The sequence below is a fragment of the Mycobacterium asiaticum genome (genome assembly GCF_001668675.1).
Taxonomy (GTDB): Bacteria; Actinomycetota; Actinomycetes; order Mycobacteriales; family Mycobacteriaceae; genus Mycobacterium; species Mycobacterium asiaticum_D.
Window position 1 is genome coordinate 1 of sequence record NZ_LZKQ01000120.1, and the last position, 44,658, is coordinate 44,658.

A 44,658-nucleotide genomic window follows, 5' to 3' on the forward strand; every position below is an offset into this window, starting at 1 on the left:
CAGCGCCGACGGCAGCCAACTGGTGGCCGAGGTGTTCTTCAGCGCCCCGGCCAGCCGCGAACTCTACGACGCAATTTTTGCCCGGTGGTATGAACACGGTCTCGACGTCGAGATGGACCGGCTGGGCTTTCCCGGTGACCGCAACGACGTCGCGACCTACCTGGAACGGCACGGCTGGCAGGTGGCACGCACCCCGCTCAACGAGTTGTTGCTGACCAACGGATTTCGGCCGCATGCCCGGGACAACTCCGCCGACGAAACCTTGTTCACCGAGAATTACTACTGCACCGCGGTGCTGCGTCAGGAAAGGCCGCTTTGATGCCGAACAACGCCCCCAAGCCGCTGGACGGTTTCCGGGTCCTCGATTTCACCCAGAATGTCGCCGGGCCACTGGCCGGACAGGTGCTGGCCGACCTCGGCGCCGAAGTCATCAAGATTGAAGCGCCGGGCGGAGAGCAGTCCCGCCGCCTCACCTCGGTGCTGCCCGGACGGCCGCCGCTGGCCACCTACTTCCTGCCCAACAACAGAGGTAAGAAGTCGGTGGCGGTGGACCTCACCACCGACGAAGCCAAACAGCAGATACTGCAGCTCGCCGACACCGCCGACGTCGTGCTGGAAGGTTTCCGCCCCGGCGTGATGGAGCGCCTGGGCCTGGGGCCGGACGAGTTGCGGGCCCGCAACCCCCGACTGATCTACGCACGCCTGAGCGCCTTCGGCGGCAACGGTCCCAACGGCACCCGGCCCGGCGTCGACCTGATGGTGGCCGCCGAGGCCGGCATGAGCACCGGCATGCCCACCCCCACCGGCAAACCGCAGATCATCCCGTTCCAGTTGGTCGACAACGCCAGCGGCCATGTCCTGGCTCAGGCAGTGCTGGCCGCGCTGCTCAATCGGGAACGGCACGGGGTGGGCGACCTGGTGCGAGTGGCGATGTATGACGTTGCCGTAGGACTGCAGGCCAACCAGCTGACCATCCACCTGAACAAGCCCAGCTCCGAGGCCGCCAAACCTGCGGCGCCGGCCAAGAAGCGCAGAGGCGTGGGCTTTGCCACCCAGCCGTCGGACGCCTTCAAGGCCGCCGACGGATACCTGGTGATCAGCGCGTACGTCCCCAAGCATTGGACGAAGCTGTGCGAGGTCATCGGCCGGCCCGAGCTGATCGACGACGAGCGGTTCGCCGACCAGCGGTCCCGGGCGATCAACTATCCCGAACTGACCGACGAGCTGGAGTCGGCACTGGCCGCCAAGACCGCCGCCGAATGGGTCGAGCTACTGCAGGAAGCCGGCCTGATGGCCTGCCTGGCCTACACCTGGAAACAGGTGGTCGACACCCCGCTGTTCGCCGAAAATGACCTCGCGCTGCAGGTGGGCAGCGGCGACGACACCGTCACCGTGATCCGCACCCCGGCCCGGTACGCGACCTTCGATGCGGGGGTCACTGAACTACCCCCGGACGTGGGCGAACACAACGGTTTGTTTCTCACCTGATTATTTCAATGTGAACGCTAAACCAACTTTTTATTTGAATTACTCATGAATCACCGCGGAATTTGGCGCGGGGCACTGACCTGCATGGAGTATTTGAGCATACGGCTACAACGGGATTCACATATTTGCTGACGGCGATATGTGCGTTGCGTTCTGACGCCCGGCGGATACCGAAACCACCCGATCCGTTCACGCGTGTCGGGAAGGGTCTGCAGGACCGGCCCAAGGAGTTCTATGAGCAGCAGCGCTGTCAATGGTGCCCACGCGGCGCCCCAATCACACCGGATACGCGACAACCTGCGCTACGACGTACCGGCTTCGCTGGTCGTCTTCCTGGTCGCGTTGCCCCTCTCGCTCGGCATCGCGATCGCCTCGGGCGCTCCGCTGGCCGCGGGCCTGATCGCGGCGGTCATCGGCGGAATCGTCGCCGGTACATTCGGCGGTTCGGCTGTGCAGGTCAGCGGCCCGGCCGCGGGTCTGACGGTGGTGGTCGCCGATTTGATCCAACAGCTCGGCTGGGAAATGTTGTGCGTCATGACCGCCGCGGCCGGCGCCCTGCAGATCCTGTTCGGGGTGAGCCGGATGGCGCGCGCCGCCCTGGCGATTGCACCGGTGGTGGTGCACGCGATGTTGGCCGGCATCGGCATCACGATCGTGCTGCAACAGATCCACGTGCTGGTCGGCGGAACCGCCCACAGCTCGGCCTGGGAGAACCTGGTGGCGCTGCCCAACGGCCTCCTGCACCACGAATTGCACGAGGTGATCGTCGGCGGCACCGTGATCGCCATCCTGCTGGCGTGGTCGAAACTGCCGCCGAAATTACGCATGATTCCCGGCGCCCTGGTCGCCATCGTGCTGGCGACCGTACTCGCCAAGCTCGTCGGATTGGACGTCGAGCGCATCAATCTGTCGGGCAGCTTCTTTGACGCCATCGGGCTGCCGCAGCTATCGGACAAATCCCCGGGCGGTCAGCCCTGGACCCACGAGATCAGCGCCATCGTCTTAGGCGTGCTGACGATCGCGCTGATCGCCAGCGTCGAGTCGCTGCTGTGTGCCGTCGGCGTCGACAAGCTGCACAACGGCCCCCGCACCAACTTCAACCGGGAGATGATCGGGCAGGGCAGTGCGAATATGTTGTCCGGCTTGCTGGGCGGGTTGCCGATCACCGGTGTGATCGTGCGCAGTTCGGCCAACGTGGCCGCCGGTGCGCGCACCCGGATGTCCGCGATCCTGCACGGCGTCTGGGTTCTGCTGTTTGCCTCGCTGTTCACTAACCTGGTCGAACTCATCCCGAAGGCGGCGCTGGCCGGTCTGTTGATCGTAATCGGCGCCCAGCTCGTAAAGCTGGCCCACGTCCAACTAGCTTGGCGTACCGGCAATTTCGTGATCTACGTCATCACCATCGTGTGCGTCGTGTTCCTCAACCTGCTCGAGGGCGTAGCGATCGGCCTCGGCGTCGCGATTCTGTTCCTGCTGGTGCGGGTGGTACAGGCACCAATCGAGGCCAGGCCCGTCGGCGACGAGGCGAAGAAGTGGCACGTCGACATTGACGGCACCTTGAGCTTCCTGCTGATGCCGCGACTGACCGGTGTGCTGGCGACCCTGCCACAAGGCTCGGACGTGACACTGAACCTCAACGCGGACTACATCGATCACTCCATCTCCGAAGCGATCTCGGACTGGAAGGCGGGCCATGAGGCCGGCGGTGGCAAGGTGACCATTCACGAGACGTCACCCGCCGGCCTGTCCAGCGCGCATCACGCCCCGCCTAAGCGCCACATTTCCCGCTCGCTCCGGGAACCGTGGCCGTCGCGGCGCGACCACGACCACGAACATGAAGAGCCGTCGATTCGGCACGGCATCGAGGAATATCACCGCAACGGGGCGGGTAGGCTCCACCACCACGTTCCGGAACTGGTCGACTCACAGAACCCCGACACGGTGTTCATCACCTGTGCCGACTCCCGGATTCTGCCCGACGTGATCACCGCCAGCCGGCCCGGCGACCTGTACATCGTCCGCAACGTGGGCAACCTCGTTCCCACCCATCCCGACGAGCACTCCGTGGACGCCGCACTGGACTTCGCGGTCAACCAGCTAGGGGTGAGTTCGGTTGTGGTCTGTGGACATTCGTCGTGCCGCGCCATGCAAGCACTGCTCGATCACCATTCGGACCGCTCGGTTGACCATCCCGGCGCCATGGATCAATGGCTCGAGTACGCTGACGAGAGCCTGGCCCGCTACCGGGAGAACCATCCGGCACGTGCCAGCGCCACCTCCAATGGCCACCGCTTCAGCGAAGCCGACCAGCTGGCGATCGTGAACGTGGCCGTGCAGGTGGAAAGGCTTTCCCGCCACCCGATGCTGGCCGATGCGGTCGCCGACGGGTCACTGCACGTCGTCGGGATGTTCTTCGACTTCGCCACGGTGCATGTGCACGAGGTGACACCGGACGGGCTAGTGCACGAGGTCGAAGGGATTCCTACGCCCTAGCCCATCGGCGTCCTAGCTCTGCGGCAACCGCACCACCTGCAGGAAGAACTCGTCGATCTGCCGCACCGCGGTGATGAACTGGTCCAAGTCGACCGGTTTGGTGACGTAGGCGTTGGCGTGCAACTTGTAGCTGCGCAGGATGTCCTCCTCGGCCGACGAGGTCGTCAGCACCACCACGGGAATGCGGCACAGGTCGGGGTCGGACTTGATCTTCTCGAGCAGCTGCCGCCCGTCGTATTTCGGCAGGTTCAAGTCCAGCAGGATCAGGTCCGGCCGCGGCGCATGCTCGTACGACCCGCGCCGATAAAGGTAGTTCAACCCCTCTTCACCGTCGTGGGCTACGTGCAGCCGGTTCTTGAGTTTGTTCTGCTCGAAGGCTTCTCGGGTGATCAGTTCGTCTCCCGGATCGTCCTCGACGAGCAGGATGTCGATCGGTCTACCAGTCGGTACCATTGCTTGCTCCCTCTGCTGTGGCCAAGTGTTTTTCCGCCGCTTCCCTTTCGGCGGCGACAGGCAGCGTGAACTCGAACCGGGTCCCCCCGGTATATGACGTGTCGATCCGGATCGTGCCGCCGTGATGCTCGACGATCTTCTTGCACAACGCGAGACCGAGCCCAGTTCCGGTATACATGTCACGGCCGTGTAGGCGCTGGAAGATGACGAACACCTTGTCGGAGAATTCCTCCGCGATACCGATGCCATTGTCGGTCACGGTGATCAGCCAGTAGCCCTCTCGGTCATCGTTGCCTGGCCGGCAGTCGATGACGATGCGCGGCGGCTGGCCCTCTCGGCGGAACTTCATGGCATTGCCGATCAGGTTCTGCCACAGCTGTGTCAGAAGCGTTGAATCGCCGAAGACCTCGGGCAGCCGGCTGGGGCGTACGATCTCGGCGCCCGATTCTTCCTGCGCGGCAGCGAGGTTGCCCAGCGCCATATCCAGCGTGGTGTCGAGGGCGACCGCACCGTACTTGGTGTTCAACCGGCCGACCCGGGAAAAGCTGAGCAGGTCGTTAATCAGCACCTGCATCCGCTTGGCGCCGTCGACCGCGAAATTGATGTACTCGACGCCGCGTTCATCCAGTTTGTCGCCGTAGCGCTTCTCGAGCAGTTGGCAGAACGAGGCGACCTTGCGCAGCGGTTCCTGCAGGTCGTGGGAGGCGACGTAGGCGAACTGCTCGAGTTCGCTGTTCGAACGCAGCAATTCCTTTGCCTGCTCGTCCAATTGCGCTTGCGCCGAGCGTGATGCGTCGAGTTCCGCCACGATCCGCTGCCGCATGTTCTCCACGTCGACGGCGATGCCGCGGATGTCGGCCGGTCGCGCCGGGGGCGTAATGGAGTCGCCGAAATGGCCGTCCGTGATCCGCCGGCACGCCGCGGCCAGTTGCTCGAGCGGGCGGGTGACCGAGCGCTGCACAAGCAGGCCCAACAACGCCGCGGTGCCGATGAAGATCAGCACCATGGCGCCAAGCACCCGGTCGCGCCAGTCGTTCATGCGCTCGATTTTGGCGGTGCCGTCTTCCCGGGCGGCACTCAGATGCGCGGTCTGCACATTGAAAAGAGCACGAAGGTAATCGAATTCGGCCTTGCCGAGTGCCGACATGGCGCCCGGCAGCACGATCGGCTGGTTGGGGGTCACTCGGCCGATCAGGGGCTCGGCGTAGTCCCTGCGCCAATTGGCGGCCGCGGTCTCGACGGCGTTCAGGTCGGCGAGCAGGTCCTTGTGCCCGGCCAGCCGGTTGCGGATGTCTCGGGAAGCCGCTTCTTCGGCGCGTATCCCGTCGTAGTAGGGCGTCAAGAACTGCCGATCGGCCGAGATCAGGTAACCCCGCAGTCCCGTCTCCTGATCGCGCAACGCGGACTGCAGCTGGAAGGCCGCGACCCGCGCCGGTTGAATGTCGTCGCGCAGCGACCGCGACACCTCGTCGGTGCGCTCCAGCAGGATGGCACCGACCACCGCGCCGATCAGCACCAGCAGCCCCATCGTCGAGAGCACCAGGGCGAGCCACCCGCGCACGGTCAGGCGCGGCTTGTCCAGCGAGCCCGACGCGTCGCTTCTCACGTGGGGGTCCGCTCCACCCGGACCACGGCGATGTCGTCGGTCAGCCCGCCGTGGCTCTGCGCGAGTTGCTGGGCGCCGTCGATCAACGCATCGACGAACTGCGACCCGGGCAAATGCGCCTGGCTGCGTGCCAGTGCGAGCAGTCCGTCCTCACCGAGGCGTTGGTTTCCTCGGCCGGAGTAGCCCTCGAACAGCCCGTCCGTCAGCAACAACAATCCGCAGCCCGCCGGCAGCACCAGCTCGTGCTGCGGCCAGTCGTCACCGTGCAGACCCAACGCGCGACCGTAGGGCGGCTCAAGCCAGTCCACGGTGCCGGCACCGTGCAGCAGCATCCCCGGATGACCCGCGCGGACCGTCTTGACCGGATTGCTGTCGGGCGGACCGGGCGGGATGGCCAGGCTCAGCACGGTGGCGAACACACCGTTCTCGGCACGCTCGGCGTGCAGCACACGATCCAATTGCTTCATTTGCGCCGCGCCATGAATGCCGGCGAAAGTCAGTGTCCGCCAAGCGATCCGCAGCGCCGCCCCCAGCGCGGCCTCGTCCGGGCCGTGCCCGGCGACATCGCCTATCAGCACGTGGGTGACCCGGTCAGGGGTCTGCACGACGTCGTAGAAATCGCCGCACAGCAAGGCGTTCTCCCGGCTCGGCCGGTACCGGGTGACGATGTCGACGCCGGGGTTGTCCAGCAGCAGCGGGGAAGGTAGCAGGCCGCGTTCCAACAGGGCGTTCTCGCGGGCGCGGACCTGGCTGGCCTGCAGGTCGGCGGCGATCAGTTCGGCACGCTTGCGTTCGATCGCATACAGCAGCGCCCGCCGCAGCATCTCGGGTTCGACGCGCCCCTTGACCAAATAATCCTGCGCACCCGCGGCCACAGCGGACGCGCCGAAGTATTCGTCATTCAGGCCGGTTAGCACGACGATGGGAACGGTGGAATCGCTTTTCAGGATGCGATCCAGGGCGTCGATCCCGTTGGCGTCCGGCAGGTTGAGATCCAGCAGCACGCAATCGGGACGGGCCGAGGCCAGCATGCGCTCCGCGTGCGCGATCGACTGCGCCCAGACCACCTCGATGTCGGCGACCGCATCGGCGATCAGGTCTTCGACGAGGACCGCGTCGGCTCGGTCATCTTCGACCAACAATAGGGACAACGACTGCCAGCTGGGCGCCGGGGCAACGGAATCACCTACCGACAACAAGTTCCGATCACCTCATACCCTCCTGGGCAGCCGGAAAACTCCATGTCCGGAAAACGCGTGGCCGACCATCCCGACTGGTGGCTCAATCGCGTGGACCTGGTCAGCAGGATCCTATGCGGTGGGTTGGGTTTTGCCGCACGGTTTGGGAAAGTCAGCGCAGTAATGCGCGCGACATCACAACCCGCTGGATTTGGTTGGTGCCCTCGTAGATCTGGGTGATCTTGGCGTCGCGCATCATCCGCTCGACCGGGAAGTCGACGGTGTAGCCGGCGCCGCCGAACAATTGCACGGCGTCGGTGGTGACCTCCATGGCGACGTCGGAAGCCAGACACTTTGACGCGGCCGAAATGAATCCGAGATTGCCCTCGCCGCGCTCCGCGCGCGCCGCCGCCGAGTAGACCATGAGCCGGGCCGCCTCAACCTTCATCGCCATGTCGGCGATCATGAACTGCACCGCCTGGAAATTACTGATCGACTGGCCAAACTGCTTGCGGTCCTTGGTGTATGCGATCGCCGCATCCACCGCACCCTGGGCGATGCCCACGGCCTGGGCGCCGATGGTGGGACGGGTGTGGTCCAACGTGGCGAGCGCCGTCTTGAAGCCGGTGCCGGGCTCTCCGATGATCCGGTCGCCCGGGATCCGGCAGTTCTCGAAGTACAACTCGGTCGTAGGCGAACCCTTGATGCCCAGCTTGCGCTCCTTGGGACCGACCTCGAAGCCCTCGTCATCGATGTGCACCATGAACGCCGAGATGCCGTTGGCGCCCTTGTCCGGATCGGTCACGGCCATCACCGTGTACCAGGATGACTTGCCGCCGTTGGTGATCCACGCTTTGGCGCCATTGAGGATCCAGTCGTCGCCGTCGGCCTTGGCGCGGGTACGCATGGACGCGGCGTCCGAACCTGCCTCCCGTTCACTCAGGGCGTAAGAGGCCATCGCCGTCCCGTCGGCGACCTGCGGCAGCACCTGCTTTTTCAGCTCTTCGGAGCCGCGCAGGATCAGGCCCATGGTGCCCAGCTTGTTGACGGCGGGGATCAGCGACGCCGAGGTGTCGACCCTGGCGACCTCCTCGATGACGATGCACGCCGCCACCGAGTCCGCGCCCTGCCCGCCGTACTCCTCGGGCACGTGCACCGCGTTGAATCCCGAGGCGTTCAGCGCGTCCAACGCCTCTTGCGGGAACCGGGAGTTCTCGTCGACGTCGGCGGCGTGCGGAGCAATCTCCTTCTCCGCCAGCGCCCGGATCGCGGCCCGCAACTCCTGGTGCTCTTCGGGCAGTTGGAACAGATCGAACGACGGATTTCCGGCCCATCCAGCCATCTTTGAGACCTCCTAGCCTCTTGCTACTCGCGGGTAACTTTACCCTGCAGCTGTTGTAACGCCGCATCCTTGGCTGCGACCGTCTCCGCCAGCTGATCCTGGAACGCCACCACCCTGGCCCGCAGTTCCGGATCGGACGCCCCCAGCATCCGCACCGCCAACAGGCCCGCGTTGCGGGCGCCACCGATGGACACCGTGGCCACAGGTACCCCGGCCGGCATCTGCACGATCGACAGCAGAGAGTCCAGACCGTCGAGGCGCGCCAGCGGCACCGGCACCCCGATCACCGGCAACGGCGTCGCGGCGGCGACCATGCCGGGCAGATGCGCGGCTCCCCCCGCGCCGGCGATGATCACCTCGATGCCCCGGTCGGCGGCCGCCCGGGCGTAATCGAACATCACGGCCGGGGTGCGATGCGCGGACACCACCCGCACCTCGTGCGGGATGTCGAATTCGGCGAGCGCCGCGGCGGCGTCCTGCATCACCGTCCAGTCGCTGTCGCTGCCCATGATGACCCCGACGCGGGGGCTATTGGTCATGCGGATCCCATCCATCCGTCCACTCGGCATGTGACAACCAGTGTGCCGCCAGTTCGGCGCGTTCCCGCAGCTCGGTCAGGCCCTGCGCGTCCACGACATCCGTGCCGACGAAGTTGATGTGGCCCACCTTGCGGCCGGGCCGCTCGGTCTTGCCGTACAGGTGGACCCGGGCGTCAGGCATCCGGGCGAACAGGTGATGCAGGCGTTCGTCGACGGTCATCGCCGGTTCCTGCGCGGCGCCCAGCACGTTGGCCATCACAGTCACCGGTGCCACCGCGTCGGTATGGCCGAGCGGATAGTCCAGAACCGCCCGCAAATGCTGCTCGAACTGGCTGGTCAGCGACCCGTCCATGGTCCAGTGCCCGGAATTGTGCGGCCGCATCGCCAACTCGTTGACCAGCAGCGAACCATCGACCCTCTCGAACAACTCAACGGCGAGCACCCCGACAACCCCCAGTTCCCCGGCCAGTCGCAACGCCAGCCGCTGAGCCTCGGCGGCCACTTCCTCGGGCAGGTCAGAGGCCGGGGCGATCACCTGGACGCAGATGCCGTCCCGTTGCACGGTCTCCACCACCGGCCACGCCGCGCCCTGGCCAAACGGTGAACGGGCAACCAGCGCCGAGAGCTCGCGCCGTAATTCCACCCGCTCTTCGATCAGCGCTGGGACGCCGCCGGCAAGGTAGTCGCGGGCGATGTCACGCGCCTGCGCAACGTCGTCGGCAACCCGCACACCTTTGCCGTCGTATCCGCCCCTGGCCGCCTTGACCACGATCGGCACGTCGACGGTCGCGGCGAAAGCGTCCAGCTCGTCGATGCCCTCGGTGCTCTCGATGCCCAGGTACCGCGGCACCGGCGCGCCGAGTTCCTCCAGCCGCCGCCGCATGACCAGCTTGTCCTGGGCGTGCAGCAACGCTCGTGGTGGCGGGGCCACGTTGATGCCCTCGGCGACCAGCTTGTCCAGCAGGTCGGGCGGTACGTGCTCGTGGTCGAACGTCAGCACGTTGGCCCCCGCCGCCACCCGGCGTAGATCCTCCAGATCGGTATGCGAACCGATCACCACATCGGGGGAAACCTGGGCGGCAGGCTCGTCGGCGGTGTTTGCCAGCACCCGCAGGCTCTGCCCCAGGGCAATGGCGGCCTGATGGGTCATTCGGGCCAGTTGGCCGCCGCCGACCATGGCGACAAGGGGGGTGCGGGGACTTGGCACGGCGTTCATGTTGTCACGGTTCCTGACCGGCGTGTTTGCCGGCTGGGCCGCCAAATTGTTATGTACCATTTTGCGCCGGTTTCGAGATCAACCGTAGACTGGCGCACTGTGTCCTTTGCCGATGCCACAATTGCGCGCCTCCCCGGGGTCCTTCAACCCTTCGCGATGCGCCACCATGAGCTGATCAAATTCGCCATCGTCGGCGGCACCACATTCATCATCGACTCAGCAATTTTCTACACGCTGAAGCTGACAATTCTGGAACCCAAGCCTGTCACCGCCAAGGTGATCGCCGGCATCGTCGCGGTCATCGCGTCGTACGTGCTGAATCGGGAGTGGAGTTTCCGGGACCGCGGTGGCCGCGAGCGTCACCACGAGGCGCTGCTGTTCTTCGCGTTCAGCGGTGTGGGCGTGCTGCTGAGCATGGCGCCGCTGTGGTTCTCCAGTTACGTCCTGCAGCTGCGCGTTCCCAACGTGACGCTGACGGTGGAAAACCTGGCCGACTTCCTGTCCGCGTACATCATCGGGAACCTGCTGCAGATGGCGTTCCGGTTCTGGGCGTTCCGCCGCTGGGTGTTCCCCGACCAGTTCGCGCGGAACCCGGACAAGGCGCTGGAGTCCGCGCTGACGGCGGGCGGGATTGCCGAGGTCTTCGAAGACGCGATAGAAGGCGGGTTTGAAGAGAGCAACGTCACGGTGCTGCGGGCGTGGCGCAACCGCCGTGCCAGCCGGGCGACGAGCCGGGCGGGGTCTCAGCTCGGCGACTCCTCCGAGCCCAAGGTGTCGAAGACTTCGTGATACAGCAGCGCGTGCACCTCTCGTAGCCGCGGAATGTTGTAGAACTCCAACGGGTCCTGTGACGCCGACTCGATAATCAGCGTCCCGGTCCGGAACATCCGTTCGGAGATCCGGTCGCGGAACTCCACGCTGTTGATCCGGGCCAACGGGATGTCGATGCCACTGCGGGTCAGCACACCGTGCCGGTACATCACCCGCCGGTTGGTGACCACGAAGTGCGTGGTCAGCCAGGTCAGAAACGGCCACACCGTCAGCCAGCCGATAATGATCAGCCAGATTCCCCAGATCACGCCGTACAGGATCTTCTTCGCCATCGGCTGCCACTGGGTGGATTCGACGAACCCCGTGCCCAGGGCGGCCACGCCGGTCAGCAGGATCAGCACCAGAATCGGCAGGATCAGCCGCTTCCAGTGCGGGTGGCGATGCAGCACCACTTTCTCACCGGCGGCCAGGGCGTTGTCCGGATAGCTCATTCCGTGACCTTAATCGCCGGTGGAAGCCTTCAGCTCGGATTCAGCGCAGATGCACGACGTCGCCGGCGGATACCACCACCGTCTGGCCCGATTTGCTCGCGTCGTTGGGATCCCAGGTTTCCAGGCACAACCGGCCCTGTTCGTCGATATCGCGGGCGATGCCGACCAGCGCCTGACCGCCGGGCAACTCGGCGCGCACCCGGGAGCCGATGGTGAGGCTGCGGGCCCGGTAATCATTGGCCAACCGGGAGTCGGCGCCCGACGCCGCGCGCCAGCCGGCGATGCGCTCTCCCAGTTCGCGCAGCAACCGGCAGGTCAGCACGGTCCGGTCGGGGTTCACGACGCCCTGGTCCAGCAGCGAGGTGGCACCGGGCCCCTCGACGTCCGCGGGAACCTCGCTGACATTGAGGCCTACCCCGATCACCGCGAAGGGGTGCGCGACCTCGGCCAGGATGCCGGCCAACTTGGCGCCGTTGGCCAGCACGTCGTTAGGCCACTTCAGGCCCGCCTCGACGGTGCTGACCCCGGCAACCGAGTCGACCACGGCCAGGCCGGTGGCCAGCGACAGCCATCCCCAGGCCGCGGCCGGGACGTCGTCCACCCGCACCCCGACCGACACGGTGATCTGCGCCCGGGGCGATGCGGACCAGCCACGGCCGTGACGGCCCCGTCCGGCGGTCTGGTGCTCGGCGATCAACACCGCGCCGTCGATATCGGCCCCGGACGCCGCCCGCGCCAGCAGGTCGGCGTTGGTGGAGCCCGTTTCGGCAACGACGTCGAGTTGCCGCCAGTACGACGAGTCGCCTATCACCTCGGCGCGCAGCGCGGACTCGTCGATCGGCGGAGGGAGCTGATCGCGGTCGGTCACCCGGCAAGCTTAAAGACCCGACGCGCGTCCCAGCATGTCCCGTACCGCCAAATGGCTGAACAGCATGCTGGTGCCGATCGGGTTACCCCCGCCCGGATAGGCCGTGCCGCTGGGCGCCGCCATGGTGTTGCCGGCCGCGTACAGGCCCGGGATGGGGTGGCCCGAGCGGTCCAGCACCCGGGCGGCGGCATCGGTGCGCAACCCGCCCTTGGTGCCCAGGTCCGAGATACCGAAGGCCGCGGCATGGAACGGTGGCCGGTCGATGGGCACCAGCGGCGAGGCCCCGCCGGAGAACGCGCGGTCGAACGCCTCGTCGCCGCGACCGAAATCTTCGTCGACACCCGTCGCGGCGAAGCCGTTGAACCGGGCGACCGCGGCCACCAACGCATCGGGCGGCACCCCGATCTTGGTGGCCAGTCCCTCGAGCGTGCCGGCGGTGTGCCACAGCCCGGCGTCCAGATATCTCTGCGTTTCGACGATGGACACGTTGGCGGCCTTGACCGGCGGCACCTCGCCCTCGCGATCGTCGTAGATCATCCAGTACGGCAGTGTCAGCGAGCCGTCCTGCAACTGGGCGATGATCTCGCGGCCGGCCCGGTCGTAGGCGCGTGACTCGTTGACGAACCGGTTGCCGTCCTGGTTGACGAAGATTCCGCCGGTGAACCACAGCGCGAACGCCGAGCGGCCGTCGGGATGGGTCATACCCGGTGACCACCACGCCTGGTCCAGCAGGTCGGTGTCGGCGCCTGCCGCGATGCCTGCCTGCAGCGCCTGGCCTCGGCTGCCGGGACCGCCCATCGTGTCCCGGGCCACGCCGGGCACGCCGTACCGGCGGCGCAGGTCTTCGTTGCCCTCGAAGCCGCCGGCCGCCAGCAGGACACCCCGTCGGGTGCGGATCGCGCTGCGCCGACCCGCGTTCTCGACGACGGCGCCCACCACCTTGCCGTCGTCGACCACGAGTTCGACCAGCGCCGTGTCGCGGCGCAGCGTGGCGTTCGGGTGCTGGGCGATGGCTTTGAGGAAGCGCGCGATCAGGGCGCGACCACCGATGTAGTAGTCGGGCGGGGTGGGCGCGCCGAGTCGGTCGGTGTCCAGCGGCCCGCGGATCGCGTCCCGCAGTTCCGGGGCGGCCGCGACTTTGAGCGGCTTGGCCGCGATGTGCCGCTGCCCATCCAGCCGGGCCTTGGGTGCCTTGCCGTAGTAGTCGGGCCACGGCAGCGGGACGAACTTGATGTTCGGATCCTGCTCGAGGTACTCGACCAGCGGAGCGCCGCCGCGGACGTAGGTTTCCTGTAATTCGCGGGGAGTGCGGTCGCCGACCACGGCGCGGTAGTAGGTCAATGCGTCTTCGATGGTGTCGTCAGTACCGGCGCGGATCAGCACCGGGTTGCATGGAAACCACACCCCGCCGCCGCCCGAATACGCGGTGGTGCCGCCGAACTTGTCGGTCGCTTCGACGAGCAGCACGTCGAGGCCCTCGCGGGCGGCGGTATAGGCGCCGGTTACGCCCCCGCCGCCGGAACCGGCGACCAGCACGTCGTGTTCTTCGGTCCACTCCACCGCAAGACGGGCGCCCATCAGCGGAGAGTACTTAAGGACTGATTAAGGGCCTCCGAAGGGTCCGGTGGGGTTGCCGATAACATCGACTCCCATGACAAGCGTTACCGACCCCTCTGCCCATACCGCAGAACCTGCAGGCGAGCACGTCATTGACATTCACACCACCGCGGGCAAGCTGGCCGAACTGCACAAGCGACGGGAGGAGTCGCTGCACCCGGTCGGTGAAGCCGCCGTCGACAAGGTTCACGCCAAGGGCAAGCTGACGGCTCGGGAGCGCATCACCGCGTTACTGGACGAGGATTCGTTCGTCGAACTTGACGCGCTGGCCAAGCACCGCAGCACCAATTTCGGGCTGGAGAAGAACCGTCCGGTCGGCGACGGCGTGGTCACTGGCTACGGCACCATCGACGGTCGCGACGTGTGCATCTTCAGCCAGGATGCCACCGTGTTCGGCGGCAGCCTCGGCGAGGTGTACGGCGAGAAGATCGTCAAGGTGCAGGACCTGGCGATCAAGACGGGTCGGCCGCTGATCGGCATCAACGACGGCGCCGGAGCCCGCATTCAGGAAGGCGTGGTCTCGCTCGGCCTGTACAGCCGGATCTTCCGCAACAACATCCTGGCGTCCGGCGTCATCCCGCAGATCTCGCTGATCATGGGCGCCGCGGCCGGTGGGCACGTCTACTCCCCCGCGCTTACCGACTTCGTGATCATGGTCGACCAGACCAGCCAGATGTTCATCACCGGACCCGACGTCATCAAGACCGTCACGGGCGAGGACGTCACCATGGAAGAACTGGGTGGCGCCCACACCCACATGGCCAAGTCGGGGACGCTGCACTACGTCGCCTCCGGTGAGCAGGATGCGTTCGAATACGTGCGGGAGCTACTCAGCTACCTGCCGCCCAACAACGCCACCGACCCGCCGCGCGAGCCGGCCCCGCTGCCGGTCGGCGCGATCGAGGACAACCTGACCGACGAAGACCTCGAGCTGGACACGCTGATCCCGGATTCGCCCAACCAGCCCTACGACATGCACGAGGTGATCACCCGAATCCTCGACGACGACGAGTTCCTGGAAATCCAGGCGGGCTACGCGCAGAACATCGTCGTGGGATTCGGCCGCATCGAGGGCCGCCCGGTCGGCATCGTCGCCAACCAGCCCACGCACTTCGCCGGCTGTCTGGACATCAACGCCTCGGAGAAGGCGGCCCGGTTCGTGCGGACCTGCGACTGCTTCAACATCCCGATCGTGATGCTCGTCGACGTCCCAGGCTTCCTGCCCGGCACCGGCCAGGAATACAACGGCATCATCCGGCGCGGCGCCAAGCTGCTCTACGCCTATGGCGAGGCCACCGTCCCGAAGATCACCGTCATCACCCGCAAGGCCTACGGCGGCGCGTACTGCGTCATGGGCTCCAAGGACATGGGCTGCGACGTCAACCTGGCCTGGCCCACCGCCCAGATCGCGGTGATGGGCGCCTCCGGAGCGGTCGGGTTCGTGTACCGGCAGAAGCTGAAGGAAGCAGCCCAGGCCGGCGAGGATGTCGAGGCGCTGCGCCTGCAGCTGCAGCAGGAGTACGAGGACACGCTGGTCAACCCCTACATCGCTGCCGAGCGCGGGTATGTCGACGCGGTGATCCCGCCGTCGTACACGCGTGGGTACATCGGGACGGCGCTGCGGCTGCTGGAACGCAAGATCGCGCAGTTGCCGCCGAAGAAGCATGGGAACATTCCGCTGTGACCGATCTCAGCGAACCGAGCGAAACCACCGAGGTTCCACAGCCGCATGAGCCGCACATCCAGGTCCTCAAGGGCGAACCGACCGTCGAGGAACTAGGTGCGCTGATCGCTGTCCTCGGCACGATCGGCGGCGGGACCGCGCCACCCCCGCCCGAGCCTGCCCGCTGGGGGCTGCCGGTGGACAAGTTGCGCTATCCCGTCTACAGCTGGCAACGCATCACCCTGCAGGAAATGGTGCACATGCGTCGATGACGCGGCTGGTGCTCGGGTCGGCCTCCTCCGGTCGACTCACCGTGCTCCGCCAGGCCGGCGTTGATCCGCTGGTGCTGGTGTCCGGCGTTGACGAAGACGAACTGATGGTCGCGCTGGGACCGGACGCCCCGCCCGAGGAGGTGGTGCGCGTCCTGGCCCGCGCCAAGGCCGAACACGTGACGGCCACGCTGCTCGAACGAGGTTCCGATGTCACCGCGGACTGCGTTGTGCTGGGCTGCGATTCGATGCTTTTGCTGGACGGTCGGCTGTGCGGCAAGCCCGACTCGGTCGCTGCTGCGCGGCGCCAATGGCAGTCGATGGCCGGCCGGGCGGGCCACCTGCACACCGGGCACTGCCTGATCCGGGTGCGCGACCACCGCGTCGTGCATCTGGCCGCGCAAACGTCGATCACCATGGTCCGATTCGGTGAGCCGTCGAGTGATGACCTGGAGGCCTACCTGGCCAGCGGCGAACCGTTGGGCGTCGCAGGGGCGTTCACCCTGGATGGCCTGGGCGGCTGGTTCGTCGACGGCGTGGACGGTGACCCGTCGACGGTGATCGGGGTGAGCCTGCCGCTGCTGCGCGCCCTGTTGGCAGGTTGCGGGCTGTCGGTAGCGGCCCTATGGGCCGGTAATGGTGTCTCCGCATGATGGACGTGCGCCGAGCGTGGGGGCTATGGCCCAAAATGGCTGCGATCTGGTACCGGAGGCTCACGTTCGGCGCGGCATGCGCCGCACAAGCCCCCACCCGAGGAGTGACGTGATCACCTGGGCCGAATTCGCCGCCGCCGCGCCGCACATCGCCGCGATTTTCGAGCGACGGCACCGCGCCGCAGGCAATCTGTGCATGCTGGCCACGCTGAGATCGGACGGGTTCCCGCGGATCAGCCCGATGGAGCCGCGCATCTTCGAAGACCAGCTGTGGATCACCGGAATGCCGAACACCACCAAATACCGTGACCTGCAACGAGATCCACGCCTGTGCCTGCACACCGCGACGGTCGACACCGCGGTATCCGAGGGTGACGCGAAGCTGTGGGGCCGGGCGTATGTCGTCCCCTACGGCGAGTTGCACCGACGCTTCGCCGCGGCACTGTTCGACGAGATCGGGCTCGATCTGCGCGACCAGGAGTTCGACCTCATCGGCGTCGACATCACCGGCGCGTCGGCGGTCGAAGTCCAAGACGACCACCTCGACATCACGGTCTGGAAGCCGGGCCAGCCCGAGCGGGTGGTGCGCAAGCACTGAGTAGGCTTTAGGCGTGCCGCTACCCCCAGATCCAAGTCCCACCCTCTCGGGCTACGCCCACCCCGAACGGCTCGTCACCGCCGACTGGTTGTCCGCCCACATCGGCGCGCCCGGTCTGGCCATCGTCGAATCGGACGAGGACGTGCTGCTTTACGACGTCGGTCACATCCCCGGAGCCGTCAAGATCGACTGGCATACCGACCTGAACGACCCGCGCGTGCGCGACTACATCAACGGCGAGCAGTTCGCCGCGCTGATGGACAGCAAAGGCATCTCCCGCGACGACACCGTGGTGATCTACGGCGACAAGAGCAACTGGTGGGCGGCCTATGCGCTCTGGGTGTTCACCCTGTTCGGCCATCCGGATGTGCGTCTGCTCAACGGCGGGCGGGACCTGTGGCTCTCCGAGCGCCGCGACACCACGCTGGACGTCCCGACGAAAACCTCCACCGGCTACCCCGTCGTGGAGCGCAACGACGCCCCCATCCGCGCGTTCAAAGATGACGTGCTGGCGTCGTTGGGCAGCCAGCCGCTGATCGACGTGCGCTCGCCTGACGAGTACACCGGCAAACGCACCCACATGCCCGACTACCCGGAGGAAGGGGCACTGCGCGGCGGCCACATTCCCACCGCACGGTCCATCCCCTGGGGCAAGGCCGCCGACGAGAACGGGCGGTTCCGCAGCCGCGAGGAGCTCGAACAGCTCTACGACTTCGTCACGCCGGACGACAAGACCATCGTCTACTGCCGGATCGGCGAGCGGTCCAGTCACACCTGGTTCGTGCTGACCCACCTGCTGGGCAAGCCGGGGGTGCGCAACTACGACGGCTCCTGGACGGAGTGGGGCAACACCGTGCGGGTGCCGATCGTCGCCGGTGATGAGGCAGGAGCGGTGCCCGGCTGATGAGTATGCCCGCGCCGCTGGCCGAGGTGGTGTCCGACTTCGCCGAGGTCCAGGGCCAGGACAAGCTTCAGCTGCTGCTGGAGTTCGCCAACGAGCTTCCCGAGCTCCCGTCCGATCTGGCGGAGGCCGCCATGGAACCGGTTCCAGAGTGCCAGTCGCCGCTGTTCCTGCACGTCGACGCCAGCGATCCCGCCCGGGTCCGGTTGCACTTCAGCGCGCCGGCCGAGGCACCGACCACCCGCGGCTTCGCCTCGATCCTGGCGGCCGGACTCGACCAGCAACCCGCCACGGCGATCCTGGCGGTGCCCGAGGATTTCTATACAGAACTGGGCCTGGGTGCGTTGATCAGCCCCCTGCGGCTGCGTGGCATGTCGGCCATGCTGGCGCGAATCAAGCGCCGCCTGCGCGAAGGCGCCCAAGGGGGAACCGCGTGACCGGGCCGACGGCGCGGCGCATAAACTTCCCCCGACAGACTTGTAAGAAATTCTCTTAGAGACGACGACGTCCGGCCATACAGGAGGCGCAGTGCCCAACTCGAGGATCTCGAAGGTTCTCGTCGCTAATCGCGGTGAGATTGCAGTCCGGGTGATCCGGGCGGCACGGGACGCCGGCCTGGCCAGCGTGGCCGTCTATGCCGAACCGGACGCCGAGGCACCTCATGTGCGGCTGGCCGACGAGGCGTTCGCCCTCGGCGGTCAGACGTCGGCCGAGTCCTACCTGGACTTCGCGAAGCTGCTCGACGCGGCCGCTAAGTCCGGCGCCAACGCCATTCACCCCGGCTACGGCTTCCTTTCCGAGAACGCCGATTTCGCGCAGGCCGTGCTCGATGCCGGACTGATCTGGATCGGTCCCAGCCCACAGTCGATCCGCGACCTGGGTGACAAGGTCACCGCCCGCCACATCGCCGCGCGCGCGCAGGCCCCGCTGGTACCGGGCACCCCCGATCCGGTCAAGGACGCCGACGAGGTCGTTGCGTTCGCCAAGGAGTACGGCGTGCCGATCGCGATCAAGGCCGCGTTCGGTGGTGGTGGCCGCGGAATGAAGGTGGCCCGCTCGATCGAGGAGATCCCCGAGCTGTTCGAGTCAGCCACCCGTGAGGCCGTTGCCGCCTTCGGCCGCGGCGAGTGCTTCGTTGAGCGCTACCTGGACAAGCCGCGTCACGTCGAAGCTCAGGTGATCGCCGACCAGCACGGCAATGTCATCGTCGCCGGCACCCGCGACTGCTCGCTGCAGCGCCGCTTCCAGAAGCTCGTCGAGGAAGCGCCCGCACCGTTCCTGACCGACGCCCAGCGCAAGGAAATCCACGAGTCGGCCAAGCGGATCTGCAAGGAGGCGCACTACTACGGCGCCGGCACCGTCGAATACCTGGTCGGCCAGGACGGGCTCATCTCGTTCCTCGAGGTCAACACCCGGCTGCAGGTGGAACACCCCGTCACCGAGGAGACGGCCGGCATCGACCTGGTGCTGCAGCAGTTCAAGATCGCCAACGGCGACAAGCTGGACATCACCGAGGACCCGACGCCGCGCGGGCACGCCATCGAGTTCCGCATCAACGGTGAGGACGCAGGCCGCGGCTTCCTGCCCGCCCCCGGTCCGGTGACCAAGTTCCACCCGCCCAGCGGCCCGGGCGTGCGGATGGACTCCGGTGTCGAGACCGGCTCGGTGATCGGCGGACAGTTCGACTCGATGCTGGCCAAGCTGATCGTCTACGGCGCCGACCGCAATGAGGCACTCGCCAGGGCGCGCCGCGCGCTGGACGAGTTCCAGGTCGAGGGCCTGGCCACCGTCATTCCGTTCCACCGCGCGGTGGTCTCGGACCCGGCGTTCATCGGTGACGATGACGGGTTCAGCGTCCACACCCGCTGGATCGAGACGGAGTGGGACAACACCGTCGAGCCGTTCACCGGCGGCGAGCCCATCGACGAAGAGGAATCCCGGCCACGGCAGACCGTGGTCGTCGAGGTGAACGGCCGTCGGCTCGAGGTCTCGCTGCCCGGTGACCTGGCGCTGTCCACCGGTGCACCCGACGCGGTCGGCGTGGTGCGGCGCAAGCCCAAGCCGCGCAAGCGCGGTGCGCACTCAGGCGCGACCGCGTCCGGCGACGCGGTGACCGCGCCGATGCAGGGCACCGTCGTCAAGGTCGCCGTCGAGGAAGGCCAGCAGGTTTCCACCGGCGACCTGGTGGTGGTTCTCGAGGCGATGAAGATGGAGAACCCGGTCACTGCGCACAAGGACGGCACCATCACCGGCCTGGCCGTCGAGCCCGGCGCCGCCATCACACAGGGCACGGTCCTCGCCGAAATCAAGTGACGCTGAGCTCAAACCTGGCGCCCCCAGCCCGCCAAGGGTAGGGTTCGTGACAGGTTGAGTTCACAGCCACCTGGAAATTACGTCCTGTACGTGCGTCAGGGTCGCGGGTGAATTCCCTCCGCAGATCTTTTCGGATCGCCATTCAAACACGGCTTTTCGCACACTCGATGTGATCCACAGTTCGAACGTTCGTCGACTGATGGGATTCACAATGTCTGTGACACAGCCATGGGCTAAAGCTCCGCCCCCGGAATTCAAAGCCCGCTGGGCAGCTTCAAACGGTGTTGTCGCCGCCGAAGGTGAACTGGACGCCGCCAACGCCGACCAATTCGCTGAGTACGTCGCTCGCAGCGTCCAGGATCAACGCTGGCTGACCCTGGACCTGACCGGTGTGACCTTCATTGGCACAGCAGGGTTTTCGGCACTGCATCGGATCAACGTCGCATGCTCGGCAGCCGATGTGCGCTGGGCGATGCGGCCCAGCCGCGCCGTCGCCCGGCTGCTGCGCCTCTGCGACCCGGACGGCGTGCTGCCGGTCGCGGAATCGGCCGCAGCGCCCGATCCCGCCGAAGCAACATCACTCCAACTGGTCCCGGAGTCGGGCTAGTGATTTCGCCAGCAGCCGGGACACGTGCATCTGTGAGATGCCCACCCGCTCGGCGATCTGCGTCTGTGTCATCGACTCGAAGAACCTGAGCACCAGAACCATTCGCTCGCGTTCCGGCAACGCCTCGAGCAATGGACGCAGTGCCTCGCGGTTTTCGATCCGGTCCAGTCCCGCGTCGACGTCACCCAGGGTGTCAGCAATGGCGCGGGCGTCGTCGTCTTCGTTGCCACCGCCGCTGTCGATGGACAGGGTGTTGTAGGAGCTGCCGGCGACCAGACCCTCGACCACCTCGGCCCGGTCCATACCCAGCTCGGCGGCGAGTTCGGTCGCGGTGGGCGCCCGGCCCAACCGCTGCGACAACTCGGCCGTAGCGGTACCCAGCCGCAGGTGCAGCTCCTTGAGCCGCCGCGGAACCTTGACCGACCAGCTGTTGTCGCGGAAGTGGCGCCGGACCTCACCCATGATGGTCGGCACCGCGAAAGAGACGAAGTCCGAACCGGTTTCGACGTCGAAGCGGACGACGGCGTTCACCAAACCCACCCGCGCGACCTGGATGAGGTCGTCGCGCGGCTCACCACGGCCCTCGAATCGGCGCGCGATGTGATCGGCGAGCGGCAGGCACCGTTCGACGATCTTGTCTTGGTGCCGCTGGAATTCCGGCGAGCCGGCAGGAAAAGCTGTCAGCTCGCGGAACATCTCCGGGACATCGGCGTATTCATTAGGTCGCGTGTTGGAACCGCCGGCAGTTTGCTCAGTCAACTGGCCGTCACTTACTGGGGGCCGCCCGTCGCGCCGTCAACGAGATGCCGAAGACACTTCCCGTTGCGTCAGGCTGGCGACCGTCGTGGAAGGTCTGGACGTCATCGGCCAGGGAGGTCAGGACATGCCAACTGAAGCTGCCCGGCGCCACGACATCGTGTGTGTCGCAGGCGGCGGACGCCTCGACCACGAGCTCGTCTTCTCGCGGGTCGACCACCAGGGTCAGTTTGGCGCCGGGTGTCGCCGAGCGGATCAGCCGCGTGCACACCTCGTCGACCGCCAGCCGCAGATCCGCAACGGCGTCGAAGTCCAGGTCTTCGAAGGTGCCGATGGCACCGACCAGGGTGCGCAGCATCGCCAGGTTCTCCAGGCGTGCAGCGACGGTCAATTCGACGGCGCGGTAACCGCGTTGGCGCCCGTCAGTGCGCTGATCCGCATCGGTCATGTGGCCTCCCGGCAATATTCGACCGACGCCACCCCTGGCCTGGGTCCGGTCTGCGGAGCCGGTCTGCGGTCCGCTCTGGACCACGGGGTCGAGCCGGTTGGTCATGATCGCCACCGGGTATTCAACCAGTTGTCGGCGAGGCAGACGTAACCGACACAGCCCGGGCGGGCCGCATCGCGCCCCTCGCCGTGCGCGCCGGGGTGATTTCGGTCGTGTTTCTCGTGGTTGCAGTAAGTGTCTATGTGGTTGCTGTCGTGCTTTCGTCCCCCATGATGGGGTAACCACGCTGACGAAAGACTGCCGGTACTCATCATGGTGTACACCTGATTCCCACCGCCGGAGAGCGCAAAACCCAGAATTGCTCACATTTCCGACGGGGGCGCGCGGCTGTCGCAGCGGGGTCGGCGGATCCCCTCAGCTGGCGAGTCGTTGCCGCCGCACTTCGGGGTGCTCGGCGTACCAGCGGTCGGCGATCCGGCGAATCCGGCGGTGTTCGATGGCCAGCCAAACCAGACCGCAGACGGTGAGGATGACCGCGACCATGCCGGCCGTCATCCCCTCGGAGTAGTGGCCGCTGCCGAAGGCGGCGAGGGACGCCACGCCGCCGATCACCCCGGCCACGACCAGGAGGTAGCCGGGCCAGTGCAGGACGTCGATAAGCGATTCGCCGGCAAGTGGCCGCGTCGTCCGCAAATGGTCGACGGGGTCACGAAAGGTGTCCCCCATGGCTCCTCCTGTAGTTCTCTACGCCGTCTGCCATTACCAGGCATTACCACCAACGGTAGAACTCCAGGCACCAGTTAGGGAGAGCCAGATCACATTAATTTAGAGGGCGAGCACCGGGCCGGAAACCGGCGCGACCCCGAGCGAAAGCGTCAGCGCCATCAGAGTCAGCAAGAACCAGCCGGCGCCATGCCAGGCCCACCAAACGCCGCGATCGCGCCATACCCGGTAGGTCCGAAGAAACGCCCAGACCCCGGCGGCCAGCAGAATCAACGGCCCGATCAACGCCAGGGTGGCGCGCTCCGGCACGCCACACGCGACGGTGTCGACACTTACCCCCGGGCAGGTGCTAACCCACAACGCGGCCAGGACCAGAAAGCCCACCCCAGCCGCGGCGGCTAGCACGGCGAACCGGACGGCGGCATGGACTTCGACGTCCGCCTGCCCCAAGCGGTCGCCCCGCAATCCTTCGTGCGCTTTTTGCATCGGAGCACCCCAATAGTTCCCTGCGCCCAACAACTGAAGGTTGCAATACCCGCTGATCAGGCACGACAAACGCGTGCGGCGCAGCTCACAGCCGGGAGCGACGCGAGCACCGAGGCGCAGGAGATTGCTCCGTTGCACCAAAGCGTTTATTAGCCGTAGGTACTATCTCTGCTTATGGCGACAGCCAGGAGGCGGTTATCCCCCGAGGATCGACGCGCTGAACTCCTCGCGCTGGGGGCGGAAGTCTTCGGCAAACGACCCTACGACGAGGTGCGGATCGACGAGATCGCCGAGCGCGCCGGGGTGTCTCGTGCCCTGATGTACCACTATTTCCCGGACAAGCGCGCGTTCTTCGCCGCCGTCGTCAAGGACGAGGCCGACCGGCTGTATGCCGCGACCAACACCCAGCCGTCCCCGGGCATGACGATGTTCGAGGAGATCCGGACCGGCGTGCTGGCCTACATGGCCTACCACGAACAGAACCCGGAGGCGGCGTGGGCGGCCTACGTCGGCCTCGGCCGGTCCGACCCGGTCCTGCTGGGCATCGACGACGAAGCCAAGAACCGTCAGATGGAACACGTGATGACCCGCATCGGCGAGGTCGTCGGCGGCATCCCCGGGCAGGCCGCGCTGGAACCGGAAGTGGAGCGCGACCTGCGGGTGATCCTGCACGGCTGGCTGGCTTTCACCTTCGAGATCTGCCGTCAACGGATCATGGACCAGAGCCTGGAAGCCGACCGGCTCGCCGACGCCTGCGCGCACACGCTGCTCGACGCGATAGCCCGAGTGCCGGAGATCCCGCCGCAGCTGGCCGAGGCGATGGCGACCGCTCGTTTCAAGCCGCAAGTTTGACGGGAACGTTTCTGTCAGTGCCTCTTGGCACGATGGCTAGGTGAGCACTTCCCCGCCCGAAGCCCTGTCGCGATTCAGCGCTATCACCCGCGACTGGTTCGCCAGCACCTTCGCGGCGCCTACGTCCGCGCAGGACGCCGCGTGGACGGCCATTGCGAACGGCGACAATACGCTGGTCATCGCACCCACCGGTTCGGGTAAGACGCTGGCCGCATTCTTGTGGGCGCTGGACAGCCTGGCCAGCGCACCCGACCGGCCAGCCGGCACCCGGGTGCTTTATGTCTCGCCACTCAAGGCGCTCGCGGTGGACGTCGAGCGGAACCTGCGCACGCCGCTGACCGGGCTGACCCGGCTCGCCGAGGCCCGCGGTCTGGCCCCACCCGCCATCAGCGTGGGCGTCCGGTCCGGCGACACCCCACCTGCCGAGCGCCGGCAGCTCATCACCCGGCCACCGGACGTGTTGATCACCACTCCCGAGTCGCTGTTCTTGATGCTGACCTCTGCCGCGCGCGAAACCCTGACCGGCGTGCAGACCGTCATCGTGGACGAGATCCACGCCATCGCCGCCACCAAGCGCGGCGCGCATCTGGCGCTGTCGCTGGAACGCCTGGATGAGTTGCGCGACGGGCGCCCGGCGCAGCGAATCGGACTGTCGGCGACGGTACGTCCCGCCGAGGAACTGGCCCGGTTCCTCTCCGGCCAGTCGCCAACCACAATCGTCGCGCCACCGTCGGCCAAGACGGTCGAGCTGTCCGTCCAGGTCCCGGTGCCCGACATGGCCAACCTGGCCAACAACTCCATCTGGCCCGACGTCGAGGCGCGGCTGGTCGACCTGATCGAGCAGCACAACTCAACGATCGTGTTCGCCAACTCGCGGCGGCTGGCCGAGCGACTGACGGCGCGGCTCAACGAGATCCACGCCGAACGCTCGGGCGTCGAACTGCCGAACGGCGGCAACGCCGAGGTCGCCGGCGGGGCGCCGGCGTACGTGATGGCCAGCGGGCAGAGCTTCGGTGCGCCCACCCTGCTGGCCCGCGCCCACCACGGGTCGGTCAGCAAGGAACAGCGCGCCATCGTCGAAGAAGATCTGAAGAGCGGCCAGCTCAAGGCCGTGGTCGCCACGTCCAGCCTCGAGCTCGGTATCGACATGGGCGCAGTCGATCTGGTGATCCAGGTCGAGGCACCGCCGTCGGTTGCCAGTGGGTTGCAGCGGATCGGCCGGGCCGGCCATCAGGTCGGCGAAGTGTCGCGCGGTGTGCTGTTTCCCAAGCACCGCACCGATCTGCTGGGCTGCGCGGTCAGCGTCCAGCGAATGCTGACCGGCCAGATCGAGACCATGAAGGTGCCCGCAAACCCGCTCGACATTTTGGCTCAGCACACCGTGGCCGCGGCCGCCCTCGAGCCGATTGACGCCGACCGCTGGTTCGACACCGTGCGTCGCAGCGCCCCGTTCGCGACGCTGCCCCGCAGCGTGTTCGAGGCCACCCTGGATCTGCTGTCGGGCAAGTACCCGTCGACGGAGTTCGCCGAGCTGCGGCCCCGCCTGGTCTATGACCGCGACAACGGCACGCTGACCGCCCGGCCCGGCGCCCAACGTCTTGCCGTCACCTCCGGTGGCGCTATTCCGGACCGCGGGCTGTTCACCGTCTACCTCGCTTCTTCTGTTGAAGATTCCGAGAAGCCCTCGCGGGTAGGCGAACTGGATGAGGAGATGGTCTACGAATCCCGCCCGGGTGACGTCATCTCGCTGGGCGCCACGAGTTGGCGCATCGTCGAGATCACGCACGACCGAGTGCTGGTGATCCCCGCGCCGGGTCAGCCGGCGCGCCTGCCGTTCTGGCGCGGCGACGACGTGGGCCGCCCGGCCGAACTCGGTGCCGCCCTAGGCGCACTTACCGGCGAGTTGGCATCGACGGACCGGGATGCATTCGGCAGGCGTTGCGCCAGTTGGGGTTTCGACGCGTACGCGACGGACAATCTGTGGACGCTGCTGGACGAGCAGCGCGACGCCACCCGGGTGGTGCCCACCGACACCACGCTGCTGGTCGAGCGGTTCCGCGACGAGCTGGGTGACTGGCGGGTGATCCTGCACTCGCCCTATGGCCTGCAGGTGCACGGACCGCTCGCCCTGGCGGTCGGCCGCCGGTTGCGCGAACGCTACGGACTCGACGAGAAGCCGACCGCCTCCGACGACGGCATCGTGGTGCGGCTGCCCGACACCGGATTCTCCACCGGCGAAGACAATCCGCCCGGGGCCGAATTATTCGTCTTCGACCCCGACGAGATCGACCCGATCGTCACGACCGAAGTCGGCGAGTCGGCCCTGTTCGCGTCCCGGTTCCGGGAGTCTGCGGCCCGCGCGTTGCTGCTGCCCCGCCGCCATCCCGGCAAGCGCTCGCCGCTGTGGCATCAGCGGCAGCGCGCCGCGCAGCTGCTGGAGGTCGCGCGCAAATACCCCGACTTCCCGATCGTGCTGGAAACGATCCGCGAATGCCTGCAGGACGTCTACGACGTGCCCACCCTGACCCGGCTGATGGCGCAGATCGCGCAGCGCAAGGTGCGGGTCGCCGAAGCCGAGACCGCCCGGCCGTCCCCGTTCGCGGCGTCCCTGTTGTTCGGTTACGTCGGGGCCTTCATGTACGAGGGCGACGTCCCGCTGGCCGAGCGCCGCGCGGCGGCCCTCTCCCTCGACAGCACGCTGCTGGCCGAGCTGCTCGGCCGCGTCGAGCTGCGCGAACTGCTCGACCCGGACGTCATCGCCGGCACCGGCCGCCAATTGCAGCACCTCTCGGAAGACCGGGCGGCCCGCGACGCCGAGGGCGTCGCGGACCTGCTGAGGTTGCTCGGCCCGCTGACCGAGGAGGAGGTGGCCGCGCGGGCGACCGCCGCAGACGTAGGCGGCTGGCTGGAAGGGTTGCGCGCCGCCCGCCGGGCGTTGACCGTGTCGTTCGCCGGGCGCAGCTGGTGGGTCGCCGTCGAGGACATCGGCCGGCTACGGGACGGTGTGGGGGCGGCGGTGCCGGTCGGGCTGCCGATCGCGTTCACCGAAGCGGTGGCCGATCCCTTGGGCGAGCTGCTGGGTCGCTATGCGCGCACGCACACGCCGTTCACCACCGCCGAGGCGGCCGCCCGATTCGGGTTGGGGTTGCGGGTGACCGCAGATGTGCTGGGCCGGTTGGCGATTGACGGGCGACTGGTGCGCGGTGAGTTTGTCGTCACCTCCCCCGGCGCCGGGTCCGAGCAGTGGTGCGACGCCGACGTCCTGCGGATTTTGCGGCGACGCTCCCTGGCGGCGCTGCGGGCGCAGGTCGAACCGGTCAGCACGGCGGCCTACGGACGGTTCCTGCCAGCCTGGCATCAGCTGGGGGACGCCTCCCGCGCGTCCGGCCTGGACGGTTTGGCCTCGGTGATCGACCAGCTCGCCGGCGTCCGGATCCCGGCCTCGGCGCTCGAGCCCCTGGTACTCGGCCCCCGCGTGCGTGACTACTCCCCCGCGATGCTCGACGAGTTGCTCGCCACCGGGGAGGTCACCTGGTCGGGCGCCGGGTCGATCTCGGGCAGCGACGGCTGGATCGCGTTCCATCACGCGGACTCCGTCACCATGACGCTGGCCCCGCCCGCCGAGATCGACTTCACCGATGCCCACCGATCGATCCTGGACAGTCTGTCGGGCGGCGGCGCGTACTTCTTCCGTCAACTCGCCCAGGGCGGGCACGCCGAGTCCGAGCTCAAAGCCGCGCTCTGGGAGCTGGTTTGGGCCGGCTGGGTCACCGGGGACACCTTCGCGCCGGTGCGCGCCCTACTCGGCGGTGGGCCCGGCGCCCGTAAGCGTTCGGCGCCGGCGCACCGCAGCCATCGCCCGCCGCGGCTGAGCCGCTACAGCGTTGCCTATGCGCAGGCGCGCGCCTCGGACCCGACGGTCGCGGGCCGGTGGTCGGCGTTGCCGGCTGCCGAGCCGGACTCGACCCTGCGCGCTCACTTCCAGGCCGAGTTGCTACTGAACCGGCACGGCGTGCTGACCAAAGGCGCAGTCGCCGCCGAGGGAGTGCCCGGCGGGTTCGCCACGCTGTACAAGGTGCTCAGCGCGTTCGAGGACGCCGGCCGATGCCAGCGCGGGTACTTCGTCGAGTCGCTGGGTGGCGCGCAGTTCGCGGTCGCCTCCACCGTCGACCGGCTGCGCAGCTATCTCGACGGTGTCGACCCGCAGCGTCCGGATTACCACGCGGTGGTGCTGGCCGCCGCTGACCCGGCCAACCCGTATGGCGCGGCGCTGCCCTGGCCCACCGCTTTGGCCGAGGGCGCCAACGTCGGCGCCCGGCCCGGCCGCAAGGCCGGGGCACTGGTGGTGCTGGTGGACGGCGAGTTGGCCTGGTTCCTGGAACGTGGCGGGCGCTCGATGCTGACGTTCACCGAGGACGCCGAAGCCAGTCGCGCGGCGGCCGTCGCGCTGGCCGATCTGGTCACCGCACGCCGGGTGGCCTCGATCCTGGTCGAACGGGTCGACGGCGTGTCCGTGCTGCAGCCCGGTGGCCCCGACACCGTCGTGACGGCGCTGGTGGACGCCGGGTTCGCCCGCACCCCACGCGGATTGCGGCTGCGGTAGGCATGCCCGAAGGCGACACCGTTTGGCACACCGCGGCCACGCTGCGCGAGCACCTGGTCGGGCGCACGCTGACGCGCTGCGACGTGCGGGTGCCTCGGTACGCGACCGTCGATCTCACTGGGCACCCGGTGGACGAGGTGCTCAGCAGAGGCAAGCACCTTTTCATCCGCGTCGGCTGGGCCAGCATTCATTCGCACCTGAAGATGGACGGCAGTTGGCGCGTCGGTGATCACCGGGTCCGGGTGGACCATCGGGCCCGAATCATCCTGGAAGCCGGTGATATTCGCGCGGTCGGGGTCGACTTGGGGGTGCTTGAGATCCTCGACCGCGAGGACGACGTGGCCGCCGTCGCCTACCTCGGGCCGGACCTGTTGGGCCCGGACTGGGATCCGAAGCTGGCGGCGGCCAACCTGACCGCCGATCCGGATCGCCCCATCTCCGAGGCACTGCTCGACCAGCGCGTCATGGCCGGCGTGGGCAACGTCTTCGCCAACGAACTGTGCTTCGTCAGCGGGCACCTGCCCACTGCGCCGGTCAGCGACGTCGCCGACCCGCTGCGGCTGGTCACCCGGGCCCGGGACATGTTGTGGGCCAACCGGATGCGCTGGAATCGCTGTACCACCGGCGATACCCGGGCCGGTCGGCAGGTGTGGGTTTACGGGCGGGCCGGGCAGCGTTGCCGGCGGTGCGGGACTCCCATCGCCCACCGGGAACCGCCGGGCGGAACCACCGAACGGATGCAGTATTGGTGCCCGGTCTGCCAGCGCTGAGGCCGGATCAGTCCCGGCCGTGGCTCAAGAAGAACTCGGCGATGACTTCCGAGCCGTCGAACGCGCGGGTGGTCGACCCGATTACCGCTTTGGGTAGGTACTGCTTGCCGCCGGGCCAGGTGTGCCCGCCGGTTTCGATCCGGTAGTGCACGACTTCGGTGTTGTCGGCGCACGGCCGCGAGTCGAATCGGCGCACGACGGTGCCGTCGCCGACGTTGGGCAACTCCTGGGACGACGGGTCACCTGGGCAGCGGTCGACTGCCCGCCAGCGGTCGAGCAGGCTGTTCACCGAGATCGCGTGGCTGATGCCGCCGCGACCGCGGACGGCGCCGCCGTTGTACGGGACCACCGAGTCGCCGGTGCCGTGTGCGTCGAGGACCGACACCGGCCGCGACGGGTTGCACGGCACACCGATGCCCAGCGTGCCAGACACCGGGGCGATCGCAGCGAAAAGCTCGGCGTGATCGCACGCCAGGCGGTTGGACATGAAGCCGCCGTTGGACATACCGGTCGCGAAGATGTGTCCGGCCGGGACGTTGTAGTCGCTGCGCAGCTTGTTCACCAGCGACACCAGGAAGCCCACGTCGTCGAGATGCTTGCGGTCGGCCGGCGCCGCCCCGCGCCCGTCGGCCCAACTCTTGTCGTAGCCGTCGGGATAGACCACCAGGAAACCGTTGGCGTCGGCGATGGAGTCGAAGTTGGACAGCCCGCGCTGCCCAGCGCCGGTGCCTCCGCCCCCGTGCAGGTTGAGCACCAGCCCCACCGGCGGGCCTGGCGGAACGTGCACCAGGTACGTGCGGTTCAGGCCGCCGTAGGGCAGCATCCCCGCCTGGTCGCGGGCGCGCGCAGCATGGACTTGGCGTTCGTTGCACCCGACCAGCACGAGCGCAAGCACAGCCAGCGACAGCAATCGCAACCACGGCATGACGTCAAAAGTACCGATCGCCCGCGCTCACCCCGCCGAGGGCGGGCGTGGCATGAAGGTGCCCTTGAGCTCCAGGCCCATCGCCAGGTCCTCGTACTTCTGCTCCTTGCGCTTGCGCCAGCCGCTGCCCGCCGCGATCGGCGGCGGCATCAGCGGTGGGAGCATCGGGAAACCCGAACCGGCGTCTCCGGCCGGAAGCGGCGACACCGCGGACGCGAGCTGCACCGGCATGTGCGCGGCGGTCAGCACGCCGGTAGCCGCCGGCGGCGCCGACAGGCTGCCCATTGAGACCGCCACGCCCATCGCCGCCGTCGGAGCCTCCACCGCGCCGAGCGCGCCCGCGGCGCTGGACAGGCTCGTCGCAGCCGAGCCCAGCGCCGATTCCCCCTCCGAGAGGCCCTCGGCGATGTCGGGGGCGACGGATTGCAGCGCCTGGGCGGAGCTGCTCTGCGCCATGTAGCTGAGCAGGTTGATCGGGAAGCCTGACGAGACGAACTGGTTGGCGTAGGTGTTGGCCAACCCGAACCAGCCCTGGTTGGGGTCGAAGGTGACACCGATCGCCTGCAGGATCGAGTCGAACGGAGACACCGGGGGCGGGACCGCGTCCGCTGGCGCCACCGCCGCGGCGGCGCCCACCGCGTTGGCCTGCGCCGCCGTGGCGGCGGGATCGGCGATCGATGGCGGCGAAACGAACTGCGGCAGTGCGGTGGCCTGCGCCGAAGTCGCCTGATAGCGGTACATCGCCGCCGCGTTGTTCGCCCACATCCGCTCGTACTGCGCTTCTGTTGCGGCAATCGCCGCCAAATTCCGGCCAAGTACATTGGTGGCCAGCAGCTGTGCCAATTGCGTCCGGTTCGCGGCGACCTCCGCGGGCCGCACCACGGCTGCGACGGTGGAGCCGTAGGCCGCCACCGCGGCCTGCACCGAAGAGGCCAGCTGGTGGCACTGCTGGGCGGTCGCGCGCATCCAGGTGAGGTAGGGCACGGCGGCGTCGATCATGGCCAGGGTCGACCGGCCGTGCCACTCGCTGGCCAGGGCCGAGAGCACGGCGGTGTAGGCGCCGGCCGTCTCTTCCAAATCGGTGCCCAGCCGCTGCCACGCGCCCGATGCCTCGATCAACGATTCCGCGCCGGGTCCGGCGTGAATCAGCGCCGAGGTGACCTCGGGGGGCAGTGCTGCGAACTCCATAGCATCTTTATATGACGTGACGGGGAAATTTTTGGAAACATTGCTCTGACCAGGGTCGGAAAAACCCTGAAACATTGCGGGTCGGCACGGCCCGGATGGGCTGCCCCGAAAACCTAAGCTCAGGTGACGGCGTTCACCGCGGTCGACAGTCGCGACTTAAAATCAGCCGGAACGGGAATGTATCCGTTCTCAATCAGGCCGTTCTGACCGTCGCCGATCGCGCTCTGCAGAAAAGCCTTCACTGCCCTACCCACCTGCGCGTCCGGATATTTCGAGCAGACGATTTCATACGTCGCAAGCACGATCGGGTAGGCGCCCGGCTGGTTCGGGCGATAGAACGAGATCGTGTCGAAGGCGAGGTCGTTGCCCGGCCTGATGAACCAAGCCGCGCCGATCGTCTTGCCCACCGTGCCAGGGTCGATGCCGACCGGCTCCGGACCTGCCGATGTGACGACCTTGGCGATATTCAGCCGGTGCGCCAGAGCAAACGACCATTCGACGTAGGTGACCGACCCTTCCGCCCCCTCGACGGCCGCGGCCGCGCCCTCACTGCCCGCCACCCCCTCGCCGACCGCGCCGTTGAATGTCCGCCCAGCGCCGCGGCCCCAGGCTCCGCCCGAGGCGGTATCGAGATACCGCTGGAAGTTCTCCGAAGTCCCGGACTGGTCACTGCGGAAGATGACCCGGATTGGCTTCGCGGGCAGGCTCAGGCCTTGGTTCAGCGCCTGAATTGCGGGGTCGTTCCAATCGGTGATGGCACCGTTGAAAATCTTGGCTGCCGTAGGCCCGTCGAGGTTCAGCGAATCCACTCCCGCGACGTTGTAGGCAATGGCGATGGGCCCGAACACGATCGGCAGATTCCACACCGGTGACCCGCACCGCTGCTGCGCCCGGCCGTATTCGTCTCTGCTCAGCGGTGCGTCGGAACCCCCGAAATCTGTTTGCCCGGTTAGAAATTCGTTGATTCCCGCACCCGAGCCGTTGGCGGTGTAATTCAGTGCGTGACCGGGACAGGCTTGTTGGAAGGCGCGGGCGAAACGGGCCATCGCGTTGGCCTGTGCGGTCGAACCGCTGGCCCTAAGGGTTGCGTTGCCGCCGCAGTCCGCGTTCAGCGTCGAGGCAGGGGTGGTGTTACCGCCCTGAGCGGGGTTGCCGCCATTGGCGCATGCCGACACTGTCGACGAACCAACAACGACTGCGATGAGCGGGGCCGCGAATCGGCTGAACTTTGGATTCACGAGGCATGGTAACAAGTTTCGCGCACGCCGATTTGTTCTCGCCCGGCGCAGCCGCTAGCTGGACGCGATCATTTCGTCCGCAGTTTCTCTCCGGTTCACGGTCCGGACAGCCGGTGCGGTCACCGTCACGGAAAACAGGGATGTCACTCATCGACGATCGTTACGTGCGATGATCGCAATGTAAGCAACGTGTTACGTCAGCCGTGAGGAGGGTTCAACGATGGCCGTCAGTCACCGGCGTTCGCCCTTCCTCCTGCGATCGTTCGTAGCCGCTCCCGCGGTCGCCGCGGCCCTCACTCTGACAGGAATGGTGACGGACTCGTCCGCGCGCGCCGACGGGATCGACAGTCAATTCCTCGGCGCCCTACAGGCGCACAACATCAACTTCGGGACGCCGCAAGCGGCGATCCTGGCGGCTCATCAGGTTTGCGACGAGCTGGACAACGGTAGGCAAAAGGCCGAGGTCGCCAACGAAGTGACGAGCAGCAGTAACCTCGACGGCTACCACGCCGGATATTTCGTCGGCGTGAGCATCGCCGCGTACTGCCCACGGCATCACGCGACGAACTAGCCAACATTTACTGAGTCGTAACGCTCGCGCGTTGTTCACCCACATACACTTTCGATACCAACTCACGGGTGGTAATGGGTGATCAGAAAAGTGTTGTCCGCGGTGGCGATTGCGCTCGCCGCCGCGACGGTGACCGCGAATCCGGCCGGCGCCGATCCGAGTGTGTACGGCGGCCTCAGTTGCGGCTGCGAAAGCGGCGAAACCATGTTCCCGAGCCGAGGCACCATGCGTGAGCAGATCGATACCGGGATCGAGAACGGTTTGACCGACCTGCTGGGTGACGACAGTTAGTTCGCCGCTCCCCGGCCCACCGCCTGCACCGAAGCGTGCTCGTGCAACGCCTGCTCGGCCTCGGGCGGCACGGGTTTGAGGTCGAAGACGACCTTGCGCACGGTGCCGTTGAACGCATACGGCGCCTTGTCTTCGTACTCCCGGTCGACGACGAGGCCGTTGTCGCGTCCGACGTCCATCCCCGCGTAGGACGTGAAGGCCAGGGTGACCGTCTGGGGCAGTTCCCCTTCGCCGATACGACGGTCGTTGGCCCACAACGTCACTCGGCCACCGGAGCCGACGACGGGCCGATCGGTTTCGAACAGCATCCGGACGGTGACCGCGCCGGTGGGGATGGCTTCGGTGGACACCTGCCGATAGGTTTCGATGCCGAGGTAGGAGTAGGTGTGGTGCAGTAAGCCCGCCTCGTCGGCCCACAATGCGAACCCGCCCATGAAGTCGGCATTGGCGACGATCACGCCCCGCGCACCTTCCTCGGGCACCAGCAGGTGCGCTTCGATCGCGTACGACCGGCCGAACACTCGGGGCACCATGCCGCGCTGAATGTTCTGGATCCCGCCCTGGAAGGTGACCTGCGTGGTGGGCGGCAGCGGCGGCAGGTCGCCGAACATCACCGCCAGCCCGCCGAGCAGCGGCAGCACCCGGTTACGTTCGGCTTCTGCCCACCACAGTTCCTGCAGCTCGGCGAGCTTCTCGGGGTATTTGGCAGCGAGATCGTTGGCCTGGGAAAAGTCGTCGGGCAGGTAGTAGAGCTCCCACACGTCCTGGTCGGGGTCGTAAGTGCCGGGCGCGAACCGCGCCATGGTCTCCGGCGAGAGGTCCCACGGTGCCTTGTCCAGCCGGGCGCAGGCCCACCAGCCGTCCTTGTACAGCGCGCGGCTGCCGAAGTTCTCGAAGTACTGCAGCGTGTGGCGCTCCTCGGCTTCGGCGTCGGCGAAGGTGTGCAGGAAGCTGGTTCCGTCCATCGGTTCCTGATCGAACCCGTCGACGCTGACCGGTTCCGGCAGACCGATGGCCTCCAGCACGGTGGGCGCGATGTCGATGCAGTGCGCGAACTGGCTGCGGATCCCGCTGCCGGCGGGGATGCGGCTGGGCCAGGCCACCACCATCGGGTCACGGGTGCCGCCCAGGTGGCTGGCCATCTGCTTGCCCCACTGGAACGGGGTGTTGTTGGCGTGCGCCCAGCCGCTGGCGAAATGCGGTGCGGTGAATTCGTCGCCGAGCGCCTCGATGCCGCCGTACTGCTCGATGAGCTCCAGCTGCCGGTCGGCATCCAGGTCCAATCCGTTGAGGAAGGTCATCTCGTTGAACGAGCCGGTGTTGGTGCCCTCCATGCTGGCGCCGTTGTCGCCCCAGATGTAGAACACCAGCGTGTTGTCCGACTCGCCAAGCTCGTCGATCGCGTCCAGCAGCCGGCCTACGTTCCAGTCGGCGTTCTCCGAGAACCCGGCGAACACCTCCATCTGGCGCGCGTAGAGCTTGCGCTGACTCTCCGAGAGGCTGTCCCAGGCCGGGAACAGGTCCGGGCGCTCGGTGAGCTCGGCGTCCGGCGGGATGATCCCTAGCTGCTTCTGACGCTCAAAGGTCTTTTGCCGGTAGACATCCCAGCCTTCGTCGAACTGGCCTTTGTACTTGTCGGCCCACTCCTTGAACACGTGGTGCGGGGCGTGCGTGGCACCGGTCGAGTAGTACAGCATCCACGGCTTGGTGGCGTTCTGCGCGCGCACGGTGTGCAGCCATTCGACGGCCTTGTCAGTCAGGTCGTCGGGGAAGAAGTAGGGGCGGTCGCCGTCGCTCTGCGGGATGCCGATGACGGTGTTGTCCTGGCTGATGATCGGGTCGTACTGGCCCGCGGCCCCGGACGGGAAGCCCCAGAAGTGGTCGAATCCCCAGCCGATCGGCCAGTTGTCGAACGGCCCCGCCGCGCCCTGGACGTTGTCCGGGGTGAGGTGCCACTTGCCGAAAGCACCTGTGACATAACCGTTGTCGCGCAGGATCCGGGGCAGCGCGGCGCAACTGCGCGGCTTGACTGTTGAGTAGCCGGGGTACGGGCCGGGAAACTCGCACACCGATCCGAAGCCGACGCGGTGGTGGTTGCGGCCGGTCAGCAGCGCCGCGCGGGTGGGTGAGCAGACCGCGGTGACGTGAAAGCGGTTGTAGGCCAAGCCATTCTGGGCTATTCGGGACAGCGACGGGGTGTGGATGCCGCCACCGAAGGTGTCCGGGCCGCCGAAGCCGGCGTCGTCGATGAGCACGATCAGCACGTTGGGCGCGCCCGCGGGCGCGGCGGCGCCGGGCACGATCGTCCAGTCCCCCACCGATTCGGCGACGGTGCGCCCGATGGTGCCACCGAAGCTTCCCGGCGGTATCGGCAGCCTGGTGCGGTCCGGGTTGAACTTGCCCATCGCCTGCTGCAGCGCCGCCCCGAGCGCCCGCAGCGAGGAACGGCTGAGCTCGGCAACGGATTTCATCGGTGAACCGGACAAGGTTTGTTCCACCGCTAGGCGTCCCTGCGCCGGTGTGACGGCGATGATCAGGGCGCTGCCGGCCGCCAGCGCCTGGCCGATCTTGTCGGCCAGGCCGCTCTTGATGCGATGGTGGGCGAACGTCCCGGCCAGCGCGCCGGCGGCGGCGCCCACCGCCGTCGACGCCAGCAGCGCCGGCGAGAACAATCCGACGGCCAGCCCCGCACCCGCCCCGAGCGCCGCGCCGCGGCGACCGAGCTTGTTCCCGGTGTCCAGCACCACGTCGTTGCCGTCGGCGTCCTTGCCCACCAGCACCGCCCCCTGCAACGGCAGGGTGTCGGCGTTGGCCCGGCCGGCCAGGTTCGCGAAGTCACCACGGGCAGCGTCGAGATCCTGGTATCCGGCAACGATGACCAGTGCGTTCTCTTCACTCATAGCGACCCTTCCTCTCGTCGGCTGATGAACTCGCGGCGCGACCCGGTGATCGGGTCGTCGAACTCGATGCGCTGCGCCAGTAGTCGCAGCGGGGTGCTGAAATCATCGTCAGCTACGGGAATGATGGTGGGATACAACGGGTCTCCAAGTATCGGCACACCCAGCGACGCCATGTGCAACCGCAGCTGGTGGGTGCGGCCGGTGCGCGGGGTCAGCCGGTACAAGCCGTCCGGCGAGAGTAGCTCGATGAGCGTCTCGGCGTTCGGCTCACCGGGCTCGACGACGGCCTGTAACTGACTGCGGCGCTTGATGATTCGGTTGCGCACCACCCGCGGCAGCACCAGTTGCGGGTCGACCGCAGCACGGGCCAGATATGTCTTGCGCACCTCGCCGCGCGCGAAAAGTGTTTGATACCTGCCCCTTAGCTCGCGGCGGGTGGTGAACAGCAGCACCCCGGCGGTCAGCCGGTCCAGCCGGTGCGCCGGGCTGAGTTCCGGTAGGTCCAGCTCGCGGCGCAGGCGAACCAGCGCGGTCTGCGCCACGTGCCGGCCCCGGGGCATGGTGGCCAGGAAGTGCGGTTTGTCGACGACGACGATGTCGTCGTCGCGGTGCAGCACCTCGATTCCGAACGGTACGGGCACCTCCTGCGGCAGGTCCCGGTAGAGATACACGCTCGCCCCGGCGGGCAGCACCGTCGTGCCGTCGACCACCACGCCGTCGGCGTCAACGACTTCTCCGGCAATGACTTTCGCCCGCGCGGCCGCGCCGAACCGGGTGGTCAGCTCGGCCAGCACCGCGCCGCCGTACAGCCGGACCCGCGCCGGCCCCAGTCCGTCGCGAACCGGAAGGGGCGCAGGCCTCAATTGAGCGGTACCGGCTCGAGGATCTCGGCCCGCGCCTCGGGTGCGCTGGCGCGCAGCTCGTCGGCGGACACGTCGTCGGGCTGGGCTTGGGAGAGGACTTCGGCCTCCACCCGCGCCTTGTAGTTGGCGACCTCACGGTCGACGTCGGCGGAGCTCCAGCCCAGCACCGGGGCGACCAGCTCGGCCACCTCGCGTGCGCAGTCGACGCCGCGGTGCGAGTACTCGATCGAGATCCGCATGCGGCGCGCCAGGATGTCCTCGAGGTGCAGCGCCCCCTCCGCGGCCACGGCGTACAGGGCCTCCACCTTGAGGTAGCCGGGCGCCTCTTTGATCGGGCCCAACAGGCTGGGATCCTTCGCCGCCAAAGCCAGCACCTCGTCGATCAAAGACCCGTAGCGGTCCAGCAGGTGCCGCACCCGGTAGGGGTGCAGGCCTCGCATCGCGCCGACGTTCTCGGTCTGGTTGATCAGAGCGAAGTAGCCGTCGGCGCCCATCAGGGGCACCTTCTGGGTGATCGACGGCGCCACCCGGGCCGGGATGAACTCGGCCGCCGCGTCCACCGCGTCCGCCGCCATCACCCGGTAGGTGGTGTATTTGCCGCCGGCGATGGCGACGAGACCGGCCGCCGGCACCGCGACCGCATGCTCGCGGGACAGCTTGGAGGTCTCCTCGCTCTCCCCGGCCAGCAACGGCCGCAGCCCGGCGTACACCCCGTCGATATCGGCGTGGGTCAGCGGGGTCGCGAGCACGGTGTTGACGGTGCCCAGGATGTAGTCGATGTCCGCCTTGGTCGCCGCGGGATGGGCGAGGTCGAGGTCCCAGTCGGTGTCGGTGGTGCCGATGATCCAGTGGCTGCCCCACGGGATGACGAACATGACCGACTTCTCGGTGCGCAGGATGATCGCAACGTCGCTGACGATGCGGTCGCGGGGAACGACCACGTGCACGCCCTTGGAGGCGCGCACCTTGAACCGGCCCCGTTGCTTGGACAGCGCCTGGATCTCGTCGGTCCACACCCCGGTCGCGTTGATCACCACGTGACCGCGGACCTCGGTGATCTCGCCGTCCTCGGAGTCGCGGACCCGTACTCCGGTGACCCGGTCGCCTTCCCGCAGCAACGCCACCACCTGCGTGGAGGAGCGCACCACCGCGCCGTAGTGGGCCGCGGTCCGTGCGACGGTCATGGTGTGCCGCGCGTCGTCGACGACGGTGTCGTAGTAGCGGATACCGCCGATCAGGGAGCTGCGCTTGAGCCCTGGACTCAGCCGCAACGCCCCGGCCCGCGTCATGTGTTTCTGCGCCGGGACCGACTTCGCGCCGCCAAGACTGTCGTAGAGGAAGATGCCCGCGGCGATGTACGGGCGCTCCCACCAGCGCTTGGTCAGCGGGAACAGAAACGGCATCGGCTTGACCAGGTGGGGTGCCAGGGTGGTCAGCGACAGCTCGCGTTCGTAGAGGGCCTCGCGCACCAGGCCGAACTCGAGTTGTTCCAGGTAGCGCAGGCCGCCGTGGAACATCTTCGAGGAGCGGCTCGACGTGCCGGAGGCGAAGTCGCGGGCCTCGACCAGCGCGACCTTGAGTCCGCGGGTGGCCGCATCCAGCGCACAACCGGAACCCACCACACCGCCGCCGATGACGACCACGTCGAACTGCTCGGTACCGAGCCGCTGCCAGGCCGCCGCGCGCTGCTCAGGTCCCAGCGATGCGGCAGGCTCGTTCTCGATCGGGTTGCTCACGACAACAGGCTCCTGTCGGTTACTCGTCGGTAAGCGGTGCTCAGGCAAGGTTAGTTGCTTCGCGGTCCGAGAGTCGGCCTTCGTTCTTTGAATTCGGCCTAATCCAGATCGTCATGCGCCATCAGGCGCCGGGCGGCCTCGGTGATGGACCCGGACAGCGACGGGTAGACGGCGAGCGTCTGGGCCAACTCGTTGACCGTGATGCGGTTGGTCACGGCCACCGCGATGGGCAAAATCAGCTCGGAGGCGATCGGCGCGACCACCACGCCGCCGATCACCACGCCGGTGGACTTGCGGCAGAAGATCTTCACGAAGCCCTGCCGCAGCCCGGACATCTTGGCCCGGGCGTTGGTGTGCAGCGGCAACATGATGGTGCGCGCGCTGAACGATCCGTCGTCGATGGCCGACTGCGGAACGCCGACCGCAGCGATTTCCGGCCGGGTGAACACCGTCGCGGCGACGGTGCGCAGCCGGATCGGGCTGACTCCCTCGCCCAGGGCGTGATACATCGCGATGCGGCCCTGCATCGCGGCCACCGAGGCCAGCAGGAGCAGGCCGGTGCAGTCGCCCGCCGCGTAAATGCCCGGCACCGAGGTCCGCGAGACCCGGTCCACCTTCAGGTAGTCGCCGGGTGCGAGCTTGATGCCCACGCGTTCCAGGCCGAGCCCGCTGGTGTTGGGCACCGAGCCGATGGTCATCAGGGCGTGGCTGCCCTCGACGGTGCGCCCGTCGGTCATGGTCACCAGCACGCCGTCGCCGGTGCGTTTGACCGATTCGGCGCGTGCGTTTTTGAACAGCTGCACGCCGCGTTCGGCGAACGATTCTTCCAGGACCGCGGCCGCGTCGGCGTCCTCGTAGGGCAGCACGCGGTCCCGGCTGGCGGCGACACTGACCTGCACGCCCAGCTCGGTGTAGGCGTGCACGAACTCGGCGCCGGTGACGCCCGAACCCACCACGATCAGGTGTTCCGGCAGTTCTTTGAGGTCGTAGAGCTGGCGCCAGGTCAGGATCCGCTCGCCGTCGGGCTGCGCCGAGGGCAGCACCCGCGGACTGGCGCCGGTAGCGATCAGCACGAAGTCGGCGTCGTGCTCGGTGACGGTGCCGTCCGCGGCGGTTGCCTTGATGCGGTGCCCGGCCAGGCCGGGGACCGGATCGATCAGCTCACCGCGCCCGGCGACCAGGCGGACGCCCACGTCGCGCAGCTGGGTGGCGATGTCGTCGGATTGTTCGGCGGCCAGGCGCCGGACCCGAGTATGGATCTGCGCCAGGTCGATTTTCGCGTCGTCGATGTCGATGTCGAAGCCCAGCCGTGGCGCGCGGCGCAGTTCGGTGCGCAGCCAGGTCGAGGCGATGAACGTCTTGGACGGCACGCAGTCGGCGGTGACCGCGGCTCCGCCGATGCCGTCGGAGTCGATCACGGTGACTTGGACGTCGGGGCGGGCGTTGGCGGCCACCAGGGCGGCTTCGTATCCGGCTGGGCCACCACCGAGGATCACGATGCGAGTCACCACTTGAACCTAGCCCGCTGACCATGCGCATGCCGTCTAAGCTTTCCCCCGTGCCGCTTTACGCCGCGTACGGATCGAACATGCATCCCGAGCAGATGCTCATGCGCGCACCGCACTCGCCGATGGCCGGAACTGGCTGGTTGCCGGGGTGGCGGCTGACGTTCGGCGGCGAGGACATCGGCTGGGAAGGCGCGCTGGCGACGGTGGTCGAGGACCCTGATTCGCGGGTGTTCGTCGTGCTCTACGACATGACGCCAGCCGACGAGATGAACCTGGACCGCTGGGAAGGCTCCGAGTTCGGCGTGCACAAGAAGATCCGTTGCCGGGTGGAGCGTGAAACGTCGGACACCGACATCGATCCCGTGCTGGCGTGGCTGTATGTGCTGGACGCCTGGGAGGGTGGACTGCCGTCGGCGCGGTATCTGGGAGTAATGGCCGACGCCGCCGAGATCGCCGGAGCGCCGCCGGAATATGTGCACGACCTGCGCACCCGGCCCGCCCGCAATATCGGCCCCGGAACGAGCGGGTAGGTCTCTTTCCTTGCGCGCGACTCGCCCTGGCAGCGGTCGCGCCCGCGCGCTTTCCCTGCCGCTCCCTGCCGCTCCCTGCCGCTCCCTGCCGCGAGCGTGCACAGATGTCCGGCGACACGCCGCTGGGACCGGCAATCTACGCACCCTCGCGCCGGGGGTCAGGCCGCCATCGCTCGTTCCATCCGCGCCCTCAACCGTCGGACCAGATCGGCGGGATACCGTCGCACGTCCTCGGCGACAATCGGCACAACCACCCAATTGAGGTCCTGAGCTGCCGTCCAGCGCTCGCGGTCGTTGAAGAATGCCTCCGGACCACTGTGCCAACCGACGCCGTCGTACTCGGCGAGGAGCCGGTACTGCGGCCACGCGAAGTCGAACCGCCGTACCTTGCCGGAGAGGTCGACGACCTCGTACTGCAACAGCGGTGTCGGCAATCCGCCGTCGATCATGACCAGCCTTGCCTCGCTCTCCATCGGGGACTCGGCCAGCGGCGAGGCCAGCGGCAGCAAATCGCGGACGTGCACAATGCCACGGCGGCCGGCCTGCAACTCCACGACCCGCGCCAGGTCGCCGCGGCTACAGGTGGTGCTGCGTAGCGCGGCGTCCAGCGTCGCCAAGGTACGAGGCCGCTTCAGTGTGCGGGCCACCTCGATCGCCGTCCACGCGGGTGTGGTGACTGGTCGGCCGGCCAGCACTTTCAGCGGCGCGCCGTTGCGCCGATGCACAACCAGGCCCGGCGCCGGTCGCAGTTGTCGGCGAACGGGATTGAGCACGTGCACTTTTGATGTCTGTTCGGTGTCGAAGCCGTATGCGGCTGCGGCGGTACCCATACACGCCGCGACCGTTGTGCCGGCCGCCAAGTCGAGCCCACGCAACCGCTGGGCCGTCGTCGGATTATCTCGGCAGTAGACTCCATACCAAATCCGTTGCAGTGCACCACAATTCAAGTACACCTCAAGCTCGCGACGGGTAAGGAATTTCCGGACTTGCGCGGCGGTCGCGACTCCGCCTTGGGCGGTCAGCAGTTGGTCGAGATCTGCATTCATGCCGGATATCGTCGGAGCGCGTTGCCACCCACACAATTCACTGCGCGAAGGTGCGAAGAATGCCGGCTTGCGCGGCGTGTCGCCGGACATCTATGCACGCTCGCGACAAGGAGGAAGCGCGACAAGGAGGAAGGGCGGTAAGGGGAAGGACACGAAAAGGAAGGGCGGGCGAAAACTCAGAAGGCGCCGGACTGCTCGATGATGTTCACCATCACCCGTACACCGATGGCCAACGCGCGCTCGTCGAGGTCGAATGTCGGCTGGTGCAGGTCGAGCTGCGGGCCCTCCCCCGACCACACGCCCAGCCTTGCCATCGCGCCGGGGATCTCTTCGAGGTACCAGGAGAAGTCCTCGCCGCCGCCGGACTGGCGGGTGTCGGCCAGCACGTCAGGCCCGACGGCTTCGATGGCGTGGGTGAGGATCCGCGTCGAGACGTCCTCGTTGACCACCGGCGGCACGCCGCGCCGGTATTGCAGCGTGTGCTCGATCGCTAGTGGCGACAACAACCCGGCGACGGCCTCGCGGATGATCCCTTCCAGGTCGATCCAGGTCTGCCGGCTGGCCGTGCGCACGGTCCCGGCCAGCACCCCGCTCTGCGGGATCGCGTTGGGCGCCACCCCCGCATTGACCGCCCCCCACACCAGCACCGTGCTGTTGCGCGGGTCGATGCGTCGCGACAACACCCCGGGTAGGCCGGTGATCACCGTGCCCAGCCCGTAGACCAGGTCGGCCGTCAGATGCGGGCGTGAAGTATGACCGCCCGGCGAGTACAGGGTGATTTCCAGCTGGTCGGCCGCGGACGTGATGGGTCCCAGCCGCACCGCCACCTTGCCCACCTCGAGGCGGGGATCGCAGTGCAGTGCGAAGATGCGCGACACCCCGGTCAGCGCACCGGCCGCGATCGCGTCTATCGCGCCACCGGGCATCAGCTCCTCGGCGGCCTGGAAGATCAGCCGCACCCCTACCGGCAGCTCGGGCACCGACGCCAGCGCCAACGCCGTCCCGAGCAGGATCGCGGTGTGCGCGTCATGACCGCAGGCATGGGCGATGTTCGGCATGGTCGAGGCGTACGGCGCGCCGGTGAGCTCGGCCATCGGCAGCGCGTCCATGTCGGCCCGCAGCGCGATCCTGGGCTGATGCTCGGGCCCGAAGTCGCAGGTCAACCCCGTCCCACCGGGCAACACCTTGGGGTTCAGTCCGGCGTCGCCCAGCCGCTCGGCGACGAACTGGGTGGTCGCGAACTCCTGCCGGCCCAGCTCGGGGTAGCGGTGGATGTGTCGACGCCACGCCACCAGGTCCTCGTAGTGGGCGGCCAGCCAGGATTCGGCGCTGTCGACCAGGCTCATGAAGCCGCCCTGCGCTGCTGTGCCGCCAGCACCCGGTCCCGCTGAGCAGGGTCCTCGGCGAGCGCGACGACCGCGCGCGCCAGCATGATGGCCCCGTCGACCACCGCCAGGTCGGCGCTGGGTCCGGCCGCGGCATCGGCGAAGGCCCGCTGATGCACCGTCGCACCCCCGGCATCGACGCCGATGATCGGATGGATCCCCGGCAGCACGTGCGTCACATTGCCCATGTCGGTGCTGCCCAACGGCAGCCCCGCCTCGATCTCGGCCGGCACCGGTTCGCGCCCCAGCCGGCGCATCTCCGCCCGGCAGACGTCGGCCAGCCAGCGGTCCGGCCGCAGTTCCGCGTACGCCGGGCCGGCCTCTTCGATTTCGTACTCGCAGCCCGCCGCCAGCGCGCCGGCCGCGAAGCAGGCGTACATCCTGCCCTCGAGTTCACGCAGCGAATCCGACTCCACCGCCCGCATCGCATACTTCAGCGCCGCCTGCCCCGGGATCACGTTGACCGCCTGCCCGCCGTCGGTGACGACGCCATGGGTCATCTGTCCGGGCGCCAATTGCTGGCGCAGCAGGCCGATGGCCACCTGCGCGACAGTGACCGCGTCGGCGGCGTTGACGCCGAGATGCGGCGCGACGGCCGCATGCGACTCCTTGCCGCGGTAGTGCACGGTCACCTCGGACAGCGCCAGCGAGCGCGCGCCGGCGATATCGGACGGCCCCGGGTGCACCATCACGGCCACCGCGACGTCGTCGAACGCCCCGGCCCGCAGCATCAACTCCTTGCCACCACCGGACTCCTCGGCCGGCGTGCCCAG

Annotated in this window: 38 protein-coding genes and 3 pseudogenes; 18 read left to right on the plus strand and 23 right to left on the minus strand. The window is 67.6% G+C overall.

The annotated features are described in order from the left end of the window. The 3 genes and pseudogenes from A9X01_RS30460 to A9X01_RS10480 form a co-directional block, all read left to right on the plus strand. Positions 1 to 319, plus strand: a pseudogene (locus A9X01_RS30460) (SAM-dependent methyltransferase); the annotation flags it as partial. Continuing rightward, on the plus strand, positions 319 to 1,488 hold the full coding sequence (locus tag A9X01_RS10475) for a CoA transferase (protein WP_065120699.1): 1,170 nt from the start codon (positions 319 to 321) through the stop codon (positions 1,486 to 1,488). The pseudogene A9X01_RS30460 and the gene A9X01_RS10475, both read left to right, overlap by 1 nt. Positions 1,489 to 1,722: 234 nt before the next feature. Continuing rightward, positions 1,723 to 3,981, plus strand: coding sequence for a SulP family inorganic anion transporter (locus A9X01_RS10480; protein ID WP_065120700.1), 2,259 nt, complete (start codon positions 1,723 to 1,725; stop codon positions 3,979 to 3,981). Positions 3,982 to 3,993: 12 nt separating this feature from the next. On the opposite strand, the gene A9X01_RS10485 is transcribed toward A9X01_RS10480, so the two are convergent. The 6 genes from A9X01_RS10485 to A9X01_RS10510 form a co-directional block, all read right to left on the minus strand. Next, positions 3,994 to 4,434 carry a response regulator gene (locus A9X01_RS10485; protein WP_065120701.1) on the minus strand — a complete coding sequence of 147 codons (441 nt, stop codon included), beginning with the start codon at positions 4,432 to 4,434 and terminating at the stop codon, positions 3,994 to 3,996. Then, positions 4,418 to 5,962 (minus strand): sensor histidine kinase, encoded by a 1,545-nt coding sequence (locus A9X01_RS10490; RefSeq protein WP_081282309.1) that lies wholly within the window; start codon positions 5,960 to 5,962, stop codon positions 4,418 to 4,420. The genes A9X01_RS10485 and A9X01_RS10490 overlap by 17 nt, the downstream gene beginning before the upstream one ends. 74 nt (positions 5,963 to 6,036) lie before the next feature. Then, a complete protein-coding gene (locus tag A9X01_RS10495) occupies positions 6,037 to 7,191 on the minus strand; it encodes a PP2C family protein-serine/threonine phosphatase (protein ID WP_065120703.1) in 1,155 nt (384 codons plus the stop codon). A gap of 199 nt (positions 7,192 to 7,390) precedes the next feature. Next, a complete protein-coding gene (locus A9X01_RS10500) occupies positions 7,391 to 8,560 on the minus strand; it encodes an acyl-CoA dehydrogenase (protein WP_065120704.1) in 1,170 nt (389 codons plus the stop codon). Positions 8,561 to 8,583: 23 nt separating this feature from the next. Continuing rightward, positions 8,584 to 9,099: a 5-(carboxyamino)imidazole ribonucleotide mutase gene (purE, locus tag A9X01_RS10505; RefSeq protein WP_065120705.1), complete on the minus strand. Its 516-nt coding sequence runs from the start codon at positions 9,097 to 9,099 to the stop codon at positions 8,584 to 8,586. Then, positions 9,089 to 10,315, minus strand: a complete 1,227-nt coding sequence (locus A9X01_RS10510; protein ID WP_065120732.1) for a 5-(carboxyamino)imidazole ribonucleotide synthase — start codon at positions 10,313 to 10,315, stop codon at positions 9,089 to 9,091. The genes purE and A9X01_RS10510 overlap by 11 nt, the downstream gene beginning before the upstream one ends. A 99-nt stretch (positions 10,316 to 10,414) precedes the next feature. Here A9X01_RS10510 and A9X01_RS10515 point away from each other — a divergent pair, with 99 nt between their 5' ends. Continuing rightward, on the plus strand, positions 10,415 to 11,104 hold the full coding sequence (locus A9X01_RS10515) for a GtrA family protein (protein WP_065120706.1): 690 nt from the start codon (positions 10,415 to 10,417) through the stop codon (positions 11,102 to 11,104). On the opposite strand, the gene A9X01_RS10520 is transcribed toward A9X01_RS10515, so the two are convergent. Genes A9X01_RS10520 through A9X01_RS10530 form a run of 3 tightly spaced genes read right to left on the minus strand, consistent with a single transcriptional unit; the run spans position 11,059 to position 14,023 of the window. Continuing rightward, positions 11,059 to 11,577 (minus strand): PH domain-containing protein, encoded by a 519-nt coding sequence (locus A9X01_RS10520; RefSeq protein WP_065120707.1) that lies wholly within the window; start codon positions 11,575 to 11,577, stop codon positions 11,059 to 11,061. The genes A9X01_RS10515 and A9X01_RS10520 overlap by 46 nt on opposite strands. 40 nt (positions 11,578 to 11,617) lie before the next feature. Then, the gene (locus tag A9X01_RS10525) at positions 11,618 to 12,445 is read right to left on the minus strand and encodes a biotin--[acetyl-CoA-carboxylase] ligase (protein ID WP_065120708.1); all 828 of its coding nucleotides are present in this window, start codon (positions 12,443 to 12,445) and stop codon (positions 11,618 to 11,620) included. 9 nt (positions 12,446 to 12,454) lie between these two features. After that, the gene (locus tag A9X01_RS10530) at positions 12,455 to 14,023 is read right to left on the minus strand and encodes an FAD-binding protein (RefSeq protein WP_065120709.1); all 1,569 of its coding nucleotides are present in this window, start codon (positions 14,021 to 14,023) and stop codon (positions 12,455 to 12,457) included. 73 nt (positions 14,024 to 14,096) lie between these two features. Here A9X01_RS10530 and A9X01_RS10535 point away from each other — a divergent pair, with 73 nt between their 5' ends. From A9X01_RS10535 to A9X01_RS10570, 8 genes and pseudogenes are all read left to right on the plus strand, one after another. Then, positions 14,097 to 15,746, plus strand: coding sequence for an acyl-CoA carboxylase subunit beta (locus A9X01_RS10535; protein WP_065037350.1), 1,650 nt, complete (start codon positions 14,097 to 14,099; stop codon positions 15,744 to 15,746). Positions 15,747 to 15,766: 20 nt separating this feature from the next. Then, a pseudogene (locus tag A9X01_RS10540) lies at positions 15,767 to 15,997 on the plus strand (acyl-CoA carboxylase subunit epsilon); the annotation flags it as partial. Then, entirely contained in the window at positions 15,994 to 16,647 is a 654-nt protein-coding gene (locus tag A9X01_RS10545; protein ID WP_065120711.1) for a Maf family protein, read from the plus strand. The pseudogene A9X01_RS10540 and the gene A9X01_RS10545, both read left to right, overlap by 4 nt. Positions 16,648 to 16,756: 109 nt before the next feature. Further along, positions 16,757 to 17,245 carry a pyridoxamine 5'-phosphate oxidase family protein gene (locus A9X01_RS10550; protein ID WP_065120712.1) on the plus strand — a complete coding sequence of 163 codons (489 nt, stop codon included), beginning with the start codon at positions 16,757 to 16,759 and terminating at the stop codon, positions 17,243 to 17,245. A gap of 13 nt (positions 17,246 to 17,258) precedes the next feature. After that, entirely contained in the window at positions 17,259 to 18,149 is an 891-nt protein-coding gene (locus A9X01_RS10555) for a sulfurtransferase (protein ID WP_065120713.1), read from the plus strand. Next, positions 18,149 to 18,583, plus strand: a complete 435-nt coding sequence (locus A9X01_RS10560) for a SufE family protein (RefSeq protein WP_065120714.1) — start codon at positions 18,149 to 18,151, stop codon at positions 18,581 to 18,583. Before A9X01_RS10555 ends, A9X01_RS10560 begins: the two co-directional genes overlap by 1 nt. Before the next feature lie 91 nt (positions 18,584 to 18,674). After that, positions 18,675 to 20,459, plus strand: a complete 1,785-nt coding sequence (locus A9X01_RS10565; RefSeq protein ID WP_065120715.1) for an acetyl/propionyl/methylcrotonyl-CoA carboxylase subunit alpha — start codon at positions 18,675 to 18,677, stop codon at positions 20,457 to 20,459. A gap of 199 nt (positions 20,460 to 20,658) precedes the next feature. Continuing rightward, entirely contained in the window at positions 20,659 to 21,066 is a 408-nt protein-coding gene (locus tag A9X01_RS10570; RefSeq protein ID WP_081282308.1) for an STAS domain-containing protein, read from the plus strand. On the opposite strand, the gene A9X01_RS10575 is transcribed toward A9X01_RS10570, so the two are convergent. The 4 genes from A9X01_RS10575 to A9X01_RS10590 form a co-directional block, all read right to left on the minus strand. Then, positions 21,037 to 21,825: an RNA polymerase sigma factor SigF gene (locus A9X01_RS10575; protein WP_065037357.1), complete on the minus strand. Its 789-nt coding sequence runs from the start codon at positions 21,823 to 21,825 to the stop codon at positions 21,037 to 21,039. The genes A9X01_RS10570 and A9X01_RS10575 overlap by 30 nt on opposite strands. Positions 21,826 to 21,832: 7 nt before the next feature. Then, entirely contained in the window at positions 21,833 to 22,270 is a 438-nt protein-coding gene (locus A9X01_RS10580) for an ATP-binding protein (RefSeq protein ID WP_036356472.1), read from the minus strand. A 414-nt stretch (positions 22,271 to 22,684) separates the two neighbouring features. Beyond that, positions 22,685 to 22,996, minus strand: a complete 312-nt coding sequence (usfY, locus tag A9X01_RS10585) for a protein UsfY (RefSeq protein ID WP_065120716.1) — start codon at positions 22,994 to 22,996, stop codon at positions 22,685 to 22,687. A 99-nt stretch (positions 22,997 to 23,095) separates the two neighbouring features. Continuing rightward, positions 23,096 to 23,479, minus strand: a complete 384-nt coding sequence (locus A9X01_RS10590) for a hypothetical protein (protein ID WP_065120717.1) — start codon at positions 23,477 to 23,479, stop codon at positions 23,096 to 23,098. 174 nt (positions 23,480 to 23,653) lie between these two features. Between A9X01_RS10590 and A9X01_RS10595 the strand changes: the two genes are divergently transcribed. From A9X01_RS10595 to nei2, 3 genes are read left to right on the plus strand one after another with little or no spacing between them, the layout of a single operon-like run. Then, positions 23,654 to 24,331, plus strand: coding sequence for a TetR/AcrR family transcriptional regulator (locus A9X01_RS10595; protein WP_065037360.1), 678 nt, complete (start codon positions 23,654 to 23,656; stop codon positions 24,329 to 24,331). 40 nt (positions 24,332 to 24,371) lie between these two features. Continuing rightward, positions 24,372 to 28,934 carry an ATP-dependent helicase gene (locus A9X01_RS10600; protein ID WP_065120718.1) on the plus strand — a complete coding sequence of 1,521 codons (4,563 nt, stop codon included), beginning with the start codon at positions 24,372 to 24,374 and terminating at the stop codon, positions 28,932 to 28,934. Positions 28,935 to 28,936: 2 nt separating this feature from the next. Continuing rightward, a complete protein-coding gene (gene nei2 / locus A9X01_RS10605) occupies positions 28,937 to 29,704 on the plus strand; it encodes an endonuclease VIII Nei2 (RefSeq protein ID WP_065120719.1) in 768 nt (255 codons plus the stop codon). A gap of 7 nt (positions 29,705 to 29,711) precedes the next feature. Here the strand turns inward: nei2 and A9X01_RS10610 are convergent, their stop codons facing one another. From A9X01_RS10610 to pstS, 3 genes are all read right to left on the minus strand, one after another. Continuing rightward, on the minus strand, positions 29,712 to 30,629 hold the full coding sequence (locus A9X01_RS10610) for an extracellular catalytic domain type 1 short-chain-length polyhydroxyalkanoate depolymerase (protein ID WP_065120720.1): 918 nt from the start codon (positions 30,627 to 30,629) through the stop codon (positions 29,712 to 29,714). 27 nt (positions 30,630 to 30,656) lie between these two features. Next, positions 30,657 to 31,817, minus strand: coding sequence for a PPE family protein (locus A9X01_RS10615; RefSeq protein ID WP_065120721.1), 1,161 nt, complete (start codon positions 31,815 to 31,817; stop codon positions 30,657 to 30,659). Positions 31,818 to 31,936: 119 nt separating this feature from the next. Further along, positions 31,937 to 33,055, minus strand: a complete 1,119-nt coding sequence (pstS, locus tag A9X01_RS10620) for a phosphate ABC transporter substrate-binding protein PstS (RefSeq protein WP_065120722.1) — start codon at positions 33,053 to 33,055, stop codon at positions 31,937 to 31,939. A 307-nt stretch (positions 33,056 to 33,362) separates the two neighbouring features. Between pstS and A9X01_RS10625 the strand changes: the two genes are divergently transcribed. Together A9X01_RS10625 and A9X01_RS10630 are read left to right on the plus strand one after the other, a co-directional pair. After that, the gene (locus tag A9X01_RS10625; protein WP_253849054.1) at positions 33,363 to 33,626 is read left to right on the plus strand and encodes a DUF732 domain-containing protein; all 264 of its coding nucleotides are present in this window, start codon (positions 33,363 to 33,365) and stop codon (positions 33,624 to 33,626) included. A gap of 78 nt (positions 33,627 to 33,704) precedes the next feature. Then, on the plus strand, positions 33,705 to 33,917 hold the full coding sequence (locus A9X01_RS10630; RefSeq protein WP_065120724.1) for a hypothetical protein: 213 nt from the start codon (positions 33,705 to 33,707) through the stop codon (positions 33,915 to 33,917). Here the strand turns inward: A9X01_RS10630 and A9X01_RS10635 are convergent. The 4 genes and pseudogenes from A9X01_RS10635 to A9X01_RS10650 form a co-directional block, all read right to left on the minus strand. Beyond that, positions 33,914 to 36,817, minus strand: a complete 2,904-nt coding sequence (locus A9X01_RS10635) for an arylsulfatase (RefSeq protein ID WP_065120725.1) — start codon at positions 36,815 to 36,817, stop codon at positions 33,914 to 33,916. The two genes, A9X01_RS10630 and A9X01_RS10635, sit on opposite strands and share 4 nt — an antisense overlap. Continuing rightward, entirely contained in the window at positions 36,814 to 37,680 is an 867-nt protein-coding gene (locus A9X01_RS10640) for a pseudouridine synthase (protein ID WP_065120726.1), read from the minus strand. The genes A9X01_RS10635 and A9X01_RS10640 overlap by 4 nt, the downstream gene beginning before the upstream one ends. Next, positions 37,677 to 39,416: a glycerol-3-phosphate dehydrogenase/oxidase gene (locus A9X01_RS10645; protein ID WP_065120727.1), complete on the minus strand. Its 1,740-nt coding sequence runs from the start codon at positions 39,414 to 39,416 to the stop codon at positions 37,677 to 37,679. The genes A9X01_RS10640 and A9X01_RS10645 overlap by 4 nt, the downstream gene beginning before the upstream one ends. Positions 39,417 to 39,434: 18 nt before the next feature. Continuing rightward, a pseudogene (locus A9X01_RS10650) lies at positions 39,435 to 40,927 on the minus strand (NAD(P)H-quinone dehydrogenase); the annotation flags it as partial. A gap of 47 nt (positions 40,928 to 40,974) precedes the next feature. On the opposite strand from A9X01_RS10650, the gene A9X01_RS10655 reads away from it, so the two are divergent. Beyond that, on the plus strand, positions 40,975 to 41,454 hold the full coding sequence (locus tag A9X01_RS10655) for a gamma-glutamylcyclotransferase family protein (RefSeq protein ID WP_065120729.1): 480 nt from the start codon (positions 40,975 to 40,977) through the stop codon (positions 41,452 to 41,454). A gap of 158 nt (positions 41,455 to 41,612) precedes the next feature. Here A9X01_RS10655 and A9X01_RS10660 read toward each other — a convergent pair whose 3' ends face one another. The 3 genes from A9X01_RS10660 to A9X01_RS10670 form a co-directional block, all read right to left on the minus strand. Then, on the minus strand, positions 41,613 to 42,500 hold the full coding sequence (locus A9X01_RS10660) for a type IV toxin-antitoxin system AbiEi family antitoxin (RefSeq protein WP_065120730.1): 888 nt from the start codon (positions 42,498 to 42,500) through the stop codon (positions 41,613 to 41,615). 176 nt (positions 42,501 to 42,676) lie between these two features. Further along, positions 42,677 to 43,846, minus strand: a complete 1,170-nt coding sequence (locus tag A9X01_RS10665; protein ID WP_036353101.1) for a M20 family metallopeptidase — start codon at positions 43,844 to 43,846, stop codon at positions 42,677 to 42,679. Beyond that, on the minus strand, positions 43,843 to 44,658 hold an 816-nt coding region (locus tag A9X01_RS10670; protein WP_065120731.1), incomplete at its 5' end, for a peptidase dimerization domain-containing protein. The genes A9X01_RS10670 and A9X01_RS10665, both read right to left, overlap by 4 nt.

What these genes read in the sequence shown, in the direction of transcription:
- A9X01_RS10475 (WP_065120699.1), top strand. Translation starts at nt 319, where the DNA reads ATGCCGAACAACGCCCCCAAGCCGCTGGACGGTTTCCGGGTCCTCGAT.
- A9X01_RS10480 (WP_065120700.1), top strand. Translation starts at nt 1,723, where the DNA reads ATGAGCAGCAGCGCTGTCAATGGTGCCCACGCGGCGCCCCAATCACAC.
- A9X01_RS10485 (WP_065120701.1), bottom strand. Translation starts at nt 4,434, where the DNA reads ATGGTACCGACTGGTAGACCGATCGACATCCTGCTCGTCGAGGACGAT.
- A9X01_RS10490 (WP_081282309.1), bottom strand. Translation starts at nt 5,962, where the DNA reads ATGGGGCTGCTGGTGCTGATCGGCGCGGTGGTCGGTGCCATCCTGCTG.
- A9X01_RS10500 (WP_065120704.1), bottom strand. Translation starts at nt 8,560, where the DNA reads ATGGCTGGATGGGCCGGAAATCCGTCGTTCGATCTGTTCCAACTGCCC.
- purE (WP_065120705.1), bottom strand. Translation starts at nt 9,099, where the DNA reads ATGACCAATAGCCCCCGCGTCGGGGTCATCATGGGCAGCGACAGCGAC.
- A9X01_RS10510 (WP_065120732.1), bottom strand. Translation starts at nt 10,315, where the DNA reads ATGAACGCCGTGCCAAGTCCCCGCACCCCCCTTGTCGCCATGGTCGGC.
- A9X01_RS10520 (WP_065120707.1), bottom strand. Translation starts at nt 11,577, where the DNA reads ATGAGCTATCCGGACAACGCCCTGGCCGCCGGTGAGAAAGTGGTGCTG.
- A9X01_RS10530 (WP_065120709.1), bottom strand. Translation starts at nt 14,023, where the DNA reads ATGGGCGCCCGTCTTGCGGTGGAGTGGACCGAAGAACACGACGTGCTG.
- A9X01_RS10535 (WP_065037350.1), top strand. Translation starts at nt 14,097, where the DNA reads ATGACAAGCGTTACCGACCCCTCTGCCCATACCGCAGAACCTGCAGGC.
- A9X01_RS10545 (WP_065120711.1), top strand. Translation starts at nt 15,994, where the DNA reads ATGACGCGGCTGGTGCTCGGGTCGGCCTCCTCCGGTCGACTCACCGTG.
- A9X01_RS10560 (WP_065120714.1), top strand. Translation starts at nt 18,149, where the DNA reads ATGAGTATGCCCGCGCCGCTGGCCGAGGTGGTGTCCGACTTCGCCGAG.
- A9X01_RS10570 (WP_081282308.1), top strand. Translation starts at nt 20,659, where the DNA reads ATGGGATTCACAATGTCTGTGACACAGCCATGGGCTAAAGCTCCGCCC.
- A9X01_RS10580 (WP_036356472.1), bottom strand. Translation starts at nt 22,270, where the DNA reads ATGACCGATGCGGATCAGCGCACTGACGGGCGCCAACGCGGTTACCGC.
- usfY (WP_065120716.1), bottom strand. Translation starts at nt 22,996, where the DNA reads ATGGGGGACACCTTTCGTGACCCCGTCGACCATTTGCGGACGACGCGG.
- A9X01_RS10590 (WP_065120717.1), bottom strand. Translation starts at nt 23,479, where the DNA reads ATGCAAAAAGCGCACGAAGGATTGCGGGGCGACCGCTTGGGGCAGGCG.
- A9X01_RS10595 (WP_065037360.1), top strand. Translation starts at nt 23,654, where the DNA reads ATGGCGACAGCCAGGAGGCGGTTATCCCCCGAGGATCGACGCGCTGAA.
- nei2 (WP_065120719.1), top strand. Translation starts at nt 28,937, where the DNA reads ATGCCCGAAGGCGACACCGTTTGGCACACCGCGGCCACGCTGCGCGAG.
- A9X01_RS10610 (WP_065120720.1), bottom strand. Translation starts at nt 30,629, where the DNA reads ATGCCGTGGTTGCGATTGCTGTCGCTGGCTGTGCTTGCGCTCGTGCTG.
- A9X01_RS10615 (WP_065120721.1), bottom strand. Translation starts at nt 31,817, where the DNA reads ATGGAGTTCGCAGCACTGCCCCCCGAGGTCACCTCGGCGCTGATTCAC.
- A9X01_RS10625 (WP_253849054.1), top strand. Translation starts at nt 33,363, where the DNA reads ATGGTGACGGACTCGTCCGCGCGCGCCGACGGGATCGACAGTCAATTC.
- A9X01_RS10635 (WP_065120725.1), bottom strand. Translation starts at nt 36,817, where the DNA reads ATGAGTGAAGAGAACGCACTGGTCATCGTTGCCGGATACCAGGATCTC.
- A9X01_RS10660 (WP_065120730.1), bottom strand. Translation starts at nt 42,500, where the DNA reads ATGAATGCAGATCTCGACCAACTGCTGACCGCCCAAGGCGGAGTCGCG.
- A9X01_RS10665 (WP_036353101.1), bottom strand. Translation starts at nt 43,846, where the DNA reads ATGAGCCTGGTCGACAGCGCCGAATCCTGGCTGGCCGCCCACTACGAG.